Annotated in this window: 50 protein-coding genes (2 of these 50 cut by a window edge); 22 read left to right on the forward strand and 28 right to left on the reverse strand. The window is 37.9% G+C overall.

Annotated elements, in window-relative coordinates; genetic code table 11:
• On the reverse strand, positions 1-818 hold the 5' portion of the coding sequence (locus tag ACHWSC_RS04910) for an NAD-dependent epimerase/dehydratase family protein (protein WP_394675963.1). The gene continues 31 nt to the left of window position 1, outside the view; the window shows 818 of its 849 coding nt (coding positions 1-818); it begins with the start codon at positions 816-818; the stop codon falls past the left edge of the window.
• 335 nt (positions 819-1,153) lie between these two features.
• On the opposite strand from ACHWSC_RS04910, the gene ACHWSC_RS04915 reads away from it, so the two are divergent.
• A complete protein-coding gene (locus ACHWSC_RS04915) occupies positions 1,154-2,365 on the forward strand; it encodes an enolase C-terminal domain-like protein (protein ID WP_394675964.1) in 1,212 nt (403 codons plus the stop codon).
• A gap of 209 nt (positions 2,366-2,574) precedes the next feature.
• Positions 2,575-2,958 (forward strand): YidH family protein, encoded by a 384-nt coding sequence (locus ACHWSC_RS04920; protein ID WP_394675965.1) that lies wholly within the window; start codon positions 2,575-2,577, stop codon positions 2,956-2,958.
• 97 nt (positions 2,959-3,055) lie between these two features.
• On the opposite strand, the gene ACHWSC_RS04925 is transcribed toward ACHWSC_RS04920, so the two are convergent.
• Positions 3,056-4,237 carry an MFS transporter gene (locus tag ACHWSC_RS04925; RefSeq protein ID WP_394675966.1) on the reverse strand — a complete coding sequence of 394 codons (1,182 nt, stop codon included), beginning with the start codon at positions 4,235-4,237 and terminating at the stop codon, positions 3,056-3,058.
• A gap of 248 nt (positions 4,238-4,485) precedes the next feature.
• Here ACHWSC_RS04925 and ACHWSC_RS04930 point away from each other — a divergent pair, with 248 nt between their 5' ends.
• On the forward strand, positions 4,486-5,415 hold the full coding sequence (locus ACHWSC_RS04930; protein ID WP_394675967.1) for a ketopantoate reductase family protein: 930 nt from the start codon (positions 4,486-4,488) through the stop codon (positions 5,413-5,415).
• Positions 5,416-5,519: 104 nt separating this feature from the next.
• Here ACHWSC_RS04930 and ACHWSC_RS04935 read toward each other — a convergent pair whose 3' ends face one another.
• On the reverse strand, positions 5,520-6,614 hold the full coding sequence (locus tag ACHWSC_RS04935) for a DKNYY domain-containing protein (protein ID WP_394675968.1): 1,095 nt from the start codon (positions 6,612-6,614) through the stop codon (positions 5,520-5,522).
• 59 nt (positions 6,615-6,673) lie between these two features.
• Positions 6,674-7,048 carry a nuclear transport factor 2 family protein gene (locus tag ACHWSC_RS04940; protein WP_394675969.1) on the reverse strand — a complete coding sequence of 125 codons (375 nt, stop codon included), beginning with the start codon at positions 7,046-7,048 and terminating at the stop codon, positions 6,674-6,676.
• A gap of 197 nt (positions 7,049-7,245) precedes the next feature.
• Here ACHWSC_RS04940 and ACHWSC_RS04945 point away from each other — a divergent pair, with 197 nt between their 5' ends.
• Positions 7,246-7,842, forward strand: coding sequence for a hypothetical protein (locus ACHWSC_RS04945; RefSeq protein ID WP_394675970.1), 597 nt, complete (start codon positions 7,246-7,248; stop codon positions 7,840-7,842).
• A 42-nt stretch (positions 7,843-7,884) separates the two neighbouring features.
• Here ACHWSC_RS04945 and ACHWSC_RS04950 read toward each other — a convergent pair whose 3' ends face one another.
• The 3 genes from ACHWSC_RS04950 to ACHWSC_RS04960 form a co-directional block, all read right to left on the reverse strand.
• Complete coding sequence (locus ACHWSC_RS04950; RefSeq protein ID WP_394675971.1) at positions 7,885-8,685, reverse strand: DUF1080 domain-containing protein; 801 nt, start codon at positions 8,683-8,685, stop codon at positions 7,885-7,887.
• Positions 8,686-8,837: 152 nt separating this feature from the next.
• Positions 8,838-9,518: a hypothetical protein gene (locus ACHWSC_RS04955; RefSeq protein ID WP_394675972.1), complete on the reverse strand. Its 681-nt coding sequence runs from the start codon at positions 9,516-9,518 to the stop codon at positions 8,838-8,840.
• A 101-nt stretch (positions 9,519-9,619) separates the two neighbouring features.
• Positions 9,620-9,823 (reverse strand): hypothetical protein, encoded by a 204-nt coding sequence (locus tag ACHWSC_RS04960; RefSeq protein ID WP_394675973.1) that lies wholly within the window; start codon positions 9,821-9,823, stop codon positions 9,620-9,622.
• A gap of 195 nt (positions 9,824-10,018) precedes the next feature.
• Between ACHWSC_RS04960 and ACHWSC_RS04965 the strand changes: the two genes are divergently transcribed.
• The gene (locus tag ACHWSC_RS04965; RefSeq protein ID WP_394675974.1) at positions 10,019-12,025 is read left to right on the forward strand and encodes a hypothetical protein; all 2,007 of its coding nucleotides are present in this window, start codon (positions 10,019-10,021) and stop codon (positions 12,023-12,025) included.
• Positions 12,026-12,112: 87 nt separating this feature from the next.
• Here the strand turns inward: ACHWSC_RS04965 and ACHWSC_RS04970 are convergent, their stop codons facing one another.
• Both ACHWSC_RS04970 and ACHWSC_RS04975 read right to left on the reverse strand, forming a co-directional pair.
• Positions 12,113-12,343, reverse strand: a complete 231-nt coding sequence (locus tag ACHWSC_RS04970; protein WP_394675975.1) for a hypothetical protein — start codon at positions 12,341-12,343, stop codon at positions 12,113-12,115.
• Positions 12,344-12,440: 97 nt separating this feature from the next.
• Positions 12,441-13,349 (reverse strand): diacylglycerol/lipid kinase family protein, encoded by a 909-nt coding sequence (locus ACHWSC_RS04975; protein WP_394675976.1) that lies wholly within the window; start codon positions 13,347-13,349, stop codon positions 12,441-12,443.
• A gap of 51 nt (positions 13,350-13,400) precedes the next feature.
• Here ACHWSC_RS04975 and surE point away from each other — a divergent pair, with 51 nt between their 5' ends.
• Positions 13,401-14,135 carry a 5'/3'-nucleotidase SurE gene (gene surE / locus ACHWSC_RS04980; protein ID WP_394675977.1) on the forward strand — a complete coding sequence of 245 codons (735 nt, stop codon included), beginning with the start codon at positions 13,401-13,403 and terminating at the stop codon, positions 14,133-14,135.
• A 22-nt stretch (positions 14,136-14,157) separates the two neighbouring features.
• Positions 14,158-15,177, forward strand: a complete 1,020-nt coding sequence (locus ACHWSC_RS04985) for an aldo/keto reductase (protein ID WP_394675978.1) — start codon at positions 14,158-14,160, stop codon at positions 15,175-15,177.
• A gap of 102 nt (positions 15,178-15,279) precedes the next feature.
• On the opposite strand, the gene ACHWSC_RS04990 is transcribed toward ACHWSC_RS04985, so the two are convergent.
• The 6 genes from ACHWSC_RS04990 to ACHWSC_RS05015 all read right to left on the reverse strand — a co-directional run bounded on the left by ACHWSC_RS04990 (position 15,280) and on the right by ACHWSC_RS05015 (position 23,234).
• Complete coding sequence (locus ACHWSC_RS04990; protein WP_394675979.1) at positions 15,280-16,476, reverse strand: histidine kinase dimerization/phospho-acceptor domain-containing protein; 1,197 nt, start codon at positions 16,474-16,476, stop codon at positions 15,280-15,282.
• 38 nt (positions 16,477-16,514) lie between these two features.
• Entirely contained in the window at positions 16,515-16,694 is a 180-nt protein-coding gene (locus tag ACHWSC_RS04995) for a lmo0937 family membrane protein (RefSeq protein WP_394675980.1), read from the reverse strand.
• 175 nt (positions 16,695-16,869) lie between these two features.
• Positions 16,870-17,571: a hypothetical protein gene (locus tag ACHWSC_RS05000; RefSeq protein WP_394675981.1), complete on the reverse strand. Its 702-nt coding sequence runs from the start codon at positions 17,569-17,571 to the stop codon at positions 16,870-16,872.
• 10 nt (positions 17,572-17,581) lie between these two features.
• Positions 17,582-19,330, reverse strand: a complete 1,749-nt coding sequence (locus tag ACHWSC_RS05005) for a hypothetical protein (RefSeq protein WP_394675982.1) — start codon at positions 19,328-19,330, stop codon at positions 17,582-17,584.
• A 417-nt stretch (positions 19,331-19,747) separates the two neighbouring features.
• Positions 19,748-21,487 (reverse strand): IPT/TIG domain-containing protein, encoded by a 1,740-nt coding sequence (locus tag ACHWSC_RS05010; protein WP_394675983.1) that lies wholly within the window; start codon positions 21,485-21,487, stop codon positions 19,748-19,750.
• A gap of 16 nt (positions 21,488-21,503) precedes the next feature.
• Positions 21,504-23,234 carry an IPT/TIG domain-containing protein gene (locus tag ACHWSC_RS05015; protein ID WP_394675984.1) on the reverse strand — a complete coding sequence of 577 codons (1,731 nt, stop codon included), beginning with the start codon at positions 23,232-23,234 and terminating at the stop codon, positions 21,504-21,506.
• A gap of 231 nt (positions 23,235-23,465) precedes the next feature.
• On the opposite strand from ACHWSC_RS05015, the gene ACHWSC_RS05020 reads away from it, so the two are divergent.
• The 4 genes from ACHWSC_RS05020 (at position 23,466) to ACHWSC_RS05035 (ending at position 26,933) form a co-directional block, all read left to right on the forward strand.
• Positions 23,466-23,807, forward strand: coding sequence for a DUF4377 domain-containing protein (locus ACHWSC_RS05020; protein WP_394675985.1), 342 nt, complete (start codon positions 23,466-23,468; stop codon positions 23,805-23,807).
• Between the two features lie 159 nt (positions 23,808-23,966).
• A complete protein-coding gene (locus ACHWSC_RS05025; protein WP_394675986.1) occupies positions 23,967-24,839 on the forward strand; it encodes a helix-turn-helix domain-containing protein in 873 nt (290 codons plus the stop codon).
• A 124-nt stretch (positions 24,840-24,963) separates the two neighbouring features.
• Complete coding sequence (locus ACHWSC_RS05030) at positions 24,964-26,184, forward strand: TCR/Tet family MFS transporter (protein WP_394675987.1); 1,221 nt, start codon at positions 24,964-24,966, stop codon at positions 26,182-26,184.
• A 293-nt stretch (positions 26,185-26,477) separates the two neighbouring features.
• On the forward strand, positions 26,478-26,933 hold the full coding sequence (locus ACHWSC_RS05035; protein ID WP_394675988.1) for a hypothetical protein: 456 nt from the start codon (positions 26,478-26,480) through the stop codon (positions 26,931-26,933).
• Between the two features lie 51 nt (positions 26,934-26,984).
• On the opposite strand, the gene ACHWSC_RS05040 is transcribed toward ACHWSC_RS05035, so the two are convergent.
• Positions 26,985-27,494, reverse strand: coding sequence for an STM3941 family protein (locus ACHWSC_RS05040; protein WP_394675989.1), 510 nt, complete (start codon positions 27,492-27,494; stop codon positions 26,985-26,987).
• Between the two features lie 201 nt (positions 27,495-27,695).
• On the reverse strand, positions 27,696-30,158 hold the full coding sequence (locus ACHWSC_RS05045) for an outer membrane beta-barrel protein (RefSeq protein WP_394675990.1): 2,463 nt from the start codon (positions 30,156-30,158) through the stop codon (positions 27,696-27,698).
• Positions 30,159-30,438: 280 nt separating this feature from the next.
• Between ACHWSC_RS05045 and ACHWSC_RS05050 the strand changes: the two genes are divergently transcribed.
• From ACHWSC_RS05050 to ACHWSC_RS05070, 5 genes are all read left to right on the forward strand, one after another.
• Positions 30,439-31,080: a MarR family winged helix-turn-helix transcriptional regulator gene (locus ACHWSC_RS05050; RefSeq protein ID WP_394675991.1), complete on the forward strand. Its 642-nt coding sequence runs from the start codon at positions 30,439-30,441 to the stop codon at positions 31,078-31,080.
• Positions 31,081-31,195: 115 nt separating this feature from the next.
• Positions 31,196-32,674: a phytoene desaturase family protein gene (locus tag ACHWSC_RS05055; protein WP_394675992.1), complete on the forward strand. Its 1,479-nt coding sequence runs from the start codon at positions 31,196-31,198 to the stop codon at positions 32,672-32,674.
• A gap of 4 nt (positions 32,675-32,678) precedes the next feature.
• Positions 32,679-33,515, forward strand: coding sequence for a phytoene/squalene synthase family protein (locus ACHWSC_RS05060; protein ID WP_394675993.1), 837 nt, complete (start codon positions 32,679-32,681; stop codon positions 33,513-33,515).
• Positions 33,516-33,524: 9 nt separating this feature from the next.
• Positions 33,525-33,983 (forward strand): beta-carotene hydroxylase, encoded by a 459-nt coding sequence (locus ACHWSC_RS05065; protein ID WP_394675994.1) that lies wholly within the window; start codon positions 33,525-33,527, stop codon positions 33,981-33,983.
• The gene (locus tag ACHWSC_RS05070) at positions 33,980-34,681 is read left to right on the forward strand and encodes a lycopene cyclase domain-containing protein (protein ID WP_394675995.1); all 702 of its coding nucleotides are present in this window, start codon (positions 33,980-33,982) and stop codon (positions 34,679-34,681) included. Before ACHWSC_RS05065 ends, ACHWSC_RS05070 begins: the two co-directional genes overlap by 4 nt.
• A 381-nt stretch (positions 34,682-35,062) precedes the next feature.
• Here ACHWSC_RS05070 and ACHWSC_RS05075 read toward each other — a convergent pair whose 3' ends face one another.
• Complete coding sequence (locus ACHWSC_RS05075; RefSeq protein ID WP_394675996.1) at positions 35,063-36,574, reverse strand: SusD/RagB family nutrient-binding outer membrane lipoprotein; 1,512 nt, start codon at positions 36,572-36,574, stop codon at positions 35,063-35,065.
• Positions 36,575-36,584: 10 nt separating this feature from the next.
• On the reverse strand, positions 36,585-39,638 hold the full coding sequence (locus tag ACHWSC_RS05080) for a SusC/RagA family TonB-linked outer membrane protein (RefSeq protein WP_394675997.1): 3,054 nt from the start codon (positions 39,636-39,638) through the stop codon (positions 36,585-36,587).
• Between the two features lie 149 nt (positions 39,639-39,787).
• On the opposite strand from ACHWSC_RS05080, the gene ACHWSC_RS05085 reads away from it, so the two are divergent.
• Positions 39,788-40,681, forward strand: coding sequence for a helix-turn-helix domain-containing protein (locus ACHWSC_RS05085; protein ID WP_394675998.1), 894 nt, complete (start codon positions 39,788-39,790; stop codon positions 40,679-40,681).
• Between the two features lie 145 nt (positions 40,682-40,826).
• Here ACHWSC_RS05085 and ACHWSC_RS05090 read toward each other — a convergent pair whose 3' ends face one another.
• The gene (locus ACHWSC_RS05090; protein ID WP_394675999.1) at positions 40,827-41,234 is read right to left on the reverse strand and encodes a DUF5367 domain-containing protein; all 408 of its coding nucleotides are present in this window, start codon (positions 41,232-41,234) and stop codon (positions 40,827-40,829) included.
• 340 nt (positions 41,235-41,574) lie between these two features.
• On the opposite strand from ACHWSC_RS05090, the gene ACHWSC_RS05095 reads away from it, so the two are divergent.
• The 3 genes from ACHWSC_RS05095 to ACHWSC_RS05105 all read left to right on the forward strand — a co-directional run bounded on the left by ACHWSC_RS05095 (position 41,575) and on the right by ACHWSC_RS05105 (position 45,285).
• Positions 41,575-44,808, forward strand: coding sequence for a sugar-binding domain-containing protein (locus ACHWSC_RS05095; RefSeq protein WP_394676000.1), 3,234 nt, complete (start codon positions 41,575-41,577; stop codon positions 44,806-44,808).
• A 263-nt stretch (positions 44,809-45,071) separates the two neighbouring features.
• Complete coding sequence (locus ACHWSC_RS05100; RefSeq protein ID WP_394676191.1) at positions 45,072-45,209, forward strand: hypothetical protein; 138 nt, start codon at positions 45,072-45,074, stop codon at positions 45,207-45,209.
• On the forward strand, positions 45,172-45,285 hold the full coding sequence (locus ACHWSC_RS05105) for a DUF6984 family protein (protein ID WP_394676001.1): 114 nt from the start codon (positions 45,172-45,174) through the stop codon (positions 45,283-45,285). The genes ACHWSC_RS05100 and ACHWSC_RS05105 overlap by 38 nt, the downstream gene beginning before the upstream one ends.
• Before the next feature lie 45 nt (positions 45,286-45,330).
• Here the strand turns inward: ACHWSC_RS05105 and ACHWSC_RS05110 are convergent, their stop codons facing one another.
• The 6 genes from ACHWSC_RS05110 to ACHWSC_RS05135 all read right to left on the reverse strand — a co-directional run bounded on the left by ACHWSC_RS05110 (position 45,331) and on the right by ACHWSC_RS05135 (position 55,551).
• Positions 45,331-46,881 (reverse strand): right-handed parallel beta-helix repeat-containing protein, encoded by a 1,551-nt coding sequence (locus ACHWSC_RS05110; protein WP_394676002.1) that lies wholly within the window; start codon positions 46,879-46,881, stop codon positions 45,331-45,333.
• A gap of 66 nt (positions 46,882-46,947) precedes the next feature.
• Positions 46,948-48,264 carry an IPT/TIG domain-containing protein gene (locus tag ACHWSC_RS05115; RefSeq protein ID WP_394676003.1) on the reverse strand — a complete coding sequence of 439 codons (1,317 nt, stop codon included), beginning with the start codon at positions 48,262-48,264 and terminating at the stop codon, positions 46,948-46,950.
• 30 nt (positions 48,265-48,294) lie between these two features.
• Positions 48,295-50,163 (reverse strand): RagB/SusD family nutrient uptake outer membrane protein, encoded by a 1,869-nt coding sequence (locus ACHWSC_RS05120; RefSeq protein ID WP_394676004.1) that lies wholly within the window; start codon positions 50,161-50,163, stop codon positions 48,295-48,297.
• 21 nt (positions 50,164-50,184) lie between these two features.
• The gene (locus ACHWSC_RS05125) at positions 50,185-53,562 is read right to left on the reverse strand and encodes a TonB-dependent receptor (RefSeq protein ID WP_394676005.1); all 3,378 of its coding nucleotides are present in this window, start codon (positions 53,560-53,562) and stop codon (positions 50,185-50,187) included.
• Positions 53,563-53,724: 162 nt separating this feature from the next.
• Positions 53,725-54,870: a FecR family protein gene (locus ACHWSC_RS05130; protein ID WP_394676006.1), complete on the reverse strand. Its 1,146-nt coding sequence runs from the start codon at positions 54,868-54,870 to the stop codon at positions 53,725-53,727.
• Between the two features lie 114 nt (positions 54,871-54,984).
• Entirely contained in the window at positions 54,985-55,551 is a 567-nt protein-coding gene (locus ACHWSC_RS05135; RefSeq protein WP_394676007.1) for an RNA polymerase sigma factor, read from the reverse strand.
• A 453-nt stretch (positions 55,552-56,004) separates the two neighbouring features.
• Here ACHWSC_RS05135 and ACHWSC_RS05140 point away from each other — a divergent pair, with 453 nt between their 5' ends.
• Positions 56,005-56,286: a hypothetical protein gene (locus ACHWSC_RS05140; protein ID WP_394676008.1), complete on the forward strand. Its 282-nt coding sequence runs from the start codon at positions 56,005-56,007 to the stop codon at positions 56,284-56,286.
• A gap of 43 nt (positions 56,287-56,329) precedes the next feature.
• Here the strand turns inward: ACHWSC_RS05140 and ACHWSC_RS05145 are convergent, their stop codons facing one another.
• Positions 56,330-56,656, reverse strand: a complete 327-nt coding sequence (locus ACHWSC_RS05145; RefSeq protein WP_394676009.1) for a hypothetical protein — start codon at positions 56,654-56,656, stop codon at positions 56,330-56,332.
• 49 nt (positions 56,657-56,705) lie between these two features.
• A complete protein-coding gene (locus ACHWSC_RS05150; RefSeq protein ID WP_394676010.1) occupies positions 56,706-57,278 on the reverse strand; it encodes a hypothetical protein in 573 nt (190 codons plus the stop codon).
• A 317-nt stretch (positions 57,279-57,595) separates the two neighbouring features.
• Here ACHWSC_RS05150 and ACHWSC_RS05155 point away from each other — a divergent pair, with 317 nt between their 5' ends.
• Positions 57,596-57,671 carry the 5' portion of a hypothetical protein gene (locus tag ACHWSC_RS05155; protein ID WP_394676011.1) on the forward strand. Its footprint extends 590 nt past the window's final position, so only the first 76 of its 666 coding nucleotides appear in the window; it begins with the start codon at positions 57,596-57,598; its stop codon lies beyond the right edge, outside the window.

Genomic DNA, 57,671 nt, shown 5'->3' on the forward strand with positions numbered 1-57,671 from the left:
GTATACTGCGGAGTGTAACCAAGTAATTGCATTGCTTTATCACTTCGGTAGACTCTATCTATCGATGTTGGAAAACTCCAGCCTCTCTGTCGGTATATTTCAACGGCATTTGGGATACGCTTAGCGATGATATGGGAAGGGTTAGATTTTAGTTCAATTAAATCCTCAATTTCAAAAGGCGAACCGCTAGAAACATTAAAAATCTGAAACGACGTAAAGTTAGTCTCAACACCTAGTCGAAGAGCCTCAGCTCCATCTCTTTCATCCAATCCCCGATACAAACGATGATTTAGCATAAGGTTATCGGATTCTGGAAGAAATCGGCCGACACGATAGACGCTAGTCATTAGCTGTTCTTTTTCGAAAAAGTCTCTACAGAGCTCTTCACAAGCCTGTTTGGTAATATCATAAATATCACGGGGTTGGGTTATAAGTTCCTCTGTAACCCACACCGCTTTTTCCGCATCAACAAGTGCATTGCCGTATATGGAGGTTGTAGAGGTAAAAAGAAAACGCTTTATTCCGTTCTTTACACAGGCATTTAACAGATTTAATGTTCCTGTTATATTGGTATCTATAAAACTTTGCCGGCTATAATTCAAATCCATATGTCTACCATGCAGTGCTGCAGTATGGATAATGGCTTCATAACCACTTGTGAATTCAATAACTGCCTCAGTTCGCTGTACATCTAAAAAATGATCAGTGGTATCGCTTTCTAATAAATCAACTCCCGTAACATCGTGTCCAGCAAGACGTAGATTCCGAACTGTTACACTTCCTAATTTTCCCGAAGATCCTGTTACCAATATGCGCATGTATACAAAATAAAGGAAAATTTAAGATATAGGTATTTATATGCAAATTTTTTATGCGGTTTTGGTATGAGTAATAAGGCCGTTCGAAGCTGTAAAGATAGTCATACGGTAATTGTACACGACAGAGATATTTATAAAAAAAATGATACAAATTGTACAGCAATTGATACGCCCTGTCAATAAATACAAACGCGTATGTAGTATCTTTCATATGGATATTTATAAACTAATTATAAAGCTTTGGTTAGGTGGCTAGTTATGCCTACGCTGGTGTAAAATAAAAAACTAGAAACAAGTCTTTCCTGACGGTTTCGGATAATCGAAATAGATCAACTATGAAAAGAAGAACATTTATTCAGGCCCTGAATTTTGGCATTGCCACAGCTACGTTGTATAAAGGTTACGCAAATGAAATTTTATTTTCCTCTGATGCTGAACCAGAAAACAAGGTACTGTCCTATCACAAGATAAAAGATATCAGATTTTCTACCGTAAAGATGAATTATCCTAGGCTTGTGGGGAAAAATGCCCGTCTAGACCTACATGGTTATGGACCTGATGTGGAAATATGTGTTATAAGGACAGATCAGGGAGCAATGGGCTGGGCCTCACTCCGTGGCTCAAGACGTGAAGCTGAACAAATTTCGGGAGAATTGATAGGCAAGAAAATGTCAGATCTTTTCTCTCCCAAAGTCGGTACACTGCTGCAGACACATATTCCCTTTGATATGGCTCTTCACGATCTCGCAGGAGTCATTTCAAATAAACCTGTTTATGAAATACTTGGTCGAAAAGATCCGATCATAACAGATTATTATAGCGGTATGATCTATTTTGATGACTTAGAACCAGCGGATAGGCCATCAGGAATTGACCGTATTCTTGAGGAATGCCAATATGATTATGGAGTGGGTTACAGGCAACTCAAGTTAAAAATTGGAAGGGGGCATAAATGGATGCCTTTTTCCAAAGGACTTCAACGGGATATTGAGGTGACAAAAGCAGTGGCAGACGCATTTCCCGACTGCAGAATTTTAGTTGATGGAAATAACGGTTTTACATCAGACCAATTTATTCAGTATTTAAAAGGTATCCCAATGGTAAATCTCTTTTGGATAGAAGAACCTTTTCATGAAACGGTGATGGATTATCAAAAGCTTAGCGGCTTTTTAAAATCGGAAGGCATAAATACTTTGCTGGCGGATGGCGAAGCAGATCCTGATCAGAATTTGCTGAGAACCTTATTTGAAAAGAAACTGCTGGATGTTCACCTTACGGATATTGAAGGCCTTGGATTTACGAATTGGAGGAATTTAATGCCAAAGTTAATACAACTTGGAGCGCAAGCATCTCCACATGCCTGGGGATCGCTTCTCAAGAGCTTCTATACAGCGCATTTAGCAGGAGGGCTCGGAAATACCGTAACCATTGAAGGAGTTACAAGTACATCTGATGATGTGGATTTGTCGGGATATCTCGTCAAAGATGGGAAACTTATTCCTTCCTCATCTGCAGGATTCGGTATGCCATTGCTAAAAAAGATTTGAAAGAAAGAAGCTTTGAATTATTTTTCAAACCTTTCAAAGTTTTGCAACGTTCATAGAGGAGCAAACAATGGAATTTCTTAACCTTAACATCTTTACTAACCCATGAAACAAATGTGCTGAAGCATATTCACGGCGATAAAGTATTGTTTAGGGCTATGAAATACTTTTTAAAATTCCTTTAAGTTTTTGTTGATCAAAATTTATTTCAAATGTCTAATAATACTGTGCCACAGAAGATAAATGACCATCTTGCGAATGAACGAACTTTCCTTGCTTGGATCCGGACAAGCCTGGGCATTATGGGCTTCGGTTTTGTAGTTGTTAAGTTTTCACTATTTATTCGTCAGATTGAGCTCATTCTCAAAAGAGATATAGTCGAAGGATCTCAGCATGAATATTCTGGTGCTGTTGGTGTTTCTATTGTGGTTATTGGTGCGTTGACGGTTATTGTCGCTTTTTTTAAATATCGTAAAACAAACAAACAAATTGAAGAGGAGAACTTCGCTCAAACTTCAAATAGCATTACAATTGTGGCCATATTGATTTTTGTTATAGGTATTATTCTGAGCTGGTATCTTATCGATGGTCTTTAAGGAGATGCATTAGATCCAGTTCGAACTGGAATGATTATCCAGGCTAACTAGATCTAAATTGTCGTGCATTGGCTATTTATAATACCGGCAAAATATATTATTGCTGTGTACACTGTACCACGGTGATTTGATTTGTTGTACCACGTTTTTCTAAAAACTGTCGTAGGGCGATCATCAGAAAGGCGAGAAAACCAAAACCCATCGTAAGCCAGGGCGAAAATTCTACACCTTTCGAAACGATAATCCAGCCACCTACGGTAGTTCCCAAGGTTACCCCGAGATTGCCAAATGAAGTCGCTAGACTATTGGCAAATTCTAGCGCCTCGGGAGCGGAAGAAATCATATAGGTAGATGCGTTTAAGAAGCTAGGAGAATAAAGAAATCCCCATAAGGCAATCGTACAGACCGTAGCGAATATATTGCCATCTGAAAAATACAGTAATAAAGGAATAATAAGTGTACCCGATAAGAAAAATGCTGTGGTAAACGTAATATTTCGGTTGAGCATTTTCCCTGCCACCCAGTTGGCGATGACTCCAATAATACCAAATACAAATAGCATATAACTAACCATGGTACTGTCCATATTCTTTGCTTTGTTTAAATATTCGGCGAAATAACTATAGGTAGAAAACCAAGCGGATACCATAAAGAAATTCATTGCGGTACTGACCATAAAAATGGGTTTGGTTAATATTTTCATCTGACTACCGTAGGATTTTTTTTCTTTTACAGGCAAAGAAGGAATGGTAAAATAGATCGCCAGTAGTGCAATTATACTGACAATGGCCTGTATCGTGAAAGAATATGTCCAGGAATAGAGACTGGCAATGTAGGTGGCGAAGGGGACTGTTGTCACCATGGCGATTGCAACGCCACTAAAAACAATGCTCATAAGCTCATTTTCATTTTTCTTCCCCCCTTTTAAAATTGCGACAGACAATGCTGTCGCAATATAGACAGGTTGGAGAAAGGCGGGAAGAATTCTTACAGTAAGTAATAACCAGAAAGGAGGGGATAATGAAGAGACAATCGCCGTGACTAAGAAAATAGCGATGGCAGTTAACATGACTTTCTTGCGGTCGAATCCCGAAGCCAACAATGTCATAAATGGCCCAGTTATGGCAATGATCAAGGCAAAAGCACTTAATAAATAACCTGCTTTGTCGATACTGATATGATAATGATCGGCTATTTGGGGCAAGATGCCAATAATGCCAAACTCGGTTGTGATTACTGCGAGAAAACCCAAAGCTCCGATGTATGCGTATTTTTTCATAAATAAAAACCTATTGTACATGATTAATTATACGAGCAAATGTAAAGGCAAATACTTGCTTCTGGGTGTAAAGCGGCTATTTGTGTGTTACTAACAAATTTGTAAGTAATGGTAAAAGAAAAGTTGTTGCTGAATAATTGATCTCCGCCTGACATTGATAAGTTGTGTGTTGTCAAAAGTTCTTTTATATTCACTTTAGATTTATTTAAGGGTTGAATACAGATAAGGAATACGAAATAAAAAAACTAATGGAACAGCATATATTAATTGTGGGCCTGGGGGGAGTGGGCGGATATTTTGGTGGTATGTTAGCGCGCAAGTATGAAAATACTGATATTCATGTCAATTTTTTGGCGCGAGGTAACCATCTTGAGGAGATTAACCAACATGGTTTAAAGCTGTTATTAGAAAAGGGAAGTTTTACAGCGAAGCCCTATAAGGCTTCCAGTGAGGCTGAGAACTTCACAAAAATGGATTACATTTTTCTTTGTACTAAATCTTATGATCTAGAAGATACCATGGCCTTATTAGGACCGTGTGTGAGCGCAGATACAGTATTCATACCCTTACAGAATGGAATAGACAGCAAAGAACGTATCAACAGATATTATCCGAATAATTTGGTTGTGGATGGTTGCGCCTATATTGTATCCCGGTTAAAGGCTGCTGGAGTAATTGAAGTGACAGGGAAATGGGGTACAATGAGTTTCGGATTGAATGGAGAACATGATGAAAGACTGGATAGGTTATATCATCTTGTGCAACAAGCTGATATCCATGTGAATTATTCCGATGAAATTGAGAAAATAATATGGGATAAATTTATTTTTATTTCCGCTATGGCCACAGCTACTTCTTATTTTGATTGTTCTATTGGTCAGATAATGGAAGATCCAAAGAAGAAAGATGCGGTTGTTAAACTTATTCAGGAGGTTGCAGCATTAGCTCAGGAAAAAGGAGTTGTTATTGCTGATCATATTGTACATAAGACCTTGGACAAAATGGAACAAATGCCTTACGATGCGACTTCATCCATGCATACGGATTATCTTAATAAACGACCGAAAACAGAGTCGGCATCTTTGACAGCTTACGTTATTCGTGAATCTAAAAAGTATAATCTCGAGACACCTGAATATCAACGCATGTTTGATGTATTGCGCCTAAAATCTGACTAGCTGTATTAAAATAGTTTGCGAGTTGGAAATTTCAATCGCTAAGTTCCTCTGGACAAGCTTTTTTTGAATACAAAAAGTAAGTTTAGCTGTCAAAAGAAAGCTGATTAGATTTTATTTCCTGTAAGGCCGCTGAATTTATTGCCTCGATTGTCTTTATAAAAATCACCGTCCTTCTTAAAACTATGCGCATCTACTCCTTCAAGTAGCTGTTTTTGATAAAAGACATTTTTTGCGTCTTTTCCGAAATCGTGACCTAAAGATATAAACGTTTTAATATCGGCATCTGGAATTATTTCCTGATTATAATACACATTATTCTTGTCTTTTGAATAGGAGTTGCTTCCATACACATCATTCTTTTCATCAATCGGGAATAATTCAAAGGAAGGAGCATCTACCTGTTCATATCTGAAGCTTTTCCCCCTGAATAAGATTGTTTTGTTGTCAACACTAATATGATCCTGATCAAGTACACGAATTTTATCAATGGTCTTAAAGGACCTTGTTATGACATCTGATCCCTGCTGAAATGGTGGGTAATAAATTGTATTGCCAATTCTTATGTAATATTTGTTTATGGCTTCAATGTTTCCAGCGTTAGCAGCAACTGCTTTAAAGGTACCTATATTCGGAGAGACATAAACTGAATCTTTATCCATTAAAAAATAGTCATTGACGAACGAAAAGGTTTTCCGATCTGCCTTTATCATGTCATTACTGTAGAAGTAATGGTCCTTGTCGCGTGCCCAGTTTATATGATCCTTTACGAGCTCATATGTTTTTGGATCTGCTCCCTGGATGATATTAAAGCCTAGAGCCTGATCGATATAATAGACATGAAAACGATCTTTTGGAATCTGATTGTCGACATAAAAGGAATTCTTGTCCACAAGTTTTTGAATCGTGCCACGAAAATATACCGCATTTTTGTCTTTAGCAATATCCTCTGACAAAACCTCAAACGATTTTGCATCAGCCTGCATTTGTGAAATGCCCAAACTAAACCAATTTCCATTCTGACAATAAGCTATCTGCCCTTTTGAATCGATGAAGTAAGAACCGGATTTTTGTTTATCAATAGGTTTGCCAATATTTCGACAAGAAATAAAAAAGCAAAGTAAAATACAAGCCAGAAAAAAAGTATATTTTTTCATTTTTGCATTGCATATAATCCTAGATTTATTATTTATCATACCCATCTATATAAATTTACAACGACAAAATTAAAAAACCGAATTTTCAGTTTTCCGTTTCCTTATTAAGGCAATTGCATAAAACTGGCACCAATGACTTTTAGTGTGTTATCAATGCGTTTCCATACCCTAAAATATCTAAATTTTCCTTCTAATGGTGCTCCCATTACCTTGCCTTTTGCCGTCATCGTAGTAACGGAAAGCGCGGTATCCCCAATTATTCTGATCTCATCAATTTCTGTTGAAGCATTTTCAATAATTATAGCCTTTGATCTGTGTGCATTTAGATCCATTTCTTTGGTTAACATTTGACCATCAGGTGCTACAGCAACAAGGTCGTCATATAGGAGGAGATCAAGACCGTCTACATTACTGGCGAGCTGCGCCAAGAAAAATTGGTTCTCTGCTTCTGCAATTTCTTTTTTCGTGATTTTATCCATATCCCTATCAGATTGTAATTTTTTTTTGTGCTTATTACTTTAAAAATAGTAAATCTAGATATTAGTCGGCTAACTATGAAAATGTATGCAATTATTTAAGGTTTATCTAGATCAAAGATTTCGTAATATTTTAATAATGGGGGTGAACTTGTTAAACTGCTAAGTTTAAAATCAAGATAAAATTATATATTAGTTGAATGAAATATTTAGAAAAAATTCAAGGGTTGTTGCCATTAGGATATTTATATCTAATTATTCTTGGACTTTTAAAGGAAAGTATTCTTTTTTACCAATTGGGAATTAACATCTTGAAATACTCATCTATAACAGATATTTTGATTAGCCCAATTGCCGATATGACCTCAAGTCCCATCTTAATTATTGTAATCATTTCTGTTGTTCTTTTCTTCTTTTTATTTCAACTTATCATTCTACGGAATAGAGAGAAAACTTGGAGTAAAAAGTTGTTAAGAAGTTATAAAATAAATCCTGAAGGAGATAAAAAAGAACTTCGCAAAACAACAGTCTCTTTTTTTTCCCTTTTTGTTGCTATTGAACTTCTGGCTCTATTTGTAGGATTAGGAATAGGAGAAGGTAGTATGATAAAAAAAAGGATTGAAAACCAAAACCTAAAATATAATTATACAATCAATTCGGAATCTAATCAAGAAACTGATATCTATATGATTGATATTAACAGTACTTACTACTTTTATGTAACTAAAGGAGATAAACGCATAAAGATTGCTCCTGTTGGAAAAATTAACGACCTTAAAATAATTGATAAGAAATAACTATATAGCGATATATTATGTATAGCTATGCAATAGTCTCCCTTACTTCTTTGGTTTAGGTAGTTCCTTAATCCATATATTCTTAAAATCTACGGGTTGACCTTCACTCTGTAATGCAATAAATCCACTGCTGAGCAATTTACCATCGATCTTAATTTTGGGGTTATATCCATTGGCTGTTCCACCTCCAATCTGAGGTCTTGAATATTCTAGTACGGTATCTCCGTTAATGATATGTTTGATTAACGAATCTCCTAATACAATCAACTCCCCTTTAACCCATTGATCACCATCATAGGTCTTCGAAGTAGAATTTAAACAATGTGAGGAGGCTATTTTGCCCTGATAGACCACATTGGTTCCAGGAGAACACATATTGCCTGTAGGGCGGGGCTGACCATCGCTCAGGCCTCCCAAAAGTTGCATTTCGACAGAAATAGGCCAATCCTGTTCTTTCAACATTGTTCTGGGGTCCTGCGAATGAAACATAACGCCGCTATTACGAAGTGTATAGGAGGGGGCACCTTTATGGAGCTCGCCTACAAATCGATATTCAAACTTTAAATGATAATAAGAAAAGGGTGTTTTATAATATAAATGGCCAAATTGATCATTAAAATCATCATACTGATCATATCTGACCTTAATTATTCCATCTTCAACTCTAAAAGTATTTCCGTAGTTCACACCAACATCATGATGATGAATTTTGACAAACCAATCATTAATGTCCTTTCCATCAAACAAGGATTTCCAGCCATTATTATCGCCCTGACCTTTCATTCCTGCGCATCCTGTAAAAATAAGACCGATAGCTACTATTGAATAGATAATTCTTTGCATTGAAGTGATATTTGGTTTAAAATTGGATAGCAAGATACGATATATTCCATTAAACTTTACAGTCTAAGAAATATCGTGGATAGCCGTAGCTCATTGCCGTTAAGCGCTGACTAGATCATAATAAGACAATTTAAACGACGAATCAGTATATATCAAGCAAGTTTCGCTTCTCTTGTTAATTTACTTTTGTCAAGGTATAGTTCACTACTGAACAGGTCTGTCAATACTTTTTCAATCTCGATTTTATTGCATGTGGTAGGGTTTCGTCTCGATTTTAAATAATTTTCCGCTGTCATTTTTTTTGCCAATTGTCCTACCGTCTGTAAGTCAAGCAGCTTACCGGTTTTGTGTGCAATCCAAAGCGACGTGTGCGAAAACATAAGGCCTGTGAGGCCTATTGGCCAATTAAAGTAAATAACAGCTAAGGAAGCAACATAAAAGATCGCAAGTATTAGGGTCAGCCAGAAGGGAGGGCGTAGGATGTCAAGTTTAAAGCCTAAATGTCTTTCGAGTTTTTTTACCCTTAACCGCCGACCATGTTTTGGGAAAATGTCCGTAAGTACAGTGTTTATCGTAATCGTTTTAGAATCGATTTGAGCTGTCGAAGCTATTGCCTCACGTAGCTTATAAAAAGCCTGCTGATTTGTACAGTCGCTCGAATGATCAAGTTGGATCTTATTTGTGATATGATCGCAGAGCTCACCAAACGTTGAGATATGCATAAGTTCTGTGCCCCTAAACTTTATGTCAAATGATTTTTCGACTTTAAAGAGCACATCGCCAATATCGTCTGGGTCTATATTTTGAAGTTCACAGTCTGTCATCGCATTCATAGTATGAATTCGTTAAGTTATACGAATATACTGAAAATGTTTCTCCAGATCCAGTGCTGGTAGAAAGAAATTGTCGTAATCTAAGCGTAAGTTCATGATGGTTACGATTTAATTTGTGATAAGTCGATACCAAATGCTGTCAATTGGGATTCTCCAAGTTCAGTAATATAGAGGTCTCTATCGCTGGGTTCTGTTTTTGCTAGCCAACCTTTTGCTATTAACACCTCCAGGAAGAGCTGGCCGAGTTTTCCGCCGATATGTTCGTAACATAATTTTGCGGACTTCACTTTATCGTAGTTTTTCATTTTCGTTTTTTATGTTGGGGTTAACCTTTGATTTATAGTTTCTTATCTATAAAATTATGAAAATGAAAAGGGATGAAAAATGATCAAAATCATCTATTTAAGTGGCTATTTGACACAATGTGGCGTGTTATTCTTTTAGATTAAAAAAACAAAATGTACCTAAATTTGGTATCTAAAACAGGGATTTTATAATTTATGAAAAAAGAACAGCAGGTAAGCAGTTTGTTTATACGATTTAAAACTCAATTAGAAGACTCTGCTTATGTAAGCGTCGATTTTTTGGTTCTTCTAGTGGATATCATTCGTCCCAAGCATACCAATCTGCTTTATCAGATCGATATTCAATTTTTACTGGATTATCTCCATGCTGCACCCGAGGAGCTGGAATGCTTTCAGCTTTATTTAAAAAGAATTCTGGCCAGTAAAGATTTTGATCAGTTGATTTCAGATACAGGAATTATCAGCTATGCGGATTTTTTTTACGAACTTAAAAAAAGGATCACCGAGCGATACTTACCTTTTCAGCCACCCAAGTCTACTTTGCAATATATATTAAATCAGGTTTTTTACAAACCTCGTGATGCCGATTGGATTGTTACGGTTTCGCAGGAGCAGGTCGATGAACTGTTTCGTTTATGTCGATTCGAAACAATTTATGATGATGAAACCGGTTTTGGAATGATCGAAATATTGTATGGATTGGAACTGTTGGTTCAACGTATTACGGGGCGTGCAATGGAAACGGATGTAAACAAGATGGTACCTGAGTTTCAAAATTTTGATAGTCCATTTATAGCCATTATGCGGGAATTTACTGAATTGAATGATCGTATTTTACAATCGGATAATAAGTTTATCTCCTCGGATGATCTGTCTTATAAACAAATTTTGGTACTTCATAAGCAATGCGAATCGTATATTGAAACTGCCTTCGATAATTCACATCGCTTCGGAATTTCCATAAAGGTTAATCAATCACTTTTGCGTATGCGGCAACAACTTGAAAGGATCCGAGAAATCTTGCTTTTTTTAGTGATTGATAATCCGGAAGAAAAACAGGAAAAGACTATTGCACTAGCAATGACCCTGATTGGATACAATTCCCGAAAAAGCAATATTCGCAAATTGGTAGGACAGAGTACACAGCTTTTAGCGTACGAGATTACTCATCATACTGCTCAGACTGGTGAACATTATATTACTTCAAGTCGGCAGGAATATTGGAAAATGTTCCGTTCTGCCTGCGGTGGAGGCCTTATTGTAGGCGTAATGTGTATCGTTAAATTATTATTAGGTAAGGTACACAGCAGTGAGTTTGGTCATGCATTTTTATATAGTCTGAATTATGCTATTGGCTTTACGTTAATTTATCTTTTTGGTGCTACCTTAGCCACCAAACAACCTGCAATGACAGCTTCCGCATTGGTCAACGCAATTGAGCAGGGGATTGCCGAACAGGGGACCAACAAACATCGGTATTGGATATTTGCTGAATTATTTGCGCGATTATTTCGGTCTCAGTTTATTGCTTTTGTCGGTAATGTTTTGATGGCTTTTCCGATGAGTCTTTTTCTTGTTTGGGTGATTCAACAATTGTTTCAGGTCAATATTGCGAGTGCCAAGTGGTTACATCTGGTCAATGACCTCAATCCGATAAAGACGCCCTTGGTCTTGCATGCCTCTATTGCAGGTGTTTTTTTATTTCTTTCCGGAATTATTGCCGGCAGTATTTCAAATCGGGACAAGCATAACTCGGTATATTATCGTATTCAGGAACACCCCATGTTGAAAAAGATATTTGGACAAGCAAAAACAAACAGAATAGCTTCGTTTTATGAAAAAAAATGGGCAGGAATCGTGTCTAACGTGTGGTTTGGGATCTTTATGGGTTCAACAGCTTCCATTGGACTTTTTTTAGGTTTAAATCTTGACATTAGACATATTACATTTGCCAGTGGAAATTTGGCTTTGGGCTTATTTGGTCATGGGATGGAGCTCTCTACCGACATATGGGTTTGGGGCATTCTAGGGATTGGAGTTATAGGGTTCTTTAATTTCATGGTCAGCTTTTCGCTATCCTTGATGTTAGCCTTCCGCTCGCGAAATCTATCGTCGAAAGAATTGATTAAAATGGGAAAGGCTGTTTGGATCTATTTTAAAATAAATCCAAAGCTGTTTTTCTTCCCACCTCGAAAAGGTTAAGGGACTTAATATTGTCGTTGACTGCGATGTTTCGATGCCGAGAGTTATGTGCCCGAACGTAAAGATATAAGATGCTTTTGCTATGATCTAAACATTGATGTCATCAGAAAGGTCGGGCTTATCTTCGTCATCTTTTTCTTTCTGTTCGGCTTGTGCTTCCTCCTTGTTATGGGTGCGATCGTCTTTGAGACCAGATAGATTGGTATTAGGCCCCCCTTCTTCTTCTTTAGAGGCTTCCTCTTGCTGTGACTGTGACAAGTCTGGGCTTGGCTCACGTGGATCCGGATTTGGGATAGCAGTCATGAGAAGGACCGCCATGCCTAGGTTATTATTTATGTTTTTTAATCTGTTCATTTTAACTCGTTTTTTAAAAGAGAACATTTTTCGAACCATTATCGTTGGCTGAAATCGTATCTTATTTATTGCCTGTGATAATTTCAACTATACCTTCTAGCAAGGTAAGCTTTAATTGTTGGCCAAAGTAACTCTTGCGCTCATCATCGATGTGTATTTCTTTGCCTTCCCATTCCATCGCTAATCGACTAGCCCGGATAGGTATTATTTTAAATTCGACGTTGGTTCCATTCAATAGTCCATCGATATAGCTTATAAGTTCCTGACGTTGATCGACAGTGACAATGATGATATCAAACTGTCCATCTCCAGGATCAGCATCTGCAGCAAGCACTAGCCTCGGTCCGATACTTGGTATATTCATGATCTCAACTAGTATGCACTCTTTTTCATAGTTATTTCCAGCTACTGTAAGTCTCAGTGTAGTAGCAGGGAATGTTTCTACCAGCTTGCGGAGCTGTCTTAGTGCAGTTTTGATTTCATCTTCCGCACTAAGATCTTCGGTGTTTTTTTTATCCATTTTTTTCATTAGTGTAGGAAATACCCCAAAACCGATAGATTCAATAAAATATAGGGGCTTTCTTTCTAACCCTATGACCATCCCTACATCGAATTTTTTAAGTATAGCGCTTTTCCACAGACCAATAGCTTTTTCACAGTCTAGAGGAATACCAAGAGAGATAGCAATATTGTTTGCAGTGCCTTGTGGTAATATAGCGATCGGCCTCTTAAATCTTAGCTTTTTTTCTAGTAGACCCATAACGGTCATTCTTATAGTGCCGTCACCGCCAGCCAAGGCGATGATATCCGTCTGTGGGTCGATCTTTTTGACAGCATCTTTTTTTGTTACTACAGTGCAATTGTGGCCAAGATCTTCAATCAATTGACATAGTTCGTCTTTGTCTCCATTCGAGTCATCCCCAGCAGCAGGATTGTGTACTAACCTTATGTTTTTGCCATGTTCTTTCATAACAGCAGAACAAAGCATGCTTGAGATTGGTTTTCATAGAAAAGGACAGCTATGAATATACTTATCACCAATGACGATGGTATCTATTCACCGGGGATTGCGGCACTGGCACAGACGGCGAAAGAGTTTGGAACGGTAAAGATTGTTGCCCCAGATGTTGAGCAGTCGTCAATGGGGCATGCTATTACACATTCTCGCCCCCTAAGCTATCGGCGTGCGCCTGTTACTTTTGAGGATATTGAGGCCTTTAGGGTCAATGGCACGCCGGCAGACTGTGTGGCCTTGGGTTTACATATGTTTCCAGATACGCAGGTTGTGCTTTCAGGTATTAATATGGGCCCAAACCTAGGCAATTCAATGTGGCACTCAGGAACATTGGCTGCGGCGAAGCAGGCCACATTGCTCGGGATTACTGGTATTGCATTGAGTACACCTGTTGGAAAGACAGAACCTGATTTTGAAGGGCTATCTCGGTGGACAATCGAGGTGCTCAAGATATTGCTGAAAAATAAGGGCCCCGCTCTTTATAATGTGAATTTTCCGCCTAAACCCCAAGGGCTTTCCTGGACAAGACAATCAGTACGTTTATATGATGGCAGTGTGGTGCCCGGAGAGGATCCTATGGGAAGGAAAAACTATTGGATCACAGTAGTGCCATTAGAACCTGCTGAAAAGGGTACTGATCGCTGGGCAGTAGAACACAATTTAGTGTCGATTACGCCTTTACGTCTTGACCTAACTGCACATGATGAACTTGCGGCTAGACAGACTAGCGAACATAAATAATAGGAAGTAATAAAAGAAAAAGATGATAACAGCCGAAAATTTAATACAAAAGAAAAAATTCCGTCCCGCCAACAAAGCTGGATTTGGGGGAGTGGCATTGGGAAATGGATTTCAGCACAACGCAGATATCGAATGTTTAAAGGCAGTCGAAGCCGTCTGGAATGCAGGGATACGATTGTTTGACACCTCGCCATGGTATGGTTTGGGTATCAGTGAACGTAGGATGGGCTTGTTTTTAAAAGATCAGCCTCGAGAAAGTTTTACGCTGTCAACAAAAGTAGGCCGATTAATGTTGCCGCAGGACGATTTTAAAATGGAACAATCGTTATGGAAAGGAAAATTAAATTTTGCTTACCAATATGATTATAGCGCCTCAGGAGTAAGAAGAAGTATCGAAGATAGTCTACAGCGCTTGGGATTATCTTCCATTGATGTGGTATTTATTCATGACCTTTCACCGGACAATGGAGATATGAAAGACAGCTATACACATTATTTTCAGCAAGCTATTCATGGAGCAATGCCCGAATTGACTAAGATGAGAGAAGAAGGTGTTATTAAAGGTTGGGGACTGGGAGTTAATACCGTTGCGCCTATCTTACAGACATTGGAAGTTGCTGATCCAGATATTTTTCTTTCGGCCTGCCAGTATTCATTGATAAAACATGACGATGAACTGAATCAGATTTTCCCGAAAGTTGCTGAAAGAGATATTTCCATTATTGTAGGAGCTCCATTATGCGCTGGATTTTTATCGGGTAAAGACCGTTATCTCTATGATGGGAAGTTTCCTGCCGGTGTTAAAGAAAAGCTAAATGCGCTGCAACAGGTCGCGGAAAATCACGCTGTGGATCTCCGTACAGCAGCATTGCAATTTGCGGCGGCTCCCGAAGCAGTGTCCGGTGTTATACCCGGAGCACATAACGCTGAGCAGGCCGTGCAAAATGCACATTCCTTTGAGGCCAAGATTCCCGCCGACTTTTGGAAAGAGCTAAAACATGATAAGCTTATTGAAGAACACGCACCGGTACCCAATACCTAAGATACCTGATAAGATTAAGGGTGTGATTAGCGCACCCTTTTTCTCTTGAATAAAGTACCTAAGCGAAAACTAATTCTTCCTGAAATTCTTATCTATACTTTATTATTGACCAACTTTAGTTAAATCTATGGGGATTATCAGGTTAAAAGTAATTTTATTGTCCTTTAAATTTACGACTATTTTTCCCTTATGAATTTTTACTATTTCACTCACAATAAATAATCCTAATCCGAGCCCATTACTATTGACTCCTTTTACGAAAGGCTTAAATAGATCTGTAAGATCTGAATATTGAGGATAGGCGATCTCATTTGTAACACTAAAAATGAAATTTTCTTTTTGAATGCATGCATTTATTTCGATATTTTCATGAGGATTACCATGTTTTATAGCATTTCCAATTAAATTAGCGAAAGCCCGCCCCATTTTCTGATGATCGCAAGGTACATCAACTGGAAGGTTGATGTTGGCGATTAGTGTTCTATTGTGTAATACTTCAAATTCCGATAAGATTTGCTTAATCAACGAATCCATGCGGTAATGATCATTAATTCTAATTAGCCTGTCATGAAGACGGATACTACTGAAATCTAAAATATCTTCTATCACACCTTTTACCCGTGATGAAGCCTCCTCTATTTTCTTTATTAAGTTTTTTTGGCTTTCATCTTTAATGTTTGCGCCAAGATATTGCGATATCACTTTTATGATGCTGACAGGATTATTTAAGTCATGGGCCAAAGACGATAAAACGAGTTCTCTGTTTTTGGAATAACTAAGTTCCTGTTCTAATTTTCTTCTCGTATTTCTACGTTCAATTGCAGTTTTAAAATCTATTGCAATCAAATCACTGCAAAAAGGGAGCAACGCCTCCAATTTAATTGGGTCGAAGTGTACAGGTTCCGCATTCATGAAACTCAAGTGTCCAACAATAGAATTATTTTTGTTAATAATGGGGTAAGATATATAGCTTTTTAAACCGAATTCATGAAGAACTTGTGTCCATTCGTCGACAGAACACTGCTCGCTATCGTCAATGTAAATAGGTGAGAAACCTTTCCTTATTTCCTGATATATTTTAACGTAGTTTTCGCTGTTTTTATTGACGATCTTCTGAGAATGATAGTCATAAACGCACCAATTTCCCCATTTCCGGCCATCTTTCTTGCGTATCATGCCATACCTCATTTTCGTGTGGCCACATAAAGCCTCCAAAATTCTTTGACAGGAGTCGAAGTCGCTCTTCTTCGTATACCTATCGTACCATTGATTTTGATTTAATCGGTTTGGGATTGTCATTTTTATTGCCGGTCTATTTGTTTACTAATAGCTTTGACTTACTGTTGAGATTGGTGCACCTTTGAATTACTAATACCCTTTATTGCGCGAAATATAAATGCTATTGCTGCAATAATTAAAAGAATATGAATAAAATCTTCTGTTATGAATCCGCCCACAAAAGTAACCGCCCAAACAATCATTACGCTAATAGCTACCGAATATAATAGGTCTTCCATATAATATTATCCTTTATTGAAGAACAATATCTAAATAGAATCGTTTCGTAATTTTGTAACTTGATAAGAAAACTTACAAAAAAAAGCCGTTTTACATCAGTATAACGGCTTTTTCTTCAATTTCTACGACTAAGGTTTAAAAAGACTTAATTTTTCCAAATGATGAAACTATTCATTAATGGATCAGCTTATAATTTAGACCTAGCCCAAAGCGAGCGCCGGACCAGTCAATCTTGGTATCTCTCATTTCACTACTTTTACCAGATATTTCAGCATTATATCCTAAACCTAGGTTAATGCCTAGGGCCTTAACTATATTCCACTGAATACCAACATAAGGAGTGATCGAAAAACCTGTGGATTTGGATTCAACAAGGTGCTTTTTGTCAATTTCATTGCGGCCAGATTGAGTTTGATAATAACCATCTGACGTAATATTATTGATGGTTATCGCAGGAGAGATCTCCGCAAAAAGCGATAAATTCTTATCCTGCCCTTCATTTGTCTGGAAGAAAAAATTACGATATACCGCTCCGATACGATAGGCGTTTGCATTCAAGTTATAGGCAATAGCTCCCGAATAATCCGAATAGGCCAATCGTCCCCCAGTGGATAGATAAGTGAAATTGACACCATAATCATTCTTTTTTACGGAGTATGTAATTTCACCGTAATTGGTATAATGATTTGGGAAATTATCAGTAACTGAAATAGGAACTGGATAGTCTAACTTAATTCCGCTTTGAATAACATTTAATAATGAACTCATTTCGGACATTTTATAGCTACCCATACCAAATCGATATCCGAATCCAATTTGAGCCATTGAGGTTATCGTAATGAATAACAAGGCAATACTTAATAGTAGTTTTCTCATGATTTTTAGGCTATTGGACGATATTGACATAATTGTTGTAAAGAATAATATTGTTGTTCAGAAGTCGTGCTTGATAAGGTTGGAAGTAATTGCCCGTTGTCATACTAAAAAGGATATTACTGTATGTATTATCTAAGACATTGACAAGAGAATTAGAGGAAAAATATTCATCCTTAAAAAGGATATTTCCAGTGAAACTATCATAAGAAAGAAATTCCCCAGGCACTTTTTTAATTACGTTTAAAGTTGGTAATTCACAAATCGAGAAATAGTTATCGATTGATTGAATAATGACTTGGTTCTGAATGGCCGGATGAAAATAAAATGCATTAACGATCCGACTTTCCGTTTTTTCAGTTAATAGTGTATATTCGTTATTTTCGTATTTATACAATTTATACCATCCTGTTGCTGCTCCCACTGCCGATACAATGTATTTACCATTCGGAGAGATTGAGGGACGAAATTGTTGACCATTTTCGGTTTTCTCGCTTAATAATTTTCCTGAATTTACATCGTATATTCTAAATCGATAAGATTGATTATTATTACGGATAAGGATTTTATCGTCATCGGTCAAAAAATAAACTGGAAAATCATCGGTCTCATAGGTCGCAAGTTTTTTACTGAGCGTATAATCTGTATATACCTCGATCTTCGGCTTGGTCTCATAGATGTCGCTTCTTATGTGAACAGCAACCTTTCCAGTGGTTGGAGCAATTTGAAAAGAATTAATATAAAAAGGATATTGAATATGGTCGTCATATTTACTCTTCATAACGAGGTCGTTAATTCCATAGCTTCGAAGTCCAAAACCATTTTTAATACCTCGCATGGAAAGGATTAAATTGTTTTTAAGATCTCCTTCAGTCATGATCATATGCGCATAATCTATTTCATCATCGTATTTTTGTTCTTTAAAATAGTTGATGATCTTCGGATATTTGGCATAGTCCCAGTCGTTGGCCTGTTCGGGCAGGATATACAATTCATAATACTGTTCTTCTTGAAAAGGGAATGCAGGCCGGTAGACCTCAGCATTATTTTTACCTAAGGAGATTGATTGTCTATTTCCTTTCCAAACAAAAATATATTTGTTTGCAATACCATCTGGGTGAGTCCACTGTATGTTCAGATTCAGATTTTTTAAGGTTTTCGTTTTGAAATAATCGCTTGTGAAAACCTTATATTTTACAGAATAATAATCTTCTTTTGGTGGAACTTTGTTGCCCTTGTATTTTGTAATTATTTTATATGTTTTAGCTCCATAGGAATAGTCATCATCGATAAAGCTATTTTTATCGGGATCTGAAATTCGATTGATGAGAATCTGATCCAAATTACTGAAATTATATATTTCATAACTTTCAATTTCAGCACCTTCTATGGCTGGTTTTGTCCAATAAATCTCTAATTTTTTTGAAGAATTAATCCGTTGGTTAATATTCAAATTTACCTGAGGGTTTATATATTTTATTGGGTAGGTGAATTCAAAAGCAGATTTCTCCTGTCCTAAAACCTCAGCTAAACTTCCGGTTCCTGAAGATAGTTCTACTTTTACTTTCAATATATCCGACGTTCCTCCTGCAAGATCGGATGGCTTTATGCGTAATACTGCCTTTTCACTACCCACAAGTTTATTATTGAGATAAAACTCTTGTTTAGCGATAGATCCTGATGTTGCATTGATTGCATACGATAAATCGGTTGGAGCATAAATATAAACGGTTTGACCATTTGGTACGTCTGCTAGATTCATAGATACCTTAGCATCTTTATCTGGTGGTTTAATTTCATGAAAATTAAGATCTTCGCTGTTATATTTACAGGAAATAAGACATAAAAAATTGAAACACATGTATAATTTAAAAATACATAGTAGGTTCTTACGACGCATATAGATTAATTTATGGTTTTTATTTGAGGTACAAAATAAGTTAAAATCCTTCTAAAACTAGATTTATTTTTTTAAAAATTCACTTTATGGTTAAAAAAACATGCTTTAAAAACGGATCTTTTGAAGTATGATGATCAAAAGTTCTTTTTTTCATAAAAAAAAACTTTTATCTTTTGATTATGCTAACGATCCAGTTTGTTTTGCCATTGGCATGTTGCTAGCTACCTCCATATCAATGAAGATAATAATGGCACACATAACATTTATTAAATTTTGCGGTTACAAAATCTCAAAAAGCTCTTTATGTTTAATCGTCGTACCGTTCAAAGTCATTACAAGAGCTGATTTACCTTTAGGTGCAAATGCCGGGATGATAAAACGGTGTTCTTCTGAGCTCCGAGAGATGCTTGTTGCATAAGCGCCGCCAACAGTTATCTGTATGGAGCCAAGGCCTTTTCCTTTGATCGTTATAACATCTCCAGGATAACCCTTTAAAGGTGTAATTTCGCTCACTTGAAAATCGTTTATATAGAGGGACTGTTTTTTAGGTGCGTAAAAAGATTCATCGTAATTGATGTCGACACGGTAGCCAATTTGAATTTCTGTCGGCCCAATTATGTTTGATGGTAGAGTAAAATTTATTTTACCATCTTGCGCTATAGGATGTTCGTAAATTCCATTGCCTGATACCAGGTATTCGTGATCATCAATAAAATTACCCGTAATTGTAAAAGCTTCTCCAACAAATCTCGATGTAATTGGGGGAGTAACCCAGGTCAAGTTTCTGACTTCAACCTGCTCGGTAGTTGTTGCCGTATAGAAGGGATTACTATAACTGAAATTGTACAGGCCATTCGGAATATTGCGCACAGCAAAAGATTCTGTATTTCCCCGCGTACTGTAAGGAATATGAGCTATGCTATTCTTACCAAGATAATATTTTGCTTTCTCAGATACTGTAATGTAGGAATAGAAATCGACTCCAGTCATTTTCATTAAGTACGGAGAATGAATAATCTTCTTTTCAAAATGGATATTACTGCCGATAGGTTTGATTAATTCGATAGAGTCTTTGAACACAACAGAATCCCTTCCATTGTGGTATCCCAGTTGAAATTTAGTTCCTTTGAGATTTTCTATATCAAGTAGATAGATGTAGTTTTTGTATTTAATTTTTTTTCCATTGATCAATATGTACAAGGGAGGATCCATCCAAATCCGTTCTGGATCTAATCCTGTTCCTTCTATTGGTAGATAATCGCTGAGATATAGTTGAGTTTTTGTTGGTGGATTTACGGTTCCCAGTATCTGGATGCGGGCGATGCCTCTACTGATTTCCTGACCGGATTTGTCTTTATAGCGGAGAAAAAAGAATATCCTATTTCCATGATTGAAACGACCTGATTTTGGAAAAGTAAAGATTAGGCTCTTTCTGTCACTTGCGAGTTGATAAGGTACACTATATTCCTTCTGATCTAAACCATCGTAGTATAATTTTACATTTTCGGATATGAACTTGAAATCGCCAGTAACTGTTATTTTATTGTTATTGGGTACAAGCATGTCTTCAAGATAATTGATTTGAAGTCCATCAGCTTCAAAAATACTGCTTCCACTGCGGTAAAATCCGTTTTTTGTTTTGACGTATAAGGTATAACGAAAACGGTCTCCAACTTCAAAATCACGGCTGTATTGATATTTAAAAGAAACCTCACCGGTGGTTACTTTGTTGCCCAGACTGATTAAGGTTTCCTTTTCATAATCCTTATTGTTTTCTATCTTTTCGATAATAAACCCATGGTCTTCTACCGGCATCCCATTTAACCGTTCTATGCGACCATGTAAAGTGACGGTTTTCCCCTCCAGGTTGCTAAATGAGCCTGCCTTTAGCGATACAGGGCTATAATCGACTACCTCCGTAACTTCTTTCTTTTTACATCCAATAAGAATACTCAAACTCATAATGAATAACGAAAAAAGGAAAATTGCTGCGCTATGGATAGATCTTGTCTTCATCATAAATTATCGTTATTGGTTAGTTGATTTCAAGATAGTCTGTCGCCGTAATGGTATTGTTTTTCCCGAAATTGGTAAAACTAATATTGATGCGATATTTACCTTTAGGCAGGTTATTTGGGATTTCGAATTGAATTTTATTGTTCTGGGACAGGGTATGTCGTGCTTCCACCGTTGCAATTTGCGCTTGATAACCTTTCAGTCCATGTCCCTCAATCGTAATCAAATCACCTGTAGAGGCTTTTAAAGGATATATGGCAGTGATTGTTGTCGCTTTAATTTCCAAGGGAATGCTATTGGAATAATAAGATCGTTGATAGTCCATATCACTTTTATAACTCATCTTGATCTGATATTTCCCGGCCGTCATAAATTGGGGGATTTCAAAATTTACTTCACCGGTGGTTGTGCAGGTTGTTGAGCTTGTATTCGTTTTATCTATTTCAAGTGTATAGGATTGCCCTTTTACAAATGTGCCCTTTAACGTTATTTTATGCCCGGCATAGGCTTCACTATGGCTACTTGAAACAATATTCATTTTTTTGACCTTAATTGTATTGGCACTTTTATAGGTGAAGTGGTTATTGTTCATAATCATCGGATAATCACCTTCGGGGAGATCACTTATTGTTAATTCCCCCTTTTTTGCGTTTCTGTCTACTTGGTTATAAATGACATGCTGATTCCCTACAGTTACATGCCCCCCAAAATTGAACTTGTCCGGGCCACTTCCAAATACTTCAAATTTTGTTCCTGGGTGTACATACGCTGGTATTACCTTGAATTCGTTTGGATCTGGCTCGATAAGTTGCAACGGTTGGGGAAAGGTTATGGTGTCACGTCCATTCGTATAACCCATAGGGAATTTCTTTCCTTTTTGGTTATCAATAAGATAGCGAAGATCCATCTCATCGTTATGTCTTAAAAAAATATTACCGACAAATACTTCTAGCCCTGGTTTTTCTGAATAATCTGTAGGATAAGGGAGACGAAGAATATCATCGTAATAATATGAATAAGAAGTCGGTGAGGCTAATGTCCCAACAATAAAAGCCTTAGCAATGATAGCAGCTAGATGCGGTTCCTCCTGGTTTTTGCTGATCAATCTAAATGTGACATTATAGCCTTGTTTTACACCCTCGGGAACCTTGAAACGAATGGCTTTGCCCGAATTGACAATTTCAAAAGGCATTTTTTTCTCTTCGTGGAAGGAATAGTAGAGATCATAATCTTTTTCAATGTTGGTAAACTCACCTTCTATTGTAATAATTTCGCCTGCAGCTATTTTAAGATCCTCTTTGGCAATGACTTTAATGTTATTGATTCTAAACTGATCAGATTTACTTAGGTACGTCTCTCTTTCTGACTTTACAAAATATTTGTAACTGTAATAGTAACCTTCTTTGTAAATCTCAGGGTCGGGAATTTTGTACGTAAATGAGCCAGATTTTAAAGTTGAAGCAATAGGATATTCTCTTTTTATATAAGTATCTCCACTTCTTCCGTCGACCATAAAACCGTGGGAGAGGATAATATCGCTATTATTTAAATACCTTACTTCGGCGGATAAAGTCAAATTATTGCCCGTATTGCTTAAGGGAGCTAAAAGAACGACTTCCGTCGGATTTGTATCTGGTGGGATTATGATAACATCCTTTGCACAGGAAAATAATAATAATCCAAGGAGGTTACAAATACATGTTAATACTCTTAATTTCGTAAGTTGGTTGATCCAAGTATGAAAATTCATTAGATAATATGCTGGCTAAATATGAGCTGCAAATATGATGATAATATTTTGTAAGTAATTCACCCATCGTTTTTTTATTATTTATGCAAAGTATCATGCCGGCATTTCGACCTAATCAGGCTTTTGGAAGATATTAGATATCGTTGTTATATCCAATCCTTATACGCGTAAAATAGATGTAGTAAAACAATTTATATAATTGTTATATTAGTTATTATTAAAATTTCTTTTATGAAACTTATAAACCAATTACTCAAGGGGCTTTTTGCCGTCATCATTTTGTTCTTTTTTATCCAGTGTAGCAAAAATTCCGCTGAAAGCAATGAAAAGATAATGATTGTGGGATCGCAGTTGGTTGATTGTGAAGGTGCCGGCCCAATGAAATGCATGCAGGTCAAGGCTAAAGAATCAGATAACTGGGAATATTTTTATGGAAATATCCAGGGATTTAACTACGAATCAGGATACGAATATGTGATCAAAGTAAAAGTTGAAGAGGTTAGAAACCCTCCTGCTGATGGTTCATCTCAGCAATATACACTGATAACTCAAGTGGCGAAAACAAAAAAGTAATTTGATAATACACGAAAGAAAGTCCCTTTTTGAGAAATTGGGACTTTTTTATTTTCTTATTCCGGTTGCCTAGCGGAAAGGACGTTGATTCCCTTAGGAAAATGGTAAAAGTGATGAAAAACACATGTTATGCTGTTTTTTTTTTAACGACATTTGAACATGGCTCTATTAATAACTTTGGATAATGTCTATCAATTGTATAATCTTGACCTTTCAAAAAAGACGGAAGGCATAGTTATTCTTAATCAACGACATGGCCCTGGGAAGAAGTATACAAGTCATAGCCGCATATTTGATGGTTTATTATTAGGTTTTATGGTACAGGGATCTATGAAATCTCAAATCCATTTCCTAGAATATGAAGTAAACAAAGGGGACATTGCTATTTTGCAGCCACAATTGATGATCGACACAAAATCATTGAGTGAAGATGCTGAAATTGTAACAATCGGTCTTTCATTGGATTTCATTACAGAATTTCCTGTTCTACGGGAGTTTGTAATGAACAATCAAATAAGATGGCAGCCAATTATTAGACTTCAATCGGAAGAAATTAAACTCCAAAATGAATTATTGACCCTTATACAAAACTTCTACCATAAAAAAGCAAGTCCCAATAAGACACAAATGCTACGGCATCTCGTCATGGTGCTCGTTAGTATGATTTCTGAAGTCTATTCTAAATTACCAAATAACAAAAATTTGGTAAAAAGCCGTACGCATGAGATTATCGATGAATTTTATCTGCTTGTTTCAAAGTATGCCGGGCAACAAAGAAGTGTTGTATTTTACGCTGAAAAACTACATTTAACACCTCAATATCTTTCAACTTTCCTTAAACAGAAAACAGGAAGATCGGCATTACAATGGATTGATCATATCACAATTCTACATGCTAAAACATTATTAAAATCTTCTAATTTATCAATCAAAGAAATCAGTCATGAACTTCATTTTGAAGAAACAAGCGTCTTTTGCAGATACTTCAAACGAATTGTTGGTTTGTCACCAACAACTTATCGAAACGTGTGATAGATGGTATTCGTTTAGCGATCTAAGCTATTTACAGATTGCCAAGTAGAATTAGCTTTCAAATTGTACGTAAACACCATTAAATTGTCAATAGCTCCTTTTCCCGTCTGTTTAATTTTACGGCATGAAAAATACAGGAAAAAAAGCAGCTATCGGGTTTATATTTATAACCTTGTTGATTGATATTACAGGTTGGGGCGTTATACTTCCAGTTGTTCCTAAACTCATTGCAGAACTTATTCATGGAGACCTTAGTGAAGCAGCAAAATATGGAGGATGGCTCGGCTTTGCTTATGCTATTACGCAATTTATATGCGCGCCTATAGTGGGTAATCTCAGTGATAAATATGGTAGACGCCCAATTATCTTAATTTCTCTTTTTGGATTTGCCATCGACTATATATTATTAGCATTGGCGCCATCTATCAGTTGGCTCTTTTTGGGAAGAATCATTGCTGGGCTGACTGGGGCTAGTATTTCAACCGCTAGTGCATACATCGCTGATATATCCACGGATGAAGATAGAACCAAAAATTTTGGTTTAATAGGCGCAGCTTTTGGCATGGGGTTTATCTTGGGGCCGGTAATCGGTGGTTTACTTGGATATTACGGAGCTCGAGTACCCTTTTATGCAGCCGCTTTATTATGCCTAGTGAATTTTCTCTATGGGCTGTTTTTCCTGCCGGAAAGTTTAGATAAGGATAAACGACGACCATTTGATTGGAAACGTGCGAATCCTATTGGAACATTTAATTTTCTGAAAAAACAATCGAACATAGCGCGCCTTGTTGTTGCCTTGATTTTGGTATATATCGCTCTTCACGCCGTGCCGAGTAATTGGCATTTCTTTACCATGTATAAGTTTAATTGGACAGAACGGACGGTTGGCTTATCACTTGGGTTGCTCGGATTATTGCTTGGATTAGTACAAGGGTTTCTAATAAGATGGGTAAACCCAAAATTAGGCGACGAGAAAAGTGTATATTTTGGATTATTCTTTTATGCGATCGGTTTTATGCTATTCGCATTCGCTAGTGAAGGATGGATGATGTTTGTTTTCCTTATCCCATATTCCTTAGGCGGAATCTGTGGACCCGCACTGCAATCCATTATTAGCAAGAGTATTTCTTCAAATGAACAAGGTGAACTTCAGGGAGCGTTGGCAAGTTTGGTAAGTGCAACATCTATTATTGGACCTCCTGTAATGACAAACTCATTCTATTATTTTACACAGGATAAAGCGCTATTTCAATTTTCGGGAGCGCCATTTTTTCTGGGATCCATTTTAATTTGCATGAGTGGAATCATTATATATTTTGTTTTTCAACGAAATAATAGCCATTGAGCAATGGGCTAGAAACATGCTGACGATGTTAACGGTTTAGATGATGGAGTGTACATCTGTTTTGCTACAGCCCATTTGTCCTTTATTTTTTAAAGGAAAGCGGAAGGTAATCTACGGGATAAACTTATGTAAAAGCGATCCCGTAGACACTTGCTTTGCGATTTAGCGCGTTGAAAAAGAGCTTTGAATAGGATAAAAAAAATAATATCTTAGAAATATAGATTTGTTTTTCTTTGATATCAAGGGATTTTTAATCTAAAAACAATTACAGCTCCCAAAAAGGATAATGAAACATGTTTGAGAAAATCAATAATTCGCTTAATTTTTTGTCTCCGCTTGAAAAGGGAGCAATTCTTTTGAGCATAATATTGTTGACTAGCTCCTTGACTATGCCTGCATTTTTTGTCGATCGGGGAGGAACCCAACCTAACGAGGTTGGGAGTTTGGGCATCTTTTTAATGGGATGGATGGGCCCTCTGGGCGGAGCAATCATACCATTCTTATTTTGGTGTGCCAATCCGATCTATCTGTTTTCTGTTTGTCTTTTCTTAAATCGGAACAGGAAACAAGCTGTTTTTATAAGTCTCGTTCCCTGCGTGATCGCACTTGTATTCCTGCAAATGGACAAAATTATGATTAGCGAATCCGGCTCCGAATCGCCCATAACATCACTTGGACCAGGTTATTTTTTATGGTTGAGTAGTTTTCTTGTCTTAAGCATTGGAACTGGAATAAAATTCAAAAAATAATCTTTAAATCGACTATGAAATTTCGTTCCTCGGTGAGTCTTTTCCCTCTTATTATCGCTTATACCGCTCGTAATATTCTTCTATCAGTTTTTTGAGTGTATTGAAATCAAGCGACAGTTGATCTGCCGAAACAGCTATTCCATTTTCGAGTACATGCTGTTGTACTTGTGGAGAGAAATGTTCGATATAATTTTTCGGATGATGTAATTTCATAAAAACAAAATGGACACCATGGGCCATTCCTGTTGAGACAGATTGAATAGCAGTCCATTTTACAGTACCAAGCTTTATTCCTACTGGCGTACCATTATATCGAATGCCATTTGCGTTCAATATCAGGCCAGTCCGATCTTTAGCAAATAGGCTTTTTACACCGCTAATTAGACAATAACATCCTAAGGCCCCTAAGGTCAACATCAGTGCTCCCGGGAAAATTCTTATTTTTTCAGCGACAAAGAAAATATAGTAAGCAAATGCCAAAGCCGCTATCGTCAACAACAAGCCTAATAGCGCTAATTTCAGACGTTTTTTGTTATCGAATTCTATGATAGTCTCATTCATAATTAACGTTCTCTTTCACATGTTTATCGGACTAAGTTAAAACAACGCTTTTCAGATTTTCATGCGAATTTCAATTCGTATGGATTCGTTTTAAATTCGCAGTATTTTGAGGTCTATCTGTATTTAAGCTATTTTCTAAATTCAATTATATACAGCGCTATGCTTCCCCGAATCATCTTTGACGATTAACGTATTGATGGGTTAATCTATCCTCGAATCTTTTTCCAGTTTTTTGGTCTGTTTTGCTGAGAAGGTTTTTCCGAAATTGTAACTGAAACTCAATTTTGCATAGCGTGACTTCAATTTATTCACTGTTTCAATGCTAATCACATTGCCTAAAATGGAAATAGGTGCTTTTTGTAAGTTGAAAATATCCTCAATCGTCAGGGATATGTTTAACTTGTCCTGAAGCACTTTTTGTTGTAAACCCGTCGTGATGTATCCTGTTGCCCCATATTGCATTTGAAAACTATTTCTTTTCGAAGCATAAAAGCCGAATATTTGAACAGTAGTCTTTGGCAGAATATTAATAAAAGTGTTGATCGACCCACTAAAGTTGACAATCCCAGGTAACAAAATATCTTCTGTATTATTCGATCTGAAAGTCGGTCGTTGGGCCGATAAATATGTACTGACATTCACGCTGCTTCCAAATTTGTTTTGCGACATGACATAACCTCCAATTTGGTTTAGATTATAATCATTATAATAGTTAAACTCTGGACTTCCAACCTCCTCATTATATCTTGAGATATAGGTAAACATATTCTTCGAGGAGTTTGCATATAAAGAAAAGATCAGTGAGTGGTTGCTATTCCACTTATGTAAATATTGCAAATCTAGTCTATTTGCAAAATATGGCTTCAACTGTGTATTACCGTTGGTAAAATAGATCGGGTTATTGGTCACCGCAAATGGATTGAGCATACTATAACCGGGGCGTTCGATTCTTCTGTTCCCCGATAAAGCAATGCTGTTTTTAAGGTCCTCGAAATCGTAACGTACATTAAAGTTGGGAAATAAATTAAGATAGTTGTTTTTACTCTGTTCGTCAGTTGAAAGGGATCGTAATTTATAATCGAATGATTCTAGTCGCAAGCCAACATCGAAGGAGAAGTGTTTATATTTACCACTCAGAGAAGAATAAGCAGCAAGTATATTTTCGTTATATTGAACCTTATTTTCACTATTTGCTTCTCCTCCGACGATATTTCCATCTGTGGTCTGATTCTTAAAGAAGCTTTCTGTATTTGCACGGGCATATTTTACACCAAATTTTAGATCCGTACCCTTTCCGATGTTAGTTTTGTAATCTGTATTGAAGGTCCAGATTTCATATGGTCTCGTAATAATAAAATTTCTGCTATCATTTTCTGAGGAATTTATTTCCGTGTTAGAAAAATCATATGCCTTTCTCCAGAATGAAGTGTTATTCTCATTCGAGTATCTAGCGTAATTTAGGCCGATTGAAAGCTTGCTTTTCTTTTTGAAATCCTTGTCGTAGATCAAATCGACGATATGGAAATTATTGTCTAAAGACATGAAGTCCCGCTGTTTAAGCTGCCTTTGAAATTCATCTCTCCGATTATAGATCGTGGCGTCTCGTTCATTTGGAAATTTACCATAAAAGCTGGCGTACCAATAATTAAAAGAGAGCGTACTTGTTGAATCAATATTATAAAGTGTATTGATTTTCATGGAATGTGTCCTTTGGGATCTTTCACTAACCTGCTCTTGTCTATAAAGATAACTAGAATCAGGTAAGAAATAGTTTTTTATAAGATCGTTTCGTTTATGCAAGTTTTCATTATATGAAAAATTATAACCCAATGAAATTTCAAACTTACTTTTTTTTAGATTTAAATTAAGCGATTGGTCCGTTCCCCAAAGGGTAGAAACACTTGTACTTGCCGACCCAAAGAAGCCCAAATTGGAATTCTTCTTAAGTCTGATATCTAACACACCTCCGTCTCCTGCGGAATCATATGCTGCGCCTGGACTGGTAAGCACATTAACAGATAAGACCTCGTTGCTCGGTAGAGATTTCAGGTAGTTCAATAAATCCTGACCACCCAAATTGACTTTTCGACCATTTATCAATACAGTAGCTCCCTTTCCGAGCAATTGTAATTTGCCTTCCATTTCATCAACGGTTAATCCCGGTACCTGCTTGAGCAGTTCTGCTATATTTGTACTATTGCCTAATATATTGTTTTCCGCATTAAATCTATACCCACCGGTAATCAGCTCTAAGGTAGGTCTCTTGGAAGAAACCGCAACCTCCTCAAGTTTATTGTCAATCTTATGAAGCCTTATAGTACCGATATCTATATTGCTTCCGCTCGGCGTTTCGATTCTTTTTATCTGAGGCTGAAAGCCAAGGTGGTTGATTTTTAGGTAAAATGAGCGCTGACTATAGGTTAATTGGAAGTCTCCGCTTTCATTTGTCACCATCGTTTTGACAGGATTGCTGCTACTTTGATGATTCAGTAAGTATATTGAAACTAAATGAACGGGTTCTTTCGTAATAGAATCGATTACTTTTCCCCTAAGAATAAAAGTTGAATCAATAAGTGAAACCTTAGTCGTGTTATATGAAGCGTGAGAGGTAGCAAAGAACAAGAGGTTTGGGAGAACTAGGGCAATTTTTTTTAAGATATTCATATATTTAAGTTGCTTGTACTAAAGCCTGATGACAATTGTTTGTAGTTAGTGACTATAGATTAGTCGAGCTCACGGAAAAAATGTTGCACGATTTATAATAAACATGATTATAAATTCGCCACCTAGGTCTTCTTATGCTCAAAGCGCAGCCCGAGGTGGGATGCAGTTTGTCAAAACTACCACTCAGATATAGTTTTTTTTGGTTTAATTTTATTCTAAAAATATTCTTTTTTAAAATAATTAAAACAAATATGGTATATTTATGTTCTAAATAAAGTGTATGAAATATCAGCTTTTAAAAGAAATCATTGTATTAGTTGAAGAATTTGAACAGGAAAACGTAGATGGAATCTACAGCACTGACGCTGATGGATTTAAACGTTGGATAGTAACAAAGGAAACCGATGTTGTAGTCGAGCCTAATTGGGACGGTAAGGAAAATGGGCGTAGTCCAGAGAGTGTAATCAGTACATTGATAGTGCATATGAATAGGTTTGCAAAAAGTTATTCCAAGGCTGCTATTTGGGAATCTGATTTTTCCACACAAGAAGAGTTTATATACCTTATTACCTTACGATCCTTTGGTGAGATGACAAAAATGGAGTTGATCAGAAGGAATATTCATGAAAAGCCGGCCGGCATGGCTATTATAAACCGTTTGATCAAACAAAGATGGATCGGTCAACAAGATTCAAAACTGGACCGGAGAAGTAAGGTGCTTTATATCACGGAAGGTGGCTTATCGGCATTGGATCGACAAATGGGGAAAATACGTCATGCTACGCAGATTGTTTCAGGTGATTTGACGTATAGTGAAAAAATAACACTGATAAGTTTATTGGATAAATTGAGCAAATTTCATCAATTAATCTATGATAGAAATATTTCACCGGAAAAATTGCTGGAGCAAGTGAAGTTATAGTCCATACCGAGGTGCGATAGAAATAACAAAAGCACTACAATGTGTACATTACCATATTGCAGTGTCAGTAAGTCTATTGGGGAATTACCCGAATAGTTCAGCTAAAAAAACAGAAATGAAAAAGAAGGTAGCAGTTATTGGTGCAGGTTTTTCGGGTCTTTCAGCGGCGGCCTATCTTGCGCAGGCAGGATACGATGTGCATGTTTTTGAGAAACATACGCAGCCCGGAGGAAGGGCGAGGCAGTTTACTACGACAGAAGGGTTTAAATTTGATATGGGACCGAGCTGGTACTGGATGCCTGATATTATTGAGTCCTTTTTTTCGGATTTTGGATGCAGCACAGCTGATTTTTTTGAGCTTGTATCACTCAATCCACAATTTGAAATGATATTTAACTCCGGACAGATTTGTGTGCCTGAATCCTATCAGGAGTTAAAACAATTATTTGAACAGATCGAATCTGGGGCGGGTACGCAATTGGATCGATTTATGGAAGCTGCAAAATTTAAGTATGAAGTCGGTATGCGTGATTTTGTCAATAAGCCCTGTCATAATTGGAGTGAATTTCTCTCTCCAAAAATTGCACTTAGCGCTTTGAAGCTAGATTTGCTTTCCAATTTTCGATCCTATGTCGCCAAATATTTTAAGGACCAAAGATTGCGGACATTGATGGAATTTCCAGTTATATTTTTGGGCGCTTCACCCAAGGATATTCCGGCATTATATAGCCTTATGAATTATGGCGGTTATGCACTTGGAACCCATTATCCGAGAGGGGGCTTTTTTCAGTTAGTACTGGCGATGCAACAAGTAGCGGAGAGACAAGGAGTCACTTTTCATTTTGATCATAATGTTGATACGTTAAATATTGAAAAGAATAAGATCACTTCATTAGGTGTTAATGGTGTGAATCATCCATTTGACCTCGTGGTTGCATCGGCCGACTATCACCATATCGAAACACTACTTGCCAAGGAGTTGAGAAACTACGATGATGATTATTGGAAAAGCAGGACCTTTGCCCCCTCAAGCTTGATATATTATCTGGGGATGAAATCGCCCATTCCAAATCTAACACACCACACACTTTTCTTTGAGCATCCGTTGGATGATCATATTGACTGTATCTATGGTGAAAAAAAGTGGCCTGAAAATCCGCTGTTCTATGTATGTTGTCCATCCAAAACGGATCCTCATGTAGCTCCTGCAAACAGTGAGAATCTCTTCTTATTAATGCCCTTGGCGACTGCAATCTCGGACGATGATGAAACACGTGAAAAATATCTAATTAAGATGTTAAAGCGTTTGGAAAAGCGTACCGGTACAAAAAACCTATATGAACAGATTGCATACAAGAGAAGTTACTGTGTAAGCGACTTTACCAGCGATTATAATGCTTACGCTGGAAATGCTTATGGACTAGCAAATACATTGAAACAGACAGCGGTATGGAAACCCAAGATCAGAAATAAGAAAGTCTATAATCTTTTTTATTCAGGTCAGCTGACGGTTCCTGGTCCCGGGGTGCCTCCATCCATTTTATCAGGGAAAATTGTTGCCAAAGAAGCCATTGAATTATATCGTAAAACATAAGACCATGAAAAAGCTATTTGATGAACTCGCTTATGAAGTAAGCAAAAAAACAACTGAAAAGTATAGTACAAGTTTCTCGCTCGGTATTTTGGCACTCAAGCCCAACATTAGGGCTAGTATTTATGCGATTTATGGCTATGTAAGGTTGGCTGATGAAATAGTGGATAGTTTTCATGGTTATGATAAGCAGCGATTGCTGGCGCGGTTATACCTCGAGACAAACTGTGCGCTAGAGGAAGGTATTTCATTAAATCCGATATTGCAATCTTTCCAGGAGACAGTACATAAGTATGCTATTGACATCGAGCTAATCCGCCAATTTCTACATAGCATGGAAATGGACCTGAATAAAGTCGACTATAATTCTGAACGTTATAAAGAATATATTTATGGTTCGGCGGAAGTGGTTGGACTGATGTGTTTACAGGTTTTTACGGAAGGTAATAGACAGCGCTATGAGGAGTTAAAACCTTACGCTATGAAACTGGGCTCTGCATTCCAGAAAATAAACTTCTTGCGGGATCTTAAAGACGACTACCATGTTCTTGGGCGCACCTATTTTCCAAATCTGGATATGGCAATCTTCGATAATGCACTCAAAAGCCAGATTGAGGATGAGATACACAGCGAATTTAAGGAAGCGCTTTTAGGAATTAAAAAATTGCCTGCATCGGCAAAATTTGGCGTTTATCTAGCTTATAGATATTACCTTTCACTGTTTGCGAAGATTCGGAAAAAATCCTCAAAAGAAATTTTGGAAAGTAGGATTAGGATACCAAATGTACAGAAAGCCTATGTTGCTTTCAAAAGTTATCTGCGTTACAAAGCTGCTTACTTATAATATAGAGCTATGAATTTTATTACAGTATTGATCACTTTTATCGCTATGGAGGGCGCAACCTGGCTTATCCATAAGTACATTATGCATGGCTTTCTCTGGATATTACATCGCGATCACCACGATCATAGCAATGCGGGCTTTTTGGAAAAGAATGATTACTTTTTTATCATTTTTGCTCTTCCCACCATCGCGTTGATGTATTTCGGTTCGTTAAGGGATTACAATTATCTGTTTTATATCGGATTAGGGGTTATGCTCTATGGTATGGCGTATTTCTTTGTGCATGATATATTTATCCATCAACGCTTCAAATGGTTGAGTAAAACAAATAACCGTTACTTTTTGGCGCTTCGTCGTGCCCATAAACAACATCATAAACATTTAGGCAAAGAGGAGGGCGAATGTTTTGGCTTTTTGTATGTTCCGATGAAATACTTTAAAATGTATACTAACAATGAAAAAATATGATGCCATATACTTACTCGCTTATCTTATTTTTTACGGTCATAATCTGTTTTGTCGCATCCTTCGACAAGCGGCTTCGGTTCGATCGTGAGTTTGTCCCATTTTTAAAGGCAGCAGCACTTGTTGCTGTATTTTTTATAGCTTGGGATGTCTGGTTTACCCGTAAGGGAGTATGGTGGTTTGACACAAGATACACCCTAGGCCTGGTTATAGCAGGATTACCATTGGAAGAATGGTTATTCTTTATCTTCATCCCTTTTTCTTGTATTTTCACCTATTTCTGCATTGATAAATTTTTTAGATTACAATCGTTATCCGCCTTTAATAATATCGTTGTCTTTATGAGTGTCATTATATGTGCTGTGGTGGCACTTCGATATGCCGACAGAATCTATACAGTTGTTACCGCTACTGTGACTATCGCGACATTAGTGCTTTTTCACTTTGCATTTCGGATACAATGGATTACGCAGGCCTCTGTCGTCTTCACCTTGCTTATGTTAGGCTTTTTACCTGTCAATGGTATACTCACCGGAACAGGGTTGGAGTCTCCTATAGTCAATTACAATCCCATGGAATTTATGGGGATCAGGGTACTTACGATTCCGGTTGAAGATGCGGTGTACGGATACACCCAGTTTTTGTGGGTTCTTTACTTTTTTAAAAAATTTCAAAGTAAGTCGCATGAATCCAATCAATAAACAAGAGTTAACCATTGAATGTGCTACCCCAGAAAAATGTGCTGACATTAGCGGAGCGGACAAATTTATTTTCTGGCGTCACCAGCCAAAATCCAAAGCCACAATAAAAGTTAAATTGCTATCCATCGCAAAAGCAGGTAGACCTGTCTCATTATAACTTGTATGGGTATTATAACTACCTGATTCACTAAATGTAATTGTAAAAAAATAAGCATTAGATATGGAGAAATCTTGATGGTGATTTTGGAAGTCTAGGAGGTAAAACTGCAATTTGTCATAAAAAGAACGGGGCCCATTCAATGGACCCCGTCTGACAAATAATGCTACCCACAATTGATAACATTAGCTCTCTAATCTAAATTTCTATATTGATAAACAATACTATTTTGTATCCCACCATACCCTTGCCAGCAGGACACCATTTTCTCCTTGTGCTTGGACGTTGGCGTTGTTGGTATTGATTTCTGTCTCCGGATACATAAAGCGCAATGGATACGCTCCTGAACTTGGCGATGACAGTGAATTTGGTATTGCAGGATAACCCAGACGTCTATAATCGTTCCATGCCTGGATATTGTTGATGTTGTGCAATGCAAGCCATTTCTGGGTTATGATCTGTTGAATTTTGTTACTCGCTTCCGTATAAATGACACTTTTCTGATTTATATAGGATTGCGCATTGTAATTATTTTGGTTGAACAGATAATTAAATGAGGCTTGAATTCCCTTTTGGTAGGATTCACTCGCGTTGCCACTAATCCATTTCCGCTCGATGGCCTCTGCTTCTAAAAAAGCAGTTTCCGCTAAGGAAATGAGAACGGTTGACTGGCTAAATGATTTTATAATCCCAGCGGGCTGATTACCATTTTCCAGCGGACCTTTTAAGGCTGAAGTATTAACCGCTGCAAACTCCTCAGCTATGGTATTATTTCCAAAAAGGACACCTTTAAACTCCCCGCTGACCTGCGTATAGTTTTGTTGTAAGCGCGGGTCGTTATAGGCTTTGTACGTGTTGATCAAAAATTGTGTTGGTCTGATATTGGCATAATTTGCTACTGCCACACCTGCATTGTTCCGATAGAAGGTCTCGTAAAAAGGATTCATCTTTGCTGCAGTGTTGAGATATCCCGGATTGACGGCTGCATTCTCGGAAAGAAATCCTGAACCTTCTTCGATAATTTTCGATATTTCCTGCTTAATATAGGATTCTTGACTAGAAACTTCCGATTGTTTTAGCAAGGCTCTTAATTTGAGAGTGTTACCAAATTTTGTCCATTTGCTTTTATCGCCTTTGAAAAGAACGTCGTCTGTTGTGGGCAACAGCGAGGCAACCTTGATATCTGCAATGCCTTCGGTAATTAGATCAACGGACTTGGCATAAACATCTTTTCCTGATTCATACTTCGGATGCAGGTTAACAGAGCCGTTTAAGGCATCACTGAAGGGAACATTATTGTAAAAGTCAACAAGTGTAAAGAAATGGTGAGCCATCATGATCTTACAGATCCCCGCATAAAATCTTGCATCTTCGGCATTGGCCTGATCCAAAATTTCTTTGTAATACAGTAGGTTGTTATAATTGGATTCCCAGACAGGTATGCCGTCTCTTGTATCCCTTATCGCAGGACCATTATAGGTCTTTAATGCTGTAAAAGCACTCACTCCCTCATTTGAAGTTCCCCAATAACCTCCCCATAAACCACCGATCTGATTCAGTTGGACAGATTCATTTACGGCAGATACGACCAAGGCAGCCGGAAGCTTGGCATTTAGGCTTAAATTTTCCTTTATTGGCGCATTCGGATTATCATTTACATCAAGAAAGTCCTTACAGGAGCTCGCTGTAAGTAAAGTAATCGCAAATAAGGCTGATTTTATGATAGTGTATTTCATCTCCGTAGTATTAAAAAGTAATGTTGACATTAAAACCCATTGATCTTGATGTCGGAATCTGTCTGAAGCTGTTGTAGCCATCTGTTTGATTATAAAGTGCCTCTGGGTCGCCGATTGTATTGGAAGAATGCCTGACGATGAAAAGGTTGTTTCCCACAAAACCAATGCTTGCTTTTTTGATCATCCGTTGATGGGATAGCCACGATTGCGGCAAATCATACCCGATATAGAGTTCCCTAAGCTTTAGGTAATCTCCTTTGGCGGCGGTGACAGATTGTATATTTCCGTATGCTGTCCACCACGCTTTATCTCCCTTAGAATATACCTCATTATTTTCAACAATTGATCCGTCGGCCAGGCGTACCATAGAATTAGGCATAATAAAAGGCTGTCTATCGTATTTTGCAGTTTCCGGATGTGTTCCGGCAGCAAACATCCTCGGGATTACCTCCGAATACATCCAACTTCCCAGTCTTGCATCAATCTGAAAACCCATTGTAAAGGATTTATAGTTGAATTTGGTATTAAATCCAAACAGATAAGGCGGTACCATCGTTCCCATTACCTTTTCTTCTTCCGAAGGGATTACATTCCCGTTTGGATCCAAAACGATTTTCCCGTCTTCTCTTAAAAAGTCAGTCATGCGAAGTGTTGGATATTGTAGGCCTTTGATAGCGTAAGCTTGTCGAAAGATGTTAAACTCGTCGCCTGCATATAGATTTTTGGCTTTTGTGTCGGTATAACTGAAATTAAGGCCAAACTGTAAGTTCAAATCTTTGCTTTTAATTGCAGTTCCATTGATCATGATTTCATAGGTCTTATTGATGATCTGTCCAGCATTTACGATCGTTGAATTGAAGCCCGTTGCACGCGAGATACCAGCATCAAATATTTGTCCATCCGAGTCCGAATAAGCATAAACAATATCCGTCCGCAAACGGTCGTTAAAAAACCCGAGCTGGGTACCTACCTCAAATGATTTAACAAATTCGGGTTTTATCGATCGGTTTGGCTCAGATAGGGAAGGAGTAAATCCGACCAAACTACCAAATGGAAAACCCGCGGTTTGGCTATAACTCAGGTTCAGACGATAAGGATCTAAGGTTACGTTTCCTGTCTTATTAAAAGAAGCAAAAATACGACCGTAGCTCAATACCCTGCTCTTCTGCAGGCTCGCGATCGCATCTGTAAATACAAAAGAGGAACTTACACCTGGAGAAAAATAGCTGTTGTTTCCTGGATCAAGCACCGATACCTGATCATTTCTCCCTGTAAACGTTAGAAAAAGATAGTTTTTATATCCAGCCGTAAATTCTCCGTAAGTCGCGAGCGAACGGTATTTTGTAATTGTTGAACCTCCGGTCAATTCGCCAGTGCGAGAGCCCTGATTGAATATATCTTCAAATAATAGATTTGTAGCACTGATATTGATAGATTTCGTATCATCCATTCGAACATTTTGTCCGACCAAAAACTTGGTAGAGAAATCACCAAAGTTCTTATGAAAATTCAGGATCAAATCATTGTTGAAACGGGTAAAGCCTCTATGTGTATCATTTACGCTCCCATTTATATTTCTTGTTGCTATATTAGAAACCAATTTTCTGTTCGTCACACGACCAGGTTCTGATTGGAAATATAGTCCCGTACGGAAAGTTGCATCTAACCAATCTGTAAATTCATAATTAAACTCCAGTTTTGAATTTAATGTATGCTGATCAGAGGTATTTCTGTTATTGTCAGCCATGAAAATGGGATTTCTAGTCCCGGCAACTGGATTATACCAGTTTAAAGGATGATTTGGAGAACTTGGATCCTGCCAGTTTCGTGCATCTTTATAGTCTATATTGGCGGGTTGTGTATAAACAGACAACCATGGGCCATCACTTGTCGTATTGTTCTTGAAAAAAACGTAATTTGTATTGAAAGAGGTATTCAACTTGTTAAATCGACGCGACCCATTAAATCGTACTCCAGTACGACTTGATTTGTCGCCAGGAATCACACCTTTGATACGAACATCCTGCAAAGAAACGTAATAAGATCCCTTATCATCGCCAGAAGAGAATGATAGATCGTTTTGTACTGTTACACCCGTATCGAAAAAATCCAATCGGTTATCTTTATCTGGAGCACTATATACCTTCGTTGGTTGTACACCATTGATGGGCAACCCAAAATCTCTGACCTCACCATTAAAACGATCTCCCCAAGATTCATTTGCTACAGGACTGTACACACCATTTTGTCCTTGACCAAAACGCTGTTGAGCAGGGGGTAGCAGGAAAACCTTGGAAAACAGCGTACTATTACTATAGTTGATCTGCCCTCTTTCTGCCCGACCCGATTTTGTCGTGATCATAATTGCACCATTGACACCTTCAGATCCATATAGCGCAGCAGCATTAGCTCCTTTCAGTACAGTAATGTCTTGGATATCATTGGGATTTATTCGGGTAATATCGGGCAATGGTACACCATCCACAACATATATGGGATCATTTTTTGACCGGTTTAAAGAACGTGTTCCTCTTAACCTAATTTGAATCCCTGGGTCAGTTTTTCCTGTTGTTAAGTCTGTTGCATTGATCCTTAGTCCGGCAACTTTACTCGATAACGCCAAAAGAGGATTTACGACCTTACCAAGATTCAATTCTTGATTGTCCACAGATTGTGCCGAAGTACCGAGTTCTCGTGCTTGCCTTTTTATCCCCAATGCACCAGTTACGTTTACTTCGGATAGCATGTGTGGGTCTTCAGCTAATCGGATGACAAGATTGGATTGTCCACCACGAACCTGAATTTCCTGCGGCGTATAATTGAGATGTGAGATCACCAATGTCTGTCCCTGATGAAGGCGGATACGAAAACTGCCCTGTGAACCTGTCATCACAGAACTTGATTTGATACTTTCTTTCACACGGATTGAAACGCCACTAATAGGCTCTTCGGTTTTTAAATCCAGGATACGCCCCTCTACGGTAAAATTAGTCTGTGCGGCCACCTCTTCATAAAACTGCGAGGTGAAGAATAGAAATAGGATTAACAAGTAGCTTTTTAACATTTTTTAATGTTTAATTGAATAAGTAGTATGATTTCAATACCTTTGATTATATTAAGTCTAAATAAATATCTTACGAAGATACTTGCTAAGATAATTTACCGAATAACGCAATCGGAAATAAGACTTATACTATTGGAAATTTCTATTCGATGGAGTTACTTCAAGCAGAAAAAAAAGCATTTAAATACGATCATCCGGATTATAAAGTAAGGATGGTCTATCCGTACACAGACCATAACATTGTCCCGGAAGATAAGAGCTATCTTGTTATTATAGCTATTGAAGAGGGCTGCAGCTTGTCAACGGGGCCGAAGAAAATTGTTTTGAAAGAGGGCAGTAGTATGTTGCTACGATTGCATGCGAATACAGTCAGTATCACATCCAAACATAGCAATTCGCGCTGTCTCATACTGCTATATCGAGACTCTTATCTTAAGCAAATGGATATTTCCGAGCAGCATATAACTGCGATTAATGATGCAATACTAAATGCGGAGAAAATTTCAGAGGAGACGTCGCTTATAACTTATGTAAAAGCTAAGGATCTAATACGAATGAATGGAAGCAGTTTGTTATTACCAGCATTTTATAAGTCCAAATCACTGTTTATTCTCTCAACCCTAATGGATGCTGTGCAGCCCGGTATTCCATCCAATAAACTGGAACTACGCGAATCAGATATTGAGAAAATTAGCCAGGTGAAATTGCTTATCGAAACAAACCTTCATGAGACCTATACCATACATAAACTTGCAAAAGAAGTTGGGACCAATGTTCAATATCTTAAACAGCACTTTAAAAGCTATTATGGAATAACGATATTCAATTTTGTGTTGAAGTGTAAAATGCAGCGAGCACAACATCTATTAAAAGATCACAGATTAACGATCAGCGTTATTGGAAATAAACTTGGTTATAAGCACGCTAGCCATTTTACTGCAGCGTTCAAAAAATTCTTTGGTTATGTTCCTAATAGTTTACGTTATCTATTGGTCATGGGATGTGATGAATTGGCTGCGATTATAGAAATGGGTCTTATTTGAAAAATCAATAAGCTCAGGTAATATTCTATTGATCTTTGGCCGTGTATGCTGTTGGGAACACTATATAACTATAAAACATATTGAAATAGGCATTCAGAAGAGTGCGCGCTAAACGGTATTTATTACCATAGCGCAGGTCTGTTCTTCAGTCACGGCCAACCATCCTGTTTTGTCGCAGTCCTGTAACGACTGATGTTAATAATACAACGCTATAAGCCCACATGAGCCAAGAACCAAATGTTGCAGCTCGGCTTGACGGCATATTGGGAAAGACCTGTTCAAAAAATTGAATGGCGAATGTATCGAGAATCATTCCTGGCAATACCAATAGCACGCCAGCCACTACATTTTCAAAACCTGAAAGTTTAAATTTTTTAAAAGTTAAGACTGCAATCAGAATCAATGCAGGGATTACTGCTGCATATAAACTAGTAAGTACGACTGGTGAATCGGTAATAAAAAAGAATTGTCCCGCAAATCGGAAAGCCAACGTTGCCAAAAACCAAATTAAAAATCCGATAACAAGAACTGGTAAAATAAACGTTTTTTTCATTTTTGAAATTTTGAACAAAGGTACTATCCGACAAACGTCACTTTCGAGATTCATCTACAAGAAAATTCTATGCTGCGTAATGACATGATAGAAATTTTTGTAAATCTCTGTACTTGTGCAATGAGGAATTTTGCTCAGCTAATATAATGAATCTTAAAATTCCTTCTGCTAGTTTATTAAGTTAGCTAAAACTGTTTTGAAATAACAGGACCTTTTGTAGCCAATCTAGTCAATAAATATCAAAATACAGTATATTTTACATGTTTTTATCACTTTTGTACATCCTTAATTACGATAGGATAAGTTCCTTTGTATAATTTTTTAGAATTATAGATCATTTATGATGAGAATTACGCTGTGTGTTTCATTGTTCCTTTGTTTTATGCTAAAGCATGTCTGTGCGCAGGAAAAACTATCGTTGGATGGAATCTGGAAATTTAGCCTGGATGAGAAAGACATCGGTTTAAAAGAACGATGGTTTGAAAAGGACCTTACGCAGGTAATCCATTTGCCCGGAACTACCGATGAGGCAAAATATGGCACAAGGACGACTGGTTCTGATTTTGGAATTCTCACCCGCGAATATAAATATTACGGTTCGGCATGGTATCAGCGCGATATCATTGTGCCAGCGGATTGGAAAGGGAAACAGCTGTTCTTAAATTTAGAACGGGTCATCTGGCAATCTACACTATTTTTAGACGGTCAAAAACTTTCGATTTTAGATGCATTGAACGCATCGCATGTACACCCACTAGGAATTTTGAAACCTGGCAAACATAAGCTGACAATGCGGATCAATAATGATATGGTCTATAATATAGGCGATAAAGGCCATGTTTATACAGAGTATACACAAAGTATATGGAACGGTGTTGTCGGTAAAATAGAGCTTATCGCAAAAAATCCGATCCGCTTTTCTAATCTGCAGGTATACACAAAGATAGCGCCAAAGGCGCTTCAAATTAAAGACACTTTGATCAATGAAAGCGGGAAAAAAATGACCGTTCATCTGTTGTATACCTTACGGGAGCGGAAGAGTGGTTTGGAAGTATTTCGGGGGAAAAGGAAAGTTGAATTGTTGTCGAAGCGACAAGCAGTTGATTTTGCTGACGATGTACCCGCACAAATCCGATTATGGGACGATATTGATCCTAATCTTTATTTGCTTAAAGTCAGTATATCAGATGATAAAGGGATGCGATTAGATGCCAAGGAGATGGAGGTAGGGTTTCGTGAGATTAGCGCTTCCAAATCAAAGATTCTTGTGAACAATCGACCGGTATTCCTACGTGGAAATTTGGATTGTGTACATTTTCCGTTAACGGGATATCCGGCGATGAATATTGAAGAATGGGAGCGAATCTTTCGCATCTATAAAGCCTATGGCCTGAACCATGTTCGATTCCATTCTTGGTGTCCACCAGAAGCTGCTTTTATCGCTGCAGATCGAATCGGTCTCTACTTGCAACCTGAAGTCATATGGCTGGACTGGTGGATGGCTGTGGATAACCCTGGACGCGAAGAAATGAATACCAAGGGAAGACCCAAAGGCCTAGGTCATAACGCATCAGCAGATTTGTTCGTACAGAAAGAAATAGCAACAATGATGGCTAGTTATGGAAATCATGCTTCTTTTACGACTGTGGCAATAGGAAATGAATTGGGTAATTCGGATTTTGCGGTTATGGAATCTTGGTTGAAACCGTACAAAGACAAAGATGCTAGAAGATTATATACTGTTTCCTCCGCTCGAAAAATCACAGCTCTAGATCAGTTTATAGCAACGCATTACATTGATAAGTTGGGTGGTACAAGAGGTTTGCGAGGGCCAACTACCGATTGGGATTTTGAAAATGTGTATAGACAATCCGCAATTCCCGTAATAGCACATGAGATTGGACAATGGCCCGTATATCCACGTTGGGACGAGATTAAAAAATATACAGGTGTACTGAAAGCGAGAAATTTCGAACAGTTCCGAGAACAGGCAAGAAAGAATAATCTGGAGTCTCAAAATGAAGCTTTTGTTCAGGCTTCCGGAGCACTTAGTCAGTTGATGTATAAAAATGAGATAGAATCTTTTTTGAGGACTCCTTCTGCTACAGGAATCCAACTGTTGAGTATGCAAGATTATCAGGGACAAGGGGAGGCGCTCATCGGCTGGCTTGATGCTTTCTACGACAGCAAGGAGATCACAACTCCTGAGAAATTTAAAATGCACCATGATACAACGGTGATGCTATTACGTATTCCAAAATTTGTATGGAAGACAGCAGAGACCTTTAGCGCAAAAGTACAAGTAGCGCATTATGGTAAGGCAACAATCCATGATGGAGCCTATTGGAAAATATATGATGAAACCGGCGTTTTAATATCCTCTGGAAATTTTCCGGATTTGGAGATTCAACGCGGGAGCTCTGAAATTATAGGATCCTTTACGAGTGATTTTAACAATATCAAAAAGGCAGCAAAGTTGACGGTTGAAGTTGGTCTAGTGGATCGACCTAATAAAAACAGCTGGGATATATGGGTATATCCTTCCGTCACAAAAAAGCAAAGTAAGGATGTATATATCACTGATAGGTTTAACTCGGAAGCCGAGCGAATCCTTAATTTGGGAGGAAAGGTTTTATTGGATGCTGCAGATTTAGGCAACGTAAAAACTGCAGATATGATCAGTTTCTATCCACTTTATTGGTCACTTACTTTTTTCCCAGGGCAAGGAATAAATACCCTAGGAATGTTGTTGCGTGACAAGCACCCCGCCTTTGCGGATTTCCCAACAGAATCGAGCAGTAACTGGCAATGGCAGTCTATTTATAAAGGCGCAAAGGGGTTTTATATCAATGATTTCCCTGCAACTTATAGACCAATTGCCCAACCGATAGATGATTTTCATCGCAATAATAAGCTAGCTTCAATTTTTGAAGTAAAAGTTGGTAAAGGAAAATTATTGGTAACAGGCTTTAGTTTACGAGATGAGAAAAATCCAGTAAGTCAACAATTGAAAGCCAGCTTTGAGAAATATATGATATCCGATGATTTTGCACCTGATTATGAACCTAATTTGGATAGCTTACGCAGCATGTTTGTATTCGTAGAACCTTTGAAAAGCGTGGCACCAAAGGGATTTAATCATGCACTGCTCTATGTGGAATCTGGGAAAAAATCGCAAGCACTGAACCAAAATGTAAGTTGGTCAGCCGCTTTGGATCTGAGTGAAGCAAATAAAGGAACCTCCTACAGTGTAAAAGCTGATGGAGTCTGGAAAGATGATATTTCTTCAGCATGGCAGGGAAGGCAAATGGAAGTCACATTAAAAGTTCCACAGGGTATGATCGGTACTTTCTATATATTCTTTCATGATTGGAATGATTTAGGACGACAGGCAGATATTGAATTTGAGGGGCGGGAATATACCTTGGGTAAGCATAATAAAGATGGACAATGGATCAAACTACATGTTATGCGGGAAGATTCCAATGATGGTGTATTGAAATTAAAAGTCAATGCCACCAAGGGACCTAATATCATGATTGGGAAGATGGCCTTGACTGAGGAGGTAGAATAAAAGATGTCAGTTAAGTATCCGGTTAACTTTAAACCATTGGTATTATTGTCTTTGAGATGTTGAAATTCTTTTGAATAGGTAAATTTATTACTCGTCGAGTTCTAGTTCGATCGGATTTGTGTGCTATCATTTTTTTAAGGTTATTTGTACATAAAATTACTATATTTTGAGATTACATTACTTTATGTGGCAACAATTTAAGCGAAAGATTGTAATAATCTGGAATTGATATCTGATCAATAAGCCATAGGATGATGAGAAATATGAAAAGGAGACTTACCGTTGCAGAAATTAATCTGATTTTATTTCTGGTGCGGGATCCATTGGAGGGCGAAGCAATTATAGCTACCTTAGAAGATCTATTTGTATCTTCTTATCTCGGTTATACTGGATACCGATGATAATTTTTATGAACTGGATATTTTCAAAGGAGATTTTTCGCCATTGATCAAACTGCCCGAAGTTCCTCAAGTCTGACGGTTAAATAATTACGCGAGTATTACAAAAACACGCTGGTGTTTTTTATTTATGCTGATAGGCTCCCTTGTCCAGCAATCCCTTAACTATTCTCGGTCTTCCGCTCAGATCTAAGTTTCCATTGATCTGTTGGGAAATAAAGTTAGCGGAAGATCTTGCAGGAGAACCTCTTTTTATGCTATAATCAGCTGTGGTTGGATTCACAAAACATGGATTTTGGTTATAATTAGAATGCAGATCGGTTTTACAGATTTTTTTCCATTGGTCAGAAGATAAGATGGTCTGTCCTTCCCATATCCAAGTAGCGTTGTTCTCGCTAAAATAGAGGTTATAATCCATATTATTGCCTCGTCCCGACCTGGTATATTTGTTTATAAAAGGCTGTCCAGGTATTGTATAAATAATATTGTTTTGTAGTACATTATCCATACAATTTTCTACCAATCGGATTTCTCCTTCGAACTCGTCAAAGTATCCACGATCTAAGCTGTTTTTATATAGGGTATTATTGACAACATAGCATCTTATCGTTCCACCGCCGGTGTAATTAAGATAACCACCTAAACTAATTCCCGCAAGGGAATTGTTATAAACTAAATTATTCCGTACAATACAATCCTGTGTAGGAAAATTATCAGTTTCACTTACGAGTCCAATACCCCGGCCACAACGATAAACACAATTTCTTTCAACGATTATATTTCGCGCACCGTCAATGTAGATTCCGATGGCGCCATTATGTTTTTCAAACGCAGGAATAGGACCTGTTTTTCCATCAATATCATAAACTTCATTTTCGCTGATCAGACCATTGCGTACATAATTAAGTGCTGGATTGGCATTACCTGCATATCCACCTGCAGCGACTATTCCTATATTTTCACCATTATAAACCTTATTTCTGCGAATAGTAAATCCGTCAACATACCCGTTGACGGTTATGTTTTCAGAATATCCTGTATTGCAATCGTGAACAATATTTTCTTCAACAATAATATTTGTTAGCGGTTCGGCAGTATTGCCTATAACAAGTATACCATGTCCACTTCGTCCATCCTGTGGAGAAGCATTATTTTCGATATGGTGGATTGTATTCTTTCGGAGACTAATATTTTTTGATCCCTTGTCGATAATAATGCCATTTATATCAATTCCTTTGGCGCTTGTTGTAAAATTTTCAACTATAAACCCTTCGACCTGTATATTTTTTGCATTCCTTATCGTTAGTAACGCTTCCGTTCCAGAAATTAACAGTCCGTCTCCATTAATACGAACTAGCTCATTGGAATAGGGTATTAGGACTATCGGCTTTTCAATCGTGCCGGAGTTTGAAATAAATACCTTTTCATGATAAGTTCCCTTCTTTACAAATACCGTATCACCGGGCAAAGCACTGGCGATTGCTTTTGAAATAGACTTAAAAGGGGCATTTCTAGTACCCAAATTGTTATCGTTACCGTTTATGTCGACATATTTGTTTTTCAGAGGGATCTCGGTCTGATTATGAGCTAAGGGTGCGCATTTCTTACAGGATGCAAACGACAGCGTTGTATTTTGAGCAATTAATAAAAGCGAAAATAAATATTTTAATTTCATTGATAGGGCTGTATATAATAACAGCCTCCTTTTTAATAGAGGCTGTTCATTGAAATTACAGAATTCTTATTCTGATATGATTTTACGAATGCTATTGTTCTTTTTATCCAATACATACACGGTTCCGTTTTTGTCAACGGCAACGCCTTCAGGCACATTGAATGCCGCCGCTTCTCCAATACCATTTATGAAGCCAGACTTGCCCGATCCTGCAAAGGTACTTACCTGATATGTTTTGCCGTCTACAAAACGGATGCTTTGGTCGGGAGAATTACTATCGCCGCCATTGGTACCATTTCCAGCAATCAGAATATTGTTTTGACTGTCGACTGCAATGCCCCAAGGGAGTGCGAATTCGGCTTCTTTCCCTGGGCCATTCTTATAACCATATTTGCCCGTTCCAGCAATAACTGTATACTTCCAGGTTTTTGGATCATATTGGCGGATTTGATTATCGCCGTGTAAAGCGATATAAAGACTGCCATCTGAACCGCAGGCCATACCCGCAGGATAATTCAGTCCAGTGATAACAGTATTAGAGGCCGTACCGTCCAAATTGATCTGGTAGATAGGGGCCGGTGAATCAACGACATTGTAATAGATTTTTTTTGAAGCTCTGTCGTAAGCGATAAACCATGGGGCACTATTGCCCCAGGCAACGATTTTGGTGGTTCCGTCTGGAGAAATCTTTCGGATATCCCAATTACCTGGATCAGCACTATACAGATTTCCCTGTTCATCTATGGTAAGGCCATAGGGGAGACTAAAACGTGCTTCAGTGCCTTTCCCTTCAGCAAAACCACCATTACCTGGAGAACCTGCAAATGTTGTTACGTTTCCGTTCGGGTCTATTTTTCGTATACAGTGATTACCTGGGTCAGTTACATATACGTTTAATGCGTCATCCACGACTATACCGTTGTTACGGTACCAGGCTTCACCGCTAAAATTAAACATGGCATCGGTACCTTTACCATTGGCAAACCCTGCAGCGCCATTACCCGCTAATGTGGTTACAGTTCTTGTGTAAAGGTAGGTATAAGTATCTTTCGAAGTGCCGGATTTTCCACCGATCGAAATTTCAAGAGGGCCGGTTCCTCCTTTTTTCGGTACAACAGCCATGATCTGTGTACCATTGGAAGCGATAACTTTTAAGGGAACACCACCTATTTTTATAGCTATCGCTGCGGTATCCAAGGAAAAATTCTCGCCATTGATCAATACCTCCGTTCCTCCAGATCCCTGTTTTGGAAGAAAGTCGGTAATGACTATGGGGGTATTGGGATCGTGGGTAAAACCGGCATCCTCTTTTTTACAGCCGGCTAGACTAAGGATAAGGAGAGCAAAAAAGATTAAACTAGTTGCGTTATATGTTAATTTCATAAATCTTTAAAAATAAAGTCCATATTTTAATTACCATCCCGGGTTTTGTACAAGCGCATTATTCTTGTCAATGTCATCTTGTAAGATGGGGAATAGATACATCTTGTCATTCCAATACCGGGTTTGCAGCGTTTGCCGTTTATAAAAATCCTGAAAAGCAAAGCCCTGACCATTATCGTTGGCACTAACGTTCAGACGATATATCGTCTGAACAGTGGGATTTCCCATCATCAAGCGACGGATTAGCGTAAAATAACGGTCTCCTTCAAAAGCCAGTTCAATCTGCCGCTCACGCAAGATCCATTTGCGTTGTTCATCCTTGTTGCCAGCCACCTGAGGGTAAACCGATTCAAGTTTCGGCAAGCCGCCCCGCTGACGGACAAGATTTAAATAGGTTAGAATATCTGGATGGCCAGGGTTGACTTCATTCATTGCTTCGGCATAGTTTAGGTAGATCTCCGCAAGACGAAGATGAATAAATGGACGGTAAACAGCACGGTCCTGGCGGATGTTGGAGGCTGGACTCACATTTTTCTGCCCGATATAACCAGTTTTGTCAGCGCTATTTGAATTTTGTCCTGCACCTGCTTTCCCCGAATAATAGAATTCTGCTCTACCACGGCCATCTTTATTGACATCCGATGAAAAATAGTTACGATCATCCGTTGTAGGCGCAGGTAATATTGGCTTACCATTGTATAGAATGTTGACATAGAATCGTGGCTCGCGGTCCACATACATCGAAGAGTTACCCGTGATGTAGCCTCTATTTACTCCGTCCCTTGATTTTCCATAGTTAGCGGGATCATCTTGCTGCACAAAGCCATCTTCTTTATAGCCGGAGGTAGGGTCGTCTATGGTTTTGCCATTGCGCATCAGGTGAGCATCCACTACATTCTGAGTCGCATTCATCATATTGATACCACCTGGTTCAGGAGCGCTTCGTTTTTCATGCCCCCATTGCCAGGTATCGGCTCTGTGAGTAGAAAATATGATCTCACTATTAAAGCTCGTGAGGAAGAGATCACGGAAGGACAGGTACGGGTCGAAATTGGTATCTCCCTCCTCCAGATTTGTAAAAAGCTTGTAAGCATTTAAATCGATGACAGCTTTTGCAGCATCAGCGGCTATTTTCCATTTGCTGGGATCATTTTGCAACGGAGCTAAAGCTTTTCCGTCTTTGTTCTTAAAGTCGGCAAAGCGGGGATTCCCATTCCATAACGGACTGGCAGCCCAAAGAGCTACCTGTGATTTTACGGCTAGACAGCTACCTTTACTCGGGCGTCCGTAGTTGGCCGAGGAGGACCAAACAACAGGTAGATCAGCCGCAGCCATATCCATCATCTTATTGATATAATCCACACATTCCTGAAATGAGTTGCGAGGGTAATTATTATAGTCTTCATTTAAGCCAAGTGGTTTGTCCAATAATACTGCCGGACCATATTGGCGGAGCAATTTCCAATAAAACCATCCGCGGAGAAATCTTGCCTCGGCTTTATACTGTATCTTGAGGTCAGAGCCCATCGCACTTTCCGGAACTTTATCGATGTTTTCTTCGAAAACAAATGATTGTCTGATAGCACTATATGCATCATTCCAGTACTCTTGCCAATAAGCACTTTGGGGATTCCAGTTGCCGGCAACCATCTTGCGTACATTTACACTTGGGATATTGCACGAGTTTTCGTCACTTGCTCCCAAAACGGTATAGTCATCCACGGGCATTTTTACATAACTATAAATCTGATTCAGGTAACCTTCTGCGTTGGCGCGGGTTTCCCAGAGCATATCGGAAGTCAGTAGATTGTCCGGTTTTTTGTCGAGATAAGTGCAGTTTTGCATTAAACTTAGTGTCAGTAAGCCCAAAGCAATATATTTTGTTGATCTGTATTTCATGTTTGCTAAGATTAAATAGGTTTAAAACTGTGCCCGAACACCAAAGGTGATCATGCGGTTCAATGGATATTTAGCGCCATTATCACCCAACTCGGGATCCCAAAGCTTAAATTTGCTGAAAGTCAGTAAGTTTTGCCCCGATGAGTATACATATAGCATGTTAAATCCGAGCTTGTCTAATCCTTTAGCTTTAATATTGTAACCGATTGAAGCCTGTTTTAACCGTGTGTAAGCTCCGTCCTTTAGCCAATGGGTACTATTTAGGTAATTATTGTCCGAGTTGTTCGCCATAGTAAGGCGTGGGTAATAGGCATCCTGGCGTGGATTATCAGCTGTCCAGCGATCTTCGACAATAGACATGGTATTGTTGGGGTAAAGTCCAATGCCCGAAAATGGAATAACCCCAGCCCCCTTAGCCCCACCTCCCGGAAAATCAATTCCCGAACCATTTGCCATAATACCAACATCACCAACACCCTGAAAGAATAGAGAAAGATCAAAGCCCTTATAGGAGATTCCAAATCCAGCACCAAATAGCCATGTTGGAAACCACGATTTACCAAGGTAGGTCTCATCAAAAGCATCAATGACATTGTCGTCAGCACTATTCAGGTTTTTATAACGGATATCACCTGGTTGCACTGGATTAAACTTTTGCTCGGGTGAGTTGGCAATTTCCTCATTGCTTACAAAATAACCTGTAGCCACATACCCTTTATATTCGCCAAAACGTTTTCCTGTTTCAGCTTGATAACTATATTTGCGGATCGGCTCGTCGGCAAAAATAATTTTATTTTTACTGTAAGTTACATTTCCGAACAAACGCATGCTGACACCGCCGAATTTATCATTGTATTCTAGATTCGCGTCTACTCCGGTGTTGTTCATTTCGCCAAGATTCGCGAAAACATTCAAATTACTATAACCGGCAATCGAAGAGATTGATTTCCTCCGGATAAGAATATCCTTCCGGTTTTCATGATATCTGCTCAATACGATATTGAGTTTGTTCCAGAGACCGATTTCTAGACCGATATCACTTTTATAAGACTTCTCCCAGGTGAGGTTCTGTACGCCCAGTACATTCTCGGTCATTCCCGCTGCCGCAGTCCCATTCAGGCCAAAACCTGTATTTCCACCAGCGCCAATTTGTGTTAAGTAGGGAAATCTGCCCCCATCAATGTTATCGTTACCGACAACTCCATAGGATCCCCTGATCTTTAATAGATTAAATGTGTTTTTCAGCGGTTCGAAGAATTCTTCGTTGGAGATGACCCAGCCACCCGAAATTGAAGGGAATAGACCAAATTTCTTGCCTTTCTCAAAATTTTCAGATCCCGTATAGCCGGCGTTGATCTCGGCAAGATATTTATCCCGGAAGCCGTAGGTAATCCGTCCTGCAATACTCTGATTGCGGTAGGGGATAGCACCGATCACCGAGCCTGCCAAACTGACCAAGCGGTTTCGCATATTATAGAGTAACATTCCACCTATTTTATGGTCATTGAAAGTACGGTCATAATTTAAATTGGTTTCAAGGTACATAACGCGTTGACCGGCTGATTCTTGGCTATAATCAAGGAATTGCTGACCCACACGGGTCTGGTTGAAGATAAGCTCTCCTTGTGGTGTACGACCTGTTGCTTGCCATAAGTCATTCCTTCCGGACCTACGGTTATTGAATTCACCATAGCTGTCAAATGAAAAACGAGCATAAGCAGAGAGCCCTTCAGTAACCGCATCTAGTTTTTGATTGATGGTCAAAACCGATTGGATAACCGGTTTAAACTCGTCAGAATAACCGTTATTTTGAACCTCATTTAACGGATTGCTGCCGCCATTATTTAAAGGCCCTGCCCATCTTCCGTCCGGATACCTGGTCGGGTAGGCGACGGGTGTAGTTGCATAAGCTAGGTACCATAGGTTTCCAGCAGATATTCCAGGATATCTTGAATTGACCAACATACCCGTCAAATTAAGCTGAACCAAGGTACTTTTCGTTAAATTGACATCAACATTGCTACGGAAATCATAACGTTTAAAATCTAAATTGGGATTGTAATTATTTAGATTACTTACCTTGTAAGGACCCTTTTGATTATAATAAGATGCAGAAATGTAGTACTTCACAGATTCTCCACCACCGTTGATATTCAGGTTGAAATTGTTTAAGAAGGAATTTTTCTTGTATACTTCGCCTATCCAATTGACATTGGGGTACATATAAGGGTCCAAGCCACTCCGTGTTTTTTGGATCAGTTCATCAGAGTATAGGGATGTTAAGCCCATATTTGTTCTTGCCTCATTCTGGAGTTCCATATATTTTATACCATCCAGCATCTGCGGAGTTTTCGTGAAACTTGAAAACCCAGATTCAGCTTTGAAGGAGATTTTAGGTTTACCGGCAACACCTCTTTTTGTTGTGATGATCATTACACCGTTTGCCCCCTTTGCACCGTACATCGCTGTAGACGAAGCGTCTTTAAGCAGCGATATACTCGAAATATCTTCGGGGTCTATATTATTGAAAGATCCAGCGAAGCCTCCATTGACATCGTCCCGCTGTACACCATCGATTATAATCAATGGCGCTTTATTTCCCGTGAAGGTACCTATACCACGGATGGTGAAAGTAGAATTATCATAGCCCGGTTCACCACTAGACTGCACCGAGATGATCCCGGCTACTTTTCCAGCCAGTGCATTCGATAGATTTGGAACAGGGGTCCGCATATCGGCCATATTCACCGAACTTACCGAACCGGTAACCGTAATTTTCTTCTGTGTACCATATCCCACAACAACAACGTCGTCTAAGTTGTTGCTCGCCAAGGTTAAGGTAACAGTCAGGTAACTCTCGCGGTCTTTGTTAATTTTGCGTTCGAGGGTTTGGTAACCGATAAAGCTGAATGTCAGTACCTGTTCTCCAGTTGGAGGGGAAATTGTAAAATTACCTTTGTTATCTGTTGATGTGGTTAGTTGAGAATCTTTTATTCTGACTGTTACCCCGGCCAATGGATTGCCCTGTTGATCGCTGACCGTTCCACTGACACTTTTTTGGATCTCCGTCGGATAGTTTGTGTTCTGAATATCCAGTTTTTCTATCTTGGGACGAATGACCAAGGTTTTTTTCCTTACTTCAAACTCTAGGCCTTGCCCTTCGACAACGGCTTTCATCGCGTCATTGAGTGAAACCCCATTCAGACTAAGCGTCACGGGGCGGGCATTTTTCAGCAGCTTGGTGTCATAGAGCAAGTCGACGTGCGCCTGTTTGCTGAGTTCTGTAAGCACCTCATCCAGCCTACTATTTTTAAAATGTAGGCTCACCTTCTGACTGTAAACGGGCGTGTTGGCCTTTACAGTAGCTAAAAAAGCGAGAAATATGTAAAATTTCATCATTAGGATTATCTTAGATAAGGACATTGCATGTTCCTTTCCCAATATTATTTTCATAAATTTGTGAGGAATTAAAAGGTTATTAAGTTTTTGACTGAAAATTTTAAAACTTTATTCACGGCCAAGATGTTCGAGCATCTTGGCTTTATTAGTTTTAGTAAATGGTTATTTTTTTATGACATAGATCCTCCTTCCTTCGACCTTAAACTGAACGGATTTTGTGAATTCCATTATAGACAAGATTTCTTCTATATTTTCTCTTCTGGATATGCGAATATTAAAATTTACGTCGTGCCATTCATTTCCCTGAAATATGATTTCGGCATCGTACCATTGGGCTAATTCATCCATTACAGATTTGATATTTTCATCTTTGAAAATAAAATAATTATCTTTCCATGCGAGTTCAGCTTCAGGGTCGAATTTATCATAGATAACTCTAGAGGCATCCATCGTGGCCCTTTCTCCGGGTTTTAATATCTTGTTCCCTACTTTCGACGTTAGCTGTACTGAACCTTGTAATAAAGCAACTTTTGAAAATTTATTGGTTGTTCTGCTAGATACATTAAACTTGGTTCCCAATACACGGACTCCGAAGTTGTCTCCCTGAACAATAAATGGTTTTGACCTGGATTCCGCAACCTCAAAATAGGCCTCACCCTGTATAGAGACCAGTCGCCGATCCTTATCAAAATGTTCGGGAAATACAATGCTACTTTCGGTATTGAGCCATACTTTTGTTCCATCCTCTAGATTGATCTGAAACTTTCCTCCTTTCGGGGTTTTTAATGTGACTAGTTTTGGTGGACCGGTAATATCGGCATCCTTCTTTTTGTAGCTAATAACTCCCTCTTTTTCTATTTTTAGAAGTAATGCCCCAAATTGGATCGTGTCGCCTGCCTTTTGTCCTGAAAGATTGACCAGCTTGCCTTTGTCGTTTTGCAGCACAGCTTTGTCGTTGGCAGGCTTAAGCACTGCATGTTCTTCTTTTGGCTTATCCAAATGGTCGGATTTGATGTTGATATAGAATAGGAATCCTATACTTGATATGATTAATATGGCTGCCGCATAAGGCAGGTAGCGTCTCGTCAATTTTTGTAGCCTATTTCCCTGCTCACTTTTACGAATGGCATTTAATACATTTTGCTGTATTTTTTTTTCCATTTCATCTTTATCCGCAAGGTCCTGACTGTCTAAAAGAGCGTGGTGGTAGCTATTCAATAAATCGTTATCCACTTCCATCATTTCTTGGTCTGTGGAAGTTTTATTTAGAATTTTTTTGATTAAGTATATTAATCTAGGCTCCTTCATGAAATTATAAATTGATTCTATGGTATAGAGTGCAATTTTTGAATTTACCCCCAAAAGGAAATTTCGATTTTAATAAAATAAAATGTAAGTATTTGTTTTTGAATTGATTAAATTTTAAAGGAAAATAAAGAATAAGATAGTATTCTTAGAAATATCTTGCTTTAACTTTTTAATGGCGATAGAGATTTGATTTTCTACTGTTTTTGGAGAAATGTTTAGCTGCAGGGCGATCTCTTTGTTATTTAATTGTTCTATTCGACTGAGATAGAATATCTGTCTACATTTCTCTGGAAGGTTATCGATTAATTGTTCAACATAGTCGAGCAGCTCAGTGTATTCCATTCTTATAAGCGGGTCAAATGAATCTATGTAGTTGATTTCGTCATTTTTTAATTCAGCATGTTTCATCGTTTTTTTGATTTCATGGAATACTTCATAACGAATACAACTGAATAGATAAGTATGAATTGAATACTTTAACCTGATTTTCTCTCTATTTCCCCAGATTTTAATAAATACATTTTGTACCAGTTCCTGGCATACTACAGCATCTGGAAAGGTATGAAAAGCTGTTTTAAATAACTGTTGCCAAAAACGCGACATAAAGTGCTGAAGGGCCCGCTCATCGCCGTTACAAACCAATTCAAAAATTTGCATATCAGAGTAAACGGTGTAATCCATAATTACGGGATGTTTATAGTCGGTAGTTAAAACAATTCAAACTTAAATACAAAATAGCTAAAAAGCAAAATAAGAATATCATGGAAATTTTTGAAATCTTGATCACCTAATTGTGGAAATCATTGATCAGGCAATTTGGGTATAGTTGATACGCGAATTCAAAATGCGATTTATCTAAGTCTTTTTGGGAAAATTGGAGTTTACCGAAAAGCCTGATTTAAAAAAACGGTTAGGGCCGCGTTTAGGTAGGGCCTATTCTGATATAGAAAATTACAATAATTCTTCTGACAGTGATGAGCTAGAGAACTTCTTGAATAAATTTTGATGTTCTTGATATGGGAGTGTATCAAATTTAAAGTTCAAGTGCAAAAAATATTTAATGCCTTTTTAGAGATATAACCAATCCTTGTAAATTGCTATATTGCGTTGGCCAAATAAATTAGCAAAATAGATATGATCAAATACTTTAAGAAAAGGAAAGGTCCATTTTTTATCGCATTGATTTATGTCAGTATAGGTACACTATCTGTATGTTCTATTTATCCTGACGACCCGTTGTACAGCGATTGGGCAACTGTTGGTTTAGCATTTACATTTCCGGTAACGATAGTCAGTTTTGGATATCGTTATGCCCAAGGAGATTTACTTTACCCTGTATTTATCATTCAGGCAATTATGTTTGTACTTACATTTTTTGTCCTGATCAGTATATTGAAAACCACCCATAAAAAATAACCGTGCAAAGTAATCAGATGAAAGCCTGTAGCTACAAAATCTTTTACCCAGGCAATAACGTCTCAAACCCTCCAACCAATTTCTTAAGATCAACAATAAACTTTTCCCTATCGAAAGAGAGTTCCTTATGTCTCCTGGCTTTGAAAAGATGGTTGTTGAAAAAAAAATCCCAAACTTTTGTAAGTTCTCCATCCCTTCGAAATTCGAGAAGAGCGTCGAATCGTTCCTCTTGATAGCCTAGATCGCCCGCCAGATTGTAAAAGTCTACAAAATCAGCGAGTGTATCCACAGAAGCAGTGTCTACTTTAAATCCGTCAATAATTTCCTTGGGAGAATAAGAGACCGACTTTGTAGATGGTAAGTCTTCCATACCGGACAACCATGCTTCTAAACTAACAGGCGCTTTAAATATACTGTTATTACTCTTCAACAAAGTCAGCAATTCTTCGATGGAAGGTGAGTGTATTATAGATATTGAGCGCAAATTTTGGCTTGTGAAAGTAGTGGCGTGAGATTAATTTTTTCAATATCTCAAATAGTTCTGGGTTTACTTTAGATCTTGTCCCTTTCGTAATTTCTATTTTCCAACGATAGTTTCTAGTGGTTCCGTCTTGATAAGTTACAGTAAATTTATAATAATCTGAGACCGAAAATTTGTTTTTCTCTTGTTTATAAGTACCATGGATATCGATAGTTTCTTTTGGGGCGATATCATTTGGTATAATTTCTTGAATGTTTTTAGAAGTAATGGCCGGCAGAATGGTTAGAAATTCAGGTTTAATCGTACTTTTAAAAAACAGCTTGAGGCACCCTTGGAAATATTTGTTGGTCTTTCCCATTAAAAACGAAACTTCTCGTTCTGATATTTTTTTCTTTTTACAGATCTCATAGAAGTTAGTAAGGGTTTCAAAATCAGTTCTTAAGATGTTTTGTCTATTGATATTCCCCCTTTTTGATACGGGACTTGTCTTGTTTATATCCAAACGTTTCATAAGTTCTTGAATAGGCTTAACTGTTACTAACGAAAAATGAAATAAGGTATTTTCTTTCAGTGTCGTTTGTATAATTGAATATAAGTAATTTAATTTGGTTATTTCTATGACAAAATTCAGGCTATAGTTTTTAAAAATGAATATTCTGCTGCTATATTATAGAATCGGTACCAATTGAGCCTGCTGGCTAACAGAACCTGAACTTGCTATCAATATATTCAATTATATTGATGGAAAAGAGATCGTAGCATTTTGATGTTCTATTTTACGGGCGTTGCGATAGAATAAAACTAAGCATTTTACAAGAAGAAATAAATATGATTAAGGATTTATTAAATGGTATTGTCAACGACTTATGTAAAGAACCTTATTTTTCAGCATTTAAATATAGAA

Source organism: uncultured Sphingobacterium sp., from assembly GCF_964277905.1.
In the GTDB taxonomy this organism is placed as follows: Bacteria; Bacteroidota; Bacteroidia; order Sphingobacteriales; family Sphingobacteriaceae; genus Sphingobacterium; species Sphingobacterium siyangense.

Coding starts and splice junctions, on each gene's coding strand:
- ACHWSC_RS04915 (WP_394675964.1), top strand. CDS start 1,154: ATGAAAAGAAGAACATTTATTCAGGCCCTGAATTTTGGCATTGCCACA.
- ACHWSC_RS04920 (WP_394675965.1), top strand. CDS start 2,575: ATGTCTAATAATACTGTGCCACAGAAGATAAATGACCATCTTGCGAAT.
- ACHWSC_RS04925 (WP_394675966.1), bottom strand. CDS start 4,237: ATGAAAAAATACGCATACATCGGAGCTTTGGGTTTTCTCGCAGTAATC.
- ACHWSC_RS04930 (WP_394675967.1), top strand. CDS start 4,486: ATGGAACAGCATATATTAATTGTGGGCCTGGGGGGAGTGGGCGGATAT.
- ACHWSC_RS04935 (WP_394675968.1), bottom strand. CDS start 6,614: ATGGGTATGATAAATAATAAATCTAGGATTATATGCAATGCAAAAATG.
- ACHWSC_RS04940 (WP_394675969.1), bottom strand. CDS start 7,048: ATGGATAAAATCACGAAAAAAGAAATTGCAGAAGCAGAGAACCAATTT.
- ACHWSC_RS04945 (WP_394675970.1), top strand. CDS start 7,246: ATGAAATATTTAGAAAAAATTCAAGGGTTGTTGCCATTAGGATATTTA.
- ACHWSC_RS04950 (WP_394675971.1), bottom strand. CDS start 8,685: ATGCAAAGAATTATCTATTCAATAGTAGCTATCGGTCTTATTTTTACA.
- ACHWSC_RS04955 (WP_394675972.1), bottom strand. CDS start 9,518: ATGAATGCGATGACAGACTGTGAACTTCAAAATATAGACCCAGACGAT.
- ACHWSC_RS04960 (WP_394675973.1), bottom strand. CDS start 9,823: ATGAAAAACTACGATAAAGTGAAGTCCGCAAAATTATGTTACGAACAT.
- ACHWSC_RS04965 (WP_394675974.1), top strand. CDS start 10,019: ATGAAAAAAGAACAGCAGGTAAGCAGTTTGTTTATACGATTTAAAACT.
- ACHWSC_RS04970 (WP_394675975.1), bottom strand. CDS start 12,343: ATGGCGGTCCTTCTCATGACTGCTATCCCAAATCCGGATCCACGTGAG.
- ACHWSC_RS04975 (WP_394675976.1), bottom strand. CDS start 13,349: ATGAAAGAACATGGCAAAAACATAAGGTTAGTACACAATCCTGCTGCT.
- surE (WP_394675977.1), top strand. CDS start 13,401: ATGAATATACTTATCACCAATGACGATGGTATCTATTCACCGGGGATT.
- ACHWSC_RS04985 (WP_394675978.1), top strand. CDS start 14,158: ATGATAACAGCCGAAAATTTAATACAAAAGAAAAAATTCCGTCCCGCC.
- ACHWSC_RS04990 (WP_394675979.1), bottom strand. CDS start 16,476: ATGACAATCCCAAACCGATTAAATCAAAATCAATGGTACGATAGGTAT.
- ACHWSC_RS04995 (WP_394675980.1), bottom strand. CDS start 16,694: ATGGAAGACCTATTATATTCGGTAGCTATTAGCGTAATGATTGTTTGG.
- ACHWSC_RS05000 (WP_394675981.1), bottom strand. CDS start 17,571: ATGAGAAAACTACTATTAAGTATTGCCTTGTTATTCATTACGATAACC.
- ACHWSC_RS05005 (WP_394675982.1), bottom strand. CDS start 19,330: ATGAATCTAGCAGACGTACCAAATGGTCAAACCGTTTATATTTATGCT.
- ACHWSC_RS05010 (WP_394675983.1), bottom strand. CDS start 21,487: ATGATGAAGACAAGATCTATCCATAGCGCAGCAATTTTCCTTTTTTCG.
- ACHWSC_RS05015 (WP_394675984.1), bottom strand. CDS start 23,234: ATGAATTTTCATACTTGGATCAACCAACTTACGAAATTAAGAGTATTA.
- ACHWSC_RS05020 (WP_394675985.1), top strand. CDS start 23,466: ATGAAACTTATAAACCAATTACTCAAGGGGCTTTTTGCCGTCATCATT.
- ACHWSC_RS05025 (WP_394675986.1), top strand. CDS start 23,967: ATGGCTCTATTAATAACTTTGGATAATGTCTATCAATTGTATAATCTT.
- ACHWSC_RS05030 (WP_394675987.1), top strand. CDS start 24,964: ATGAAAAATACAGGAAAAAAAGCAGCTATCGGGTTTATATTTATAACC.
- ACHWSC_RS05035 (WP_394675988.1), top strand. CDS start 26,478: ATGTTTGAGAAAATCAATAATTCGCTTAATTTTTTGTCTCCGCTTGAA.
- ACHWSC_RS05040 (WP_394675989.1), bottom strand. CDS start 27,494: ATGAATGAGACTATCATAGAATTCGATAACAAAAAACGTCTGAAATTA.
- ACHWSC_RS05045 (WP_394675990.1), bottom strand. CDS start 30,158: ATGAATATCTTAAAAAAAATTGCCCTAGTTCTCCCAAACCTCTTGTTC.
- ACHWSC_RS05050 (WP_394675991.1), top strand. CDS start 30,439: ATGAAATATCAGCTTTTAAAAGAAATCATTGTATTAGTTGAAGAATTT.
- ACHWSC_RS05055 (WP_394675992.1), top strand. CDS start 31,196: ATGAAAAAGAAGGTAGCAGTTATTGGTGCAGGTTTTTCGGGTCTTTCA.
- ACHWSC_RS05060 (WP_394675993.1), top strand. CDS start 32,679: ATGAAAAAGCTATTTGATGAACTCGCTTATGAAGTAAGCAAAAAAACA.
- ACHWSC_RS05065 (WP_394675994.1), top strand. CDS start 33,525: ATGAATTTTATTACAGTATTGATCACTTTTATCGCTATGGAGGGCGCA.
- ACHWSC_RS05070 (WP_394675995.1), top strand. CDS start 33,980: ATGATGCCATATACTTACTCGCTTATCTTATTTTTTACGGTCATAATC.
- ACHWSC_RS05075 (WP_394675996.1), bottom strand. CDS start 36,574: ATGAAATACACTATCATAAAATCAGCCTTATTTGCGATTACTTTACTT.
- ACHWSC_RS05080 (WP_394675997.1), bottom strand. CDS start 39,638: ATGTTAAAAAGCTACTTGTTAATCCTATTTCTATTCTTCACCTCGCAG.
- ACHWSC_RS05085 (WP_394675998.1), top strand. CDS start 39,788: ATGGAGTTACTTCAAGCAGAAAAAAAAGCATTTAAATACGATCATCCG.
- ACHWSC_RS05090 (WP_394675999.1), bottom strand. CDS start 41,234: ATGAAAAAAACGTTTATTTTACCAGTTCTTGTTATCGGATTTTTAATT.
- ACHWSC_RS05095 (WP_394676000.1), top strand. CDS start 41,575: ATGATGAGAATTACGCTGTGTGTTTCATTGTTCCTTTGTTTTATGCTA.
- ACHWSC_RS05100 (WP_394676191.1), top strand. CDS start 45,072: ATGAAAAGGAGACTTACCGTTGCAGAAATTAATCTGATTTTATTTCTG.
- ACHWSC_RS05110 (WP_394676002.1), bottom strand. CDS start 46,881: ATGAAATTAAAATATTTATTTTCGCTTTTATTAATTGCTCAAAATACA.
- ACHWSC_RS05115 (WP_394676003.1), bottom strand. CDS start 48,264: ATGAAATTAACATATAACGCAACTAGTTTAATCTTTTTTGCTCTCCTT.
- ACHWSC_RS05120 (WP_394676004.1), bottom strand. CDS start 50,163: ATGAAATACAGATCAACAAAATATATTGCTTTGGGCTTACTGACACTA.
- ACHWSC_RS05125 (WP_394676005.1), bottom strand. CDS start 53,562: ATGATGAAATTTTACATATTTCTCGCTTTTTTAGCTACTGTAAAGGCC.
- ACHWSC_RS05130 (WP_394676006.1), bottom strand. CDS start 54,870: ATGAAGGAGCCTAGATTAATATACTTAATCAAAAAAATTCTAAATAAA.
- ACHWSC_RS05135 (WP_394676007.1), bottom strand. CDS start 55,551: ATGGATTACACCGTTTACTCTGATATGCAAATTTTTGAATTGGTTTGT.
- ACHWSC_RS05140 (WP_394676008.1), top strand. CDS start 56,005: ATGATCAAATACTTTAAGAAAAGGAAAGGTCCATTTTTTATCGCATTG.
- ACHWSC_RS05145 (WP_394676009.1), bottom strand. CDS start 56,656: ATGGAAGACTTACCATCTACAAAGTCGGTCTCTTATTCTCCCAAGGAA.
- ACHWSC_RS05150 (WP_394676010.1), bottom strand. CDS start 57,278: ATGAAACGTTTGGATATAAACAAGACAAGTCCCGTATCAAAAAGGGGG.